Below are 57,671 nucleotides of genomic sequence, written 5' to 3'. Positions count from 1 at the left end.
GACGGCGGACACGCGGGCTGGTACTCCAACCCGGTCGGCTCCAACGCCGGGCCCCGGAACTGGGAGACCTTCCACATCGCCCAGCTGCTGCCCTGGATCGACGCCAACTTCCGTACGTACGCCGAGTACGACGGCCGCGCCGTGGCCGGGTTCTCGATGGGCGGGTTCGGTGCGCTGAAGTACGCGGCCAAGTACTACGGCCACTTCGCCTCGGTGAGCGCCCACTCCGGCCCCGCCAGTCTGCGCCGTGACGCGGGCCTGGTCGGTCACTGGGCCAACGCCTCCTCGGCAGCGGTGGAACTGGCCGGCGGCACGGTCTACGGCGTTCCGCTGTGGGACGAGGCACGGGTCAGCGCCGACAATCCGGTCGAGCGGATCGAGAGCTACCGGAACAAGCGGGTCTTCCTGGTCGCGGGCACCAGCCCCGACCCGGTCAACTGGTTCGACCAGGTCAACGAGAACCAGGTGCTGGCCGGCCAGCGGGAGTTCCGCGCCCTCCTCGGCGCCGCGGGCATCCCGCACGAGTGGCACGAGGAGCCCGGCGGGCACGTCTTCCGCGACTACATGTTCCAGCGCGACCTCGACGGCATCATCGCCAGACTCCGGAAGGCGTAGCGACCCGCGTATTCCACCTGGCGTAGCGCCCTCCCGTACTCCGTACGGCACAGCGCCCTCGCACGACCGGCAAGCCCCCTCGGCACGATCGAGGGGGCTTGCCGCGTCCGTGAGCGGCACCGCGTTCCTGGGCCGCGCTACCGCCGATCGGGTGCCGGTCCACCGGGAATCCGCCTGCCGAAATCGGTCGCTCGTGCGAGAGGTCATACCAGAGCGGGACGGATGGCGGGCAAGTTCCACAACTGCCCGTCGCACCCTCGTACCGGGCGACTACCGTGTGTGCCCGGTGATCAACGGTGGGCTCATATTCTCCTGAGCCTGCCCGGCCGATGACCCGAGAATGACCGACCACCGTAGGTGCCACCACATGAACGCCGATGCCTGGGGCCCCACGTACCGAGGACGCTGATGTCTCAACTTCGCGCACCCGACGCGCGACCGGAACGACGAGAGGGCGGGCGGCACGGCCGACCGGGTCCCCGTTCCCACTCGGCCGCGGCCAGGCCGCGCGCTGCCCGGCCGTCTCCCGAGGCGCGTATACGCCCCCAACTCCTGCGCACCGCAGTGCTGCCGGCCGTCGCCGTCGCACTGGCGGGCACCGCGGCCGTGATCTTCACCGCCCGCTCCGGTGGCGTCCGCCCGTCCAGGGAGCTCTGGATGGCGCTCGGCGCCGCGGGCGCGCTGGCGGCCGCCGCGATGGTGGCCGCCTTCCTGGCCGCCAACCGGGTCGCCACCACGGTCCTCGGCCGCTGCCTGGCCCTGCGCCGGGCCAGCGTCCAGGGCCAGGCCGATCTGCAACGGGCGGTGGAACAGCTCCGCAACGGCGAACCCGTGCCCGCGCGGCGCACCCCCCAGCCCGTCGCCCCCGGCAGCGACCCCTTCGAACTGCTCGCGCAGGAGCTCGGACGCCAGCAGGACGGAGCCGTGGCCGCCGTCGTCCAGGCCTCCCGGCTGTCCCGGCTGTCCGAACACACCGGTGAGGACCAGAAGGTCGAGGTCTTCGTCAATCTCGCCCGCCGTCTGCAGTCGCTCGTGCACCGCGAGATCCAGCTGCTGGACGAGCTGGAGCACCAGGTCGAGGACCCCGATCTGCTCAAGGGGCTCTTCCACGTCGACCACCTGGCCACGCGCATCCGCCGGCACGCCGAGAACCTCGCCGTCCTCGGGGGCGCGGTCTCCCGGCGGCAGTGGAGCAACCCGGTCACCATGACGGAGGTGCTGCGCTCGGCGATCGCCGAGGTCGAGCAGTACCCGCGCGTCAAACTCGTCCCCCCGATCGACGGCACGCTCCGCGGGCACGCCGTGGCCGACGTGATCCACCTGCTGGCCGAACTCGTGGAGAACGCCACGGTGTTCTCCGCCCCGCAGACCCAGGTCCTGCTCCGCGCCCAGCGCGTCACCGCAGGCCTCGCCCTGGAGGTGGAGGACCGGGGCCTCGGCATGCCGGGCGACGAGCAGAAGCGGATGAACGCCCTTCTGGCCGACCCCGACCAGGTCAACGTGGCCCGCCTGCTCCAGGACGGCCGGATCGGCCTGTTCGTGGTGGCGTCGCTGGCCCGCAGACACGGCATCGCCGTACGGCTCCAGAGCAATATCTACGGTGGCACCCAGGCCGTGCTGGTCCTCCCGCAGAACCTGCTCGGCGCCGACGAGGACGCGCAGGCCGACGCTTCCGGCGCACCCGTTCCGCCCCTCGGACCCGTGCACCGCCCCCCGCCCACGGACGACTCCACGGGACGCCTCGGCCCCGCCCCCGAACGGGCCACCGTCCCCGAGCCGGAGCGGCGGCCCTACGTCCCGCAGCAGCAGAAACTGCGCATGCACCAGGCACCGCAGCAGACGCCGCGTCAGGGCGAGGGCCCCCCACTGCCGCTGCGGGCCGAGCGCCTCGACCGGCCCGCCCCGGCCGACGCGCCCTCCGGTATCCGCGCCTCGGACGAGGCGGTCCCCGCCCTGCCGCAGGAGACCGGAGTCGTGCGCGGCACGATGGGCCGGCCCCAACTCCCCAGGCGGGCCAACCAGGAACACCTGGTGCCGCAGCTCAGGGAGGCCCCCGCACCGCCGCGTGCCGAGGAGGAGCCCATCCTGCACGACCCGGGACTGGTGGCGGCCTTCCGACGCGGGATCGACCTCGCCGAGGCGCGGCAGGAGTCCGAGGCGGATCCCGCACCGGGCACCGACGCAGGGCCGGGGGCGTCCGCCGGCACCGGAGCGGACGCCGGCGGGCCCGGGGACCCGAGGACCGGCCGGGAAGCCCCCGCACCGGTCAGGGCCCCGCTGGAGCCGCTCCCGGTCCGTGGCGCCGTCCCGGTGGAGCTGCTCGGGGCCGGCTCGTACCCCAGCGATCAAGACCCACTCGAAGCGCACGTGAACACCATCAAGGAGTAGATGCACCATGGCGACCGATATGCCGTCCGGTCAGGTCTCGGACCTCGACTGGCTGCTGAGCGGGCTGGTACAGCGCGTGCCGTACACGCGCAGCGCGGTCCTGCTGTCCGCCGACGGGCTGGTGAAATCCCTCCACGGCATGGACGCCGACAGCGCCGACCACATGGCCGCGCTGGCCGCCGGCCTGTACTCGCTCGGCCGCAGTGCCGGGGCCCGTTTCGGGGACAACGGAGAGGTCCGTCAGGTGGTGGTGGAGCTCGACTCGACGCTCCTCTTCGTCGCCACCGCCGGCTCCGGCACCTGTCTGGCCGTGCTCGCCGGGCGGAACGCCGACGCCGCCGTGCTCGGTTACGAGATGACGATGCTGGTCAAGAGCGTCCGGCCCTATCTGATGACGCCGACGAGACAAGCGGCCGGGGTGCCGGGCGCCTCGGGACTATGACCATGCCGGCCACGCAGGACGGGCCGTTGCTCGACGATGCGGCAGGCCGCCTCATCCGCCCCTACACCGTGAGCAACGGCCGCACCCGTCCCACGACCGTGCTCGACCTGCTCTCCCTGGTGATGGCCACCGGGACCGTTCCGCAGACGCACCTGGGTCCCGAGCACTCCGTGGCGCTCGGGCTGTGCGGCGGTCCCACCTCGGTGGCCGAGATCGCCGCGCATCTGCGGCTGCCCGCCGTCGTCACCAAGGTCCTGCTCTCGGACCTGGTCGACTGCGGCGCGGTCACCGCGCACCCGCCCGCCTTCCATGACATGCCCACCGACCGATCCCTGCTGGAGGCAGTGCTCGATGGCTTACGACGACAGCTCTGACGGCTTCGACGGCTCCGCCCCGCACGCGGGGACCGCGAGCCCCGGACACGTCGGCTACGCGGATGCCCCGGGCGGCCGGTACGCGGCCCCGCCCGGCCACACCGGGTACGGGAACGGAACCGGCCCATCCCGGTACGACAACGGATCCGGCCCAGCCGGGTACGAGGACGGCACCCGCACGTCCGGCTACGAGGACGCCCCAGGCAGCCCGGAGAACTTCCCCGTCGCGCTCAAGGTGCTGGTGGCCGGAGGTTTCGGCGTCGGCAAGACGACGTTCGTCGGCGCGGTCAGCGAGATCGCGCCCCTGAGCACGGAGGAGCTGCTGACCCAGGTCAGCGCGGCGACGGACAGCCTCGAAGGCATCGAGTCCAAGACCTCCACCACCGTGGCGATGGACTTCGGCCGCATCACGCTGGACGAGCAGCATGTGCTCTATCTGTTCGGCACACCGGGTCAGGAGCGCTTCTGGTTCATGTGGGACGAGCTCTCCCAGGGGGCGCTCGGAGCGGTCGTGATCGCCGACACCCGCCGACTGGAGGAGTGCTTCGCCGCCGTCGACTTCTTCGAACGGCGCGGGATCGGCTTCATCGTCGCGGTCAACGAGTTCGACGGCGCGTTCCGTTACGGCCCCGACGAGGTGCGGGCGGCCCTCGACCTCGCGCCCGCCGTCCCGGTCGTCCTCTGCGACGCCCGCATCGCGAGTTCGGGCACCGGCGCGCTGGTCACCCTGGTCCAGCACCTCATCAACGCCACCGCCGAACCCGCCCCGCTGACCGGCCACGGAAGCTACGGAGTCCATCCGTGACGACCCCGCACGGCCTCGGACGGCTGCTGCTGACGCCCGTCGACAGCGACACCGACGTCCGGACCCGGCGGCTGCGGAGCCTCGGCCTGGGGGAGCGGCCCGACGCCTCGTTCGACAACTTCGACGCCTTCGCCGACCGGGTGGCCGAAGTGACCGAGGTGCCCTACTCGATGGTCAACTTCATCGACGGCAACCGCCAGTTCTTCGCCGGACTGCACACCCCGGCGGGTACCTGGAAGGGCTCCGACCTGGGGGCCGCGGCGGCGGGCAGCGGCCGCCGGGCGCGCTATGTGGCCCTCGATCACGGCTTCTGCCCGCATGTCGTCGTCCGGCGCAAGGCACTGGTCCTGGAGGATGTGTGCGACTACCCGCGGTTCGCCGGGAATCCGGTCGTCGACGACATAGGCATCCGCTCCTATCTGGGGGCGCCGCTCATCGACCGCACCGGCATCGCCCTGGGCGCCGTCTGCGCCGTCGACATCGTGCCCCGCCCGTGGGGACGGGCGGGGCTCGACACGATCAAGTCCCTGGCGCAGGAGCTCGTCGGGCACATCCACCAGCGGGAGGAGAACATCCTCGGCACCTGAGCCCGCACCGGACCTGCCGTCAGGCCTCCACCGTGCGGCCGTCCAGGAAGGTGAGCACCACCGAGTCACCGTCCACCCGCACCCGCACGGCCGTGCGCAACGCCTCGGGATGGATGCTGTCGCGGGACAGCACGACGAGCGAGACATGCACGCTGCGGCCGCCCGCATGCGGTGCGCTGCGCAGATACGGCACCGCCGAGTGCGGGCCGTACGCGTTGGACTCGACGTCACGGGCCACGGCGGCGCCGTCCACACCCCCGTCCCATCCGTACAGCGCGACCAGCGCGCTGCTCAGCCCGTCGGCCGTGCGCGCGAGCGCCCAGTCCGGCGCCGACGAGGCGAACGGACTCTGCGTGTGCGCGACCGCGTGGCCGCCCTCGCGGACCACCGCGCCCTCGGGAGCCTCGACCCTGTGCACGCGGATCTCCCAGGGGCCGTGCAGCACACTCGTCGTCTCGATCCGGTAGGCGCGCTCGTCACCGGGCAGCCGCGCCGCCGACCAGGAGGAGGCGACGCGGTCCTCGCAGCGCAGCGGATGGATCCGGCGGCGCCGGGACGGAGTGCCGTCCGGGGCGAGGAGCGCCAGATGGCCGTCGACATCGCGGACCAGGGCGTGCGGCGCGGACTCGGGGGCCGTCGCTGTGGAGTAGGCGAACTTCGCGTAGTGCGGATCGTCCTCACCCGCCCCCAGGTCCGGGTCCGCGCCGGCTTCGATGTCCGCGGAGTGCGGTGCGGGCGGGTTGTGGTCGCTGCCGTGGTTGACGAGGCGGACGATGCCGTCGTGCCGGGTGCCGTGCAGCAGCCAGCCGGGGGCGGGCAGCGCGGTGTACGTGTCGGACTCCTCGACGGGCAAAGGGAGTTCCCGCGCGGTCCACACCTCGTGGTCGGGGGGCAGCAGCAGGCCCAGGAATCCCTTGCTCGCCCAGTAGGGGGAAGCGGGCCCGGAGTAGGGCTGGGTGGACGGCAGGAAGGTGTCGTACCAGCCGAGCGTCAGCAGGCCCCGTTCGTCCGGCACCCCGCGCTCGGCGAAATGCCGCAGGGTGCCGGAGGCGAGGCGGCGGGTCAGGCCTGGGGCGAGCGGTGTGCAGTCGGCCAGCGCGCCCATCCACACGGGTCCGAGCGCGGCGAACCGGTAGGAGAGGGAGCGGCCCTGGTGGACCGGGGCGCCGTCGGCCCCGAAGAAGTGCGGGTAGTCCTCCAGGAACCGGTGCAGGCGCTGCCGGTGGACGGCGCTCCGGCCGCCGTCGCCGCCGGGGCCGGCGATCCGGGCCCACAGCAGCGGATACAGATGCATCGCCCAGCCGATGTAGTAGTCGAAGTTGCGGCCGTCCCCGTCCGTGTACCAGCCGTCACCCACGTACCAGTCCTCGATCCTGTCCAGCCCCTCCTCGATGTCCGAGGCGCTGTACGGGGCTCCCACCGATGCGAGGAACTGCTCGGACACCACCTGGAAGAGCCGCCAGTTGTTGTCCCAGGTGCGGCCGCCGACGAACCCGGAGAACCAGTCGACGACCCGCTCCTGGACCCTCGCGTCCAGCCGGTCCCAGATCCACGGCCGCGTCTCGTGCAGCGCGACCGCGATCGAGGCCGCCTCCACCATCTGCTGCGAACAGTCCGTCAGCCGCGGCCACGCCTCCCCGCTCGCGGCGTCCGTGCCCGCCGCGAGACCGGCCGCGTACCGCTCGGTCAGGGCGGGGTCGACCGCCCCGCCCGCGCCCGCGCCCGCGATCCGGCAGGCGGCGAGCAGGAACGACCGGGCGAACCCCTCCAGTCCGTCGGACACGACCCCGGACCAGCTGCCGCGGCCCGGAAGCCGGTACTGGGCGAACCCCGGGGTCGCGTACGGCGTCAGCGCGTCCAGCATCCGGTCGGCGGTCGCCTCCCAGTGCGCCCGGGTCCAGCCGGTACGTGACGACAGGACCCGGTCGGTAGGCGGCAGATGCAGGTGCGGGGCGACGGACATGGTGGTGCAGCTCCCAGGAATCGGTGAGGTGGTTACCGGACGAGTTCGGCGCGGTGGGTGTGGCCCCGGGAAGCGCCGACGGCGACGGTGAGGACCGTCCGGGCCCCCGGGGTGACGGTCACGGTGTCGTCGGACGAGGCCACCGACCGGACACGGAACGGGAGTTCGACCGAGACCACGGTCCCGGTCCGGCCCGGGTCGGCTACCGCGACGGACACCTGCGCACCCCGTCGCCGGACGAGGAGCGTCAGCGGACCGGACGCGGTGATCCCGGCCGCCGAACCGGCGCCCCAGAAGTGCACCGCAGTCAGCCCGGACCTGCGGTCCTCCACGGCCTGCGCGGTGGTGTCGTTCGCCACGATCCGCACCGGTCGCGAGCGTGACCACACCGCGGTGGCCGCCGCCGAGGCGCCGGGCAGCAGCACATAGGCGTAGCCCGCGTCGGTGGGGGAGACCCCGTGGTCCAGCCACAGCGTGGCGTAGCGGCGCGTCACGGAGTCGGTACTTCCCCCGGTGTCCGCACCGGTGTTGATCGCCCGCCAGGTGCCGGTGCGCACTTCGCGCAGGACGTTGAGAGCGGTCGCGCCCGGGAAGACGTAGCCGCCGGTGCCGTCGAGATGCGCCCAGCCCGCCCGGGAGACAGCGGCGCTCGCGCCCGGTTCCACCCCGTCCACCAGCAGCCTGCCGCGGCCACCCGCGCCGAGGTTGCGGTTCTCCACGACCGTCTCCACCGTCCGGCCGTCGCTCGCCGTGATGCCGGCTCCGAGAGCGACCACCGCGTTGTCGATGAGGAACCACGACTTCCTGGCTCGCAGGGTGCTGCCCTCGGCGCCCACCACCTCCATCGCGGCGGCCGTGTGCCGGCCGTCCAGCACCGCACCGCCCGCGACGGCGTTCGCCGGCCGGTAGGTGGAGGTCCCGCCGCCCGTGCCGAGATCGGCGCGCTCGCGGGTGTCGACCGTGGTGCCGGGGAGACGGTACGGGTCGACGGTCGGCCAGAAGCCGTCGTTGAACTGCCCGAGGCCGTCACCGTCGTACAGGTACGTCATGCCGTCGCCGGTGTACCAGCCGTGGAGGTTCTCGCCGTTGCCCGCCTCGTACGCGGAGATCCGCCTGGAGGAGAGCGACAGGGTGAACGCCCAGCCGGGGCGGCGGTGCACCACCCGGTCCATGTCGGCGAAGACGAAGCTGCCCGTCGTACGCGCCCCGGCCAGGACCGCCGGATCGTCCAGTACGGCTTTGGCCAGGGCGAGTTGGGGGAGTGTCGCCAGGGTGGCGAAGGGGGTGGTCCGGTTGCGGGTCAGCCAGCCCTTGGCCAGCGCCCGCCACCGGTCCGCCCGGTCCGCCGGGGCACCCGATGCCAGGAGCAGGATCGCCGCGACGGCGGTCGCACCGTCCCGGTGGTCGCCGGCACGCTCCCGGGAGACGGCGCGTCCGCGCACCGCGTCCATCATCAGCCCGTCGAAGATCACCGGTGCGAAGCTGCGCTCCACGGCGTCGTACATCACCGAGACCTTCGGGTCGGTGACCGCCCACGGAGAGCCGGCGAGGAGGGACAGCAGATAGGCGGCCCCGCCGAGCAGTACGGTGCCGTACGAGCCGGTGTAGGCGACCACGTCGTGCTGGACGAAGGAGCCGTCCTCGTAGAACCCGTCGCCCGAACTCGTGTATCGGAAAAGGCTGTTGCGTCCGGCGTCACGTACGTCGGAGAGCGCGTCGCGGGCGGATGCCACCTTGTCGGTGTTCTTGCCGAGCAGCCCGCGCAGCGCGACGATCACGGCCTTGTCGGTGCGGTTGGCGCCCGTCTCGGACAGGGTGGGGGAGTTGGTGCGGCGGTCGGCGTCAGGGCAGAAGCGGTCGACCACCGCCAGATAGTCCGCGAGGTCGGCGTCCGGCAGCCGCCCGCGCAACAGGACGCAGGTGTCCATCAGCGCGCGCGGCGCGCCGATCTCCCAGAACCACCAGTTGCCGCTCTCCCGGGCGGCCGGATGGTAGGCGGTGTCGTAGGTGAACCGCAGCGCGGACAGCAGAGCGTCCGCCGTCTCCGCGCTGCCGGTCAGCGAGGTGCCGGGAGTGGCCCACGCGGTCGCGAGCGTGCGCAGCCGGGTGTAGCTCTGCCCGAAGTTCCCCGGCTCTGTGACGGGTGCGAGATCGCTCCACAGCGCGGTGCGGGCCGCGGTGCGGTCCAGGGTGCCCCAGAGCCCCTTCGCCGTGCTGTCCAGGGCCGCGACCGCGGCGGCGAAGCCGGGATCCGACGGATCGAACCCGCCTCCGGTCAACAGGGTTTCGGCGCGGTCCAGCAGACCGTCGACATCCTCGTCGGCGCTCCGCGTCGCGCGTTCCGGCGCCGCGGCCCGTGCCGGGCCCGCGGCCAGGACTCCGGACACGGTGGCGCCGCCCGCCGCCAGAAGGGTCCTTCTGCTCCACTGCATGGTCACTCCTTCGCCGTGCCTGGTCAGTCGGTGAGGGTGCTCGGGTCGACGGGCGGCTGCGGCAGGCCGAGTGCAGCCAGTTCGGCCTTGCCGACGGCGTCGATGGGGAACGCCCAGGTGTTCACGAAGAAGTCGGTGAGGTCGTATCCCGCGACGCGGCTGGAGTACGTGGCCAGCGCGCGGTACCGCTTGTCGTTCTCCGTGTAGTCCGACTGCGGGTTCTCCTCGCGCACCAGCTTGTGCAGCCGGGGCCAGAAGCCGTCCCCGAACGCGAGCTCCAGCTGGCGCAGCGGCACGAGCTTCTCGTACGCGCCGAAGGACTTCTCGTACGTCAGCCCGTCCGTGCCGAACTTCGCCCGGGAGGTCTGGAAGGCGGTGAGGCCGGTCGCCGGGTCGACGGTGAGCAGGTTGGACGGTTGGCCGAGTGTGCGCTGGGCGGCCAGCGAGTAGATGTTCACCGTGACCTCGGTGAGGCCGCCCGGCTTGTATGCCATCTGCTGGTGCAGGTGGCCGAGTTCGTGGTAGAGCCCCCAGCCGCGCGTGCGCAGCCCCTCCACCGTGGTTGCCCGGTCGAGATAGGCCCTCGGGAAGCCGTTGTAGCCGTGCGTGGCGTAGGCCCCGACGCCCGTGGGCACCTTGCTGACCTCGGTGAAGTGGTACGGGCCCGCCTTGCGCCGGTGCACCGTCTTCGAGCCGTCCAGCCCGCTGATCCGGGCGTGCGAGTCGATGATGGTCTCGACCAGCAGGAGCAGCGCGGCATGGTCCTCGCCGCGGTACAGCAGTGCGCCCTCGCGGGTCAGCGTCATGATGGTGTTCGGCCCGTGGAGCTCCACCCAGGGCGAGGCGGTCAGGGTGTCGAGCTGGTGCTGGTAGGCGGCCTCCGTGGTGCTGCCCAGGGTGAAGACCGGCATGGGGACGGTGCCGGAGCGGAACAGCACGCCGGCCCGTTCGCCCTGTCCGGTGAGCGTCAGATAGACCGGGCCGCCGTGGGGGTCGGTCACGGTGTTGGCGCCCGGGGTGAGCGGGTAGCTTCGCGGCTCGGTGACGTCGCCGTAGTAGTCCCAGGCGCCGATCCGGAGCGTGGGCACCAGGTCGTCGTACGGCTGGACCGTGAGCGAGAGCGGGGCACCGGCGGGGGCGTACAGCCCGGTGGCCTGGAACTCGGAGCCGCGCAGGGCCTGTGCCAGGCGCAGCCGCTCGGCCTCGGCGGCCGGACGGGCGGTCACCGTCAGCGAGACCGGGCGGACGGCGGGGCGAAGGGGCGCGGCCTGCGCGGAGACGGCACCGGCGCCTAGTGCGGCGACCGCCCCCGCACCTGCGGCCAGAACGGCGCGGCGGCCGACCGAGGGGGAAACCGGGCTGGAGGAGCTGAACTTACGCATGCGGAACTCTCCCTGCAGAAACGAATGAGGGGCGGAAGCGTGCGGACCGGGGGTGGGGCGTGTCGTCAGCATGTAAGCGGTTGCTGTGGAGCCGCAAGGGGAGTCGCGAAGTTACTGTGATTTTCTATGGCCGACTGCGGACAGGCGGGTAGTAACCGGTCACATACGGCCGGACCTGCCGGCCCGGGGCGCGACGGAATCGCGTACCACGATGTGCGTGCCGAGCCGCAGGGCACCCGTGGTGGGCTCCCGCCAGTCGTCCTCGTCGCCGCCCGAGACGGCGAGCCGCACGGCCTGACGGCCCATCTCCTCCAGCGGTACGTGGACGGTGGTCAGCCGGGGGCGCAGTTCCTGGGCGACGGGGATGTCGTCGTACCCCACCAGGGAGATGTCCTTGGGCACTCGCAGGCCCGCCTCCTCCAGCGCCTGGGCGGCACCTGCGGCGACCACGTCGTTGGCTGCGAAGACCGCGGTGAAGTCCGGGCCGTCCCGCAGCAGTTCGGCCATCCGCCGATAGCCGAAGTTGCGGCTGAAGGCGCCGGGCTGGGCCAGCTCGGGATCGATGGCGATGCCGCGGAGTTCCAGGGCGCGCCGGTGGCCGGCCAGCCGGTCACGGGTGGTGGAGAGCTTGGGCGGTCCGCCGAGGTAGAGGATCCGCTCGTGGCCCTGCATCAGCAGATGGTCGGTGATGGCGAAGGCGCCGCCCTCGTTGTCGTACTCGACCGCCGCGGTGGGTGCGCTCTCGCCCAGGGGAGGCCGTCCGCACAGCACCAGTTTGGAGCCGCCCGCGTCCAGCTCACGGGCCCGGCGGGCCAGTTCGGAGGTGTAGCCGCGGTCGGCGATCGACCCGCCGACCACCACCACCGCGTCCGCCCTGCGCTCGTGCATGAGGTCGATGAAGGCCAGCTCGCGCTGGGGGTCGCCCTGGGTGCAGCAGACCAGGCAGAGCCGCCCGCCGAGCGCCGCCTCGCGCTCCACGCCGCGGGCGATGTAGGCGTAGAAGGGGTCGATGACCTCGTTGACGATGATGCCGACGGTGCGGTTGGAGACGCCTGCCAGGGCGCGGGCGTGCGCGTTGACCACGTAGCCGAGCTCGCGCATGGCCGACTCGACCCGTTCCCGGGTGGCTTCCGCGACGGGGTAGTTGCGGTTCAGGACGCGCGAGACGGTGGCCGTCGAGACGCCTGCGCGCCGTGCGACGTCGGTGACCGTGGCCCGCCGCTGTCCGTCCGCGGCCGTGCTCTGCCGGCGCATCCGGCTCACCCCCTGGTGGCTGTTGTGTGACGCCGAGCCTAGAGCCTGGCGGGGAACGGTGTTCATGCGATCCTCCCCAGGTCGGCCCGGTGCACCGGATGGGCGAAGGGCTCACCCCGCGCGTACCGGGTCAGCTCGTCGACGGCGAGTGCCCCCAGCCGGCCGACCTCGTTGCCCTGGGCGCCCGCGAGATGCGGGGTCAGGAAGACGTTGGGCAGGTCCCACAGGGGATGACCGGCGGGCAGGGGCTCGGGTGCGGTGACGTCCAGGACCGCGTCGAGCCGCCCGCTGACCAGATGGCCGGTCAGCGCCTCGGTGTCCACCAGGGAGCCGCGTGCGGTGTTGACGAGCAGGGTGCCCGGCCGCATCAGGCCGATCCGGCGCGCGTCGATGAGGCCCCGCGTCTCGGGGGTGTCCGGGGCGTGGACACTCACCACGTCGCTGGTGGCCACCAGGGTGTCCAGGTCCGTGCGGGTCACGCCGAGGTGCTCGGCCTCGGCCGCGCCCACGTACGGGTCGTACAGCAGTACCTCCGCGTCCAGGACCACCCGCAGCAGCTCGATCACCCGGCGCCCGATCCGGGACGCGCCCACGATCCCGACGGTCAGGCCGTGCGTTCCGAGCCAGTGCTGCCGGTCCAGGTCGGCGCCGGTGCGGTGGGTGCGGCGGGCGCGGTAGAGCCCGGCCAGCGGGAACACCCGCTTCGCGCCCATGATGATCGCCGCCAGGGTGTACTCCGCCACCGGGACCGCGTTGGCCGCCGCGGCCGAGGAGACGGTGATCCCGCGGTCGAAGGCGGCCGGTGACAGAAACGTTTTCACCGTGCCGGCCGCATGGATCACCGCCCGCAGCCGTGGTGTCCGCTCCAGCAGGCCGGCGTCCACCGGCGGGCATCCCCAGCCGGTGAGCAGCACTTCCGCGGAGGCCAGTGCCCGCACGGCGTCGGGAGAGTCGAACTCGCTGATCAGGGACGGGTCGAGGAGGTCCGCCGTCTCCTCCAGACGAGCCCGGACAGGGGGTGGGAAGACGTCGTCCAGCAGCCCGGGGCTCATGACCAGGACCGTGCGCGGGCGCCTCTCGGGCGGGGCCGCAGCCTCGGTGCCGGAACGAGCCGGCGCCTCTTCGGTGGTTCGCACCCTGCCTCCGGACAGTAATCGCGTTCTATGGAATGACCGGCACGCTAAGGAGCGTGATGGGTGACCGTCAAGCTCATCAGCCACCGAACTGCCCTGTTTGTGAGGGTATTCAGGCCTTCGGGGGGCGGATTTCCTTGCGGAGAGCATCGTGAAACAAAGACGTTTGCCTGGATCTCTTGACGCTTGGGTTAACCGCTTACTAACTTGCGGCCGCAGAAGGCTCACCACGCGCCACCCAGCCGAACAGGACGCACCATGGCTGACACAGCACCCCCGCTGCCGCGGGAAAAGCGGCGAAAGTGGCGGAAGCAGGTCGAAGAACCCGCCCCGCCGGCCGACCGGGCTCACGCCGCCCCACGCCGGCTGACGCTCGGGCAGCGGATCAAGCGCGACCGGGTGATGCTGCTGCTCACCCTGCCCGGCCTGCTCTACTTTGTCGTCTTCCACTACGTCCCGCTCCTCGGGTACGTGGTGGCGTTCCAGGACTACCAGCCGTACCTCGGATACATGCACAGCGTCTGGGTGGGCTTCGCCAACTTCTCCGCGGCGTTCGCCGAACCGGCCTTCTGGAGCGCGACGTTCAACACGCTGGAGATCGCCCTCGTCCAGCTGGTGTTCTTCTTCCCGGTGCCCATCGCGCTGGCCCTGCTGCTCAACAGCATCGCCAGCGACCGCATCAGGCGCTTCGTGCAGAGCGTCGTCTATCTCCCGCACTTCATCGGCTGGGTCATCATCGTCTCGATCTTCCAGCAGATCCTGGGCGGCGCCGGCGTGCTGCCGGACGTTCTCGGCGGCATGGGCCTGCCGCGCTACGACATGATGAGCGACCCCGACGCCTTCCCCTGGCTGCTGACCCTCCAGGTGGCCTGGAAGGACGCCGGCTGGGGCACCATCATCATCCTCGCCGCACTGCTCAACATCGACCGTCAGCAGTACGAGGCCGCCGCCATCGACGGCGCCGGACCCCGGCGCCGCCTGTGGCACGTGACGCTGCCCGGCATCGCCCCCGTACTCATCCTGCTGCTGATCCTCAACCTCGGGCAGATCCTCTCCGTCGGCTTCGAGCAGATCCTGCTCCAGCGGGACGCGGTCGGCCCGGACGCCGGGGAAGTCCTCGACACGTACGTCTACTACCACGGCATCAAGGACAACGACTGGGGCGTCGCCGCCGCCGTCGGACTCGTCAAGGCGGTCATCGGTACCGCACTCGTGCTGGGCGCGAACAAGTTCGCCCACCGGCTCGGCCACGAAGGGGTGTACCGCGGTGCTGACCGCTGAGAAGACGCGCGACAGGACCCGGAGCACCACACCGGCACCCCGCCCCGCCCCCGTACGCAAGTCCGACGGCCGGCCGCCGTGGATGGAGCGCCCGACCCGGATGGGCACGACCGCCAAGGCGGTCGCCGTCGTGGTGGTCGTCCTGGCCGTCGCCTACCCGCTGATCGGCGTCATCGGCACGAGCTTCGCCTCACAGACCGACATCATCAAGAGCTCCGGCCTCGTCCTGTGGCCGGACCACCCCACCCTGGACGCCTACCGCACGATCTTCACCGGCGGCGTCGTCACCCGGGCGCTGTTCGTCTCCGTGGGCATCACCGTGTTCGGCACCCTCGCCAGTCTGCTCGTCACCGTCGGCATGGCGTACGGGCTCTCCCGCCGCGAGGTCACCGGGTCCCGCTTCATCCTGATGACCGCCCTGTTCACCATGCTGTTCAACGCCGGCATCATCCCCAACTTCCTGCTGGTCAAGGGACTCGGCCTGTACGACACCTACGCGGCGCTCGTCATGCCCACCCTGGTCAGCGCCTTCAACCTGGTCGTCCTGCGGTCCTTCTTCATGAACCTGCCGGAGGAGCTGTACGACGCGGCGAAGGTCGACGGCGCCGGTGACTTCCGCATCCTGGTACGGATCGTCCTGCCGCTGTCCAAGGCCGTCCTCGCCGTGATCAGCCTCTTCTACGCGGTGACGTACTGGAACGCCTTCTTCAACTCGCTCCTGTACCTCAACGACACCGACAAATGGCCGCTGCCGATGGTCCTGCGCACCTACGTCCTCCAGGGCCAGAGCCTGAACGCCGCGTCGGCCGGCGAGGTGCTCGCCCCGCAGCAGGCCGTCCAGATGGCGGTCCTCGTGATCGCCGTCGTCCCGATCCTCTGTGTCTACCCGTTCCTCCAGCGCTACTTCACCAAGGGCGTGCTCACAGGCGCCGTCAAGGGCTGAGCGCAGCCACCTCCCCGCACTTCTTCCTTCCGCTCTCCCCCTTCCAAGGAGATTCAGGTGTCGAGCTCTTCCCCCATCAATCGCAGAGCACTGTTCCGCATGGGTGCGGGCGTCGGTCTGGGACTGGCCGCCGCCCCGCTGCTCGCCGCCTGCGGCGACGGCGGCACGACCGCCAAGGCGGAGGCCAAGAGCGCCTCGCTGCTTCCGGACACCGCGGTCCGCAACATCGGTCTGAAGCCCGACCTGGCCGGCACCGCCGCCGGTGTCCCGCAGGGCTACTTCAGCTACCCCGCCCAGCCGCTGAGGGCCACGAAGGGCACGCCCCTCAAGGGCGCGAAGCCGATCAGCGCGACCATGGAGACGTTCTCCCCGCCGCCGCCCTCGCGGGGCAGGAACGCCGCCTGGCAGGAGATCGAGAAGCTGCTGGGCGGCGAGGTGAACATCACCGCCGTGCCCGCCGACGACTACGGCACCAAGTTCTCCACCATGGTCGCCAGCGACAGCCTCCCCGACCTCTTCATGTACCCCGAGGTCGGCGGCGTCGACAACAAGTCCGGCTTTCTCCGGGCGACGTGCGCCGACCTGACCCCGTACCTCGCCGGCGACAAGGTCAAGGACTATCCGAACCTGGCCGCGATCCCGAAGGGCGCCTGGCAGGCCGCCATCTTCGGCGGGAAGCTCTACGGCATCCCGATCGCGCGTACCGGCACCGGTGGCGCCGGTGTCTACCGTCACGACCTCTTCGAAGAGGTCGGTGTGACGAGCCTCGACCAGATCACCGGCCTCGACCGCTTCGTCGAGGTCTGCAAGGAACTGACCCGGCCCAAGAAGGACCAGTACGCGATCATCGCCGGTGCCACGACCATGCTCGCGATGTCCGCGGGAGCGCCCTACTCCTGGCGGCTGGACGGGACGACCGGAAAATTCACCTGCGACCTGGAGACGCCGGAGTTCCGCAAGGCTGTGGAGACCGCCCGGCTGCTGTACGAGGCGGGCTGCTTCTACCCGGGCACCCTCCAGATGTCCGGGGCGCAGAAGGCCCAGTACACGGACATGTTCAAGAACGGCAAGGGTGCCTACGTCTACGACGGGATGCCCACGTACCTGGCGCCGGGCGTCGGCTACATCGCGGCCATGGGGGCCATCAACAAGAAGTTCGACCCGCGGCCCTTCATCCCGGTCGGCAAGGACGCCGTCGCCTGGATGGACAACGTCAAGCTGGAGAACACGCACATCAAGAAGGCATCCGGAGACCGCGTGAAGCAGGTCCTCGCGCTGGCCGACTTCGCCGCGTCGCCGTTCGGAAGCCAGGAGTACACCCTCATCAACTACGGGGTCGAGGGCAAGGACTTCACCCGTGACGCCAAGGGCAACCCCGCGCTCACCAAGCAGGGCACGCAGGACGTCACCGTGCCCTGGAAGTTCATGGCCTCCGCCGTTCCTGCGGTCTTCAGCGCCGACTCGGAGGAGGGCGTCCGTCACGTCCACGACGCCTTCACCAAGATGATCCCGATGATGGAGCCGGACCCCACGCTCCAGTACTCCTCGCCCACCTGGGACTCGAAGGGATCCGGCAGCCTCTACACGTTCAAGTCGGACGCGCTCAAGGACATCATCTCCGGCCGCAAGCCGATGTCGGCCTACGACCAGCTGGTCAAGGACTACCTGGCCAAGGGCGGCGAGCAGGCCCGAGGCGAGTTCGAGGAAGCCTTCCAGAAGGGCAAGAAGTGACCGCACGACGCTCGGTCCTCGCACTCGGCGGGGCCGCGGTCGCCGCGGCCGTCGCCGTCCCGGCCCTGGGTTCTCCCGCCTCCGCCCGGCCGCACGGGTTCGCCCCGAAGCCCGGCTCCGACGGCGTGGGCGACCCGCTCTTCCCCACGCTCGGCAACGGCGGCTACCAGGTACTCCACTACGACCTGGCCTTCGACTTCACCCCGGTGACGTACGACTTCACCGCCACCGTGAAGATCAGCGCCAGGGCCACCCAGGACCTGTCCGCCTTCAACCTCGACACCGACGGCCACACGATCGACTCCGTCACCGTCGCCGGCCGCCCCGCGACCTGGTCGCTCACGCCCGGACAGAGCGGTCAGGAGCTGACCCTCACGCCCGCCCGCCCGCTCCACCACGGGCAGGCGTTCACCACCGAGATCCGCTACCGGGGCAACGGCAAGGCGCCCCGGCTGGGCCTCACCGGATGGAAGTTCGGCACCGACGGCGGCTTCGCCTCGGCCGCCCAGTCCTCGCGCGCCGACACCTTCCTGCCGTGCAACGACACCCCGTCCGACAAGGCGACGTGGACCTTCCACATCAGCGCCCCCGAGGGCTTCGTCGCCACCGCCAACGGCGAGCTGACCCACAGGACCCCGCGCGCCGACGGCTCCGCCGTCTGGCACTTCGCCCTCCGCGAGCGCATGGCGACCGAACTGATCGGGATCGCCGTCGTCAAGGGCACCTATCTGTACGGCAGCAGCCACCGGGGCCTGCCCCTGCGGCACATCGTCCCGCAGGGCCAGGAGGACACGTACGCCCCGATCGTGGCCCGTACCGCCGACCATCTCGCCTGGCTGGAGGCGAAGTTCGGCCGCTACCCGTTCTCCGTCTACGGGCTCCACATCTACGACGGCTACACCGACGCACTGGAGAACCAGACCCTCTCCCTCTTCTCCACCAACTGGTTCAAACCCAACGCCAACGGTCAGCCCGGCTATGAGACCACCATGGTCCATGAGCTCGTCCATCAGTGGTTCGGCGACTCCGTCACCCCGAACGACTGGCAGCAGGCCTGGCTCAACGAGGGCCCCGCCGTGTACTACGCGGGCCTGTACGGCGAGGAGCGCGGCTGGTCCGTCTTCGCCGACAAGATGAAGTCGACGTACGAGAAGCTCGACGCGGTCCGCGCCGCCGACGGGCCGCCCGGACTGCCCAAGGCGCTCGGCGGCACGAACATCTACGACGGCGGCGCGCTCGTCCTGTACGCCCTGAACCAGCGGATCGGCGGGCGGGCGTTCGACCAGGTCATGCGTGAGTGGGTGAAGCGCTTCAAGGACTCCACCTACACCAGCGAGGCCTTCATCCGGCACACCGTCGACATCACCGGTGACCGGTCCGTGGACCCGTTCCTGCGCGACTGGCTCTTCGGAGCCGTCAATCCGCCCATGCCCGGCCACCCCGACTGGAAGGCCTCTGCGTGAACCGCCCCATGAACGTCGTACGAGGAACCGCCGCTGCCGCCACCGCCGCCGTCCTGACCGCGCTCCTCGCGGCCCCGGCCGCCCAGGCCGCACCCGGCACCCGCACCCTGTACGCGGCCCCGGACGGCCGCGGCACCTCCTGCACCGTCGCCCGTCCCTGCACCCCGGAAGCGGCCCGCGACCTGGCCCGCACGGTGACCGGACACGACGTACGCGTACTGCTCAAGGACGGTACGTACCGGCTCGACGAACCCCTGAAGCTCGGCGCCGCCGACTCCGGCGTCACCTGGGCAGCGGCACCCGGCGCCCGCCCCGTCCTCTCCGGCGGACAGGACATCACCGGCTGGCGGCAGCACGCGGACGGCACCTGGAGCGCCCGCGTCCCCGAAGGCGTCACCCCTCGTCAGCTCTTCGTCGACGGCAGGCGCGCGACCCGTGCCCGCGGCGAGGCCTGCGCCGCCGCCACGTGCGACGCGACCCCGACCGGCATGACGGGCGCCACCGCCACCGGAATCGACCAGTGGCAGCGCCCCACCGACGCCGAGGCCGTCATCCGTGTCCGCTGGCGCAACTACCACTGCCGGATAGCCGCCGTCAGCGGCGACACCATGACGTTCGCCCAGCCCTGCTGGACCAACTCGGCGAGCGGCACGGACCGGACCGGGCCCGCCTGGGACTCCACCACGGTCGACTCCACCCGCTACAGCGGCGTCGCCTTCTTCGAGAACGCCCCCGAACTTCTGGACCGGCCGGGCGAGTTCGTATGGAACTCGACGGACCGCACGGTCACCTACCTGCCGCGCAAGGGCGAGAACATGCGCCACGCGCAGGCCGTCACTCCGCACACCGAACAGCTGCTCGTCGCCGACGGCGCCCACGACGTCACCGTCGACGGGATCGGCTTCGCGTATGCGGCGTACCGACAGCCCGGCACCGACGAGGGCTATGCGGGCATGCAGGCCGGTCTCACCCTGACCGGCGCCACCGGCCCCGTCGACCACGCGGGCCGCTTCTACACCAAGCCGGCTGCCGCGGTCACCGTCCGCGGCGGCCGGGGGGTGAGCATCGAGAACACCCGGTTCACCCATCTCGGCGGGGCCGGCGCGATCCTGGAGGCCGGCACGAAGGACAGCTCCGTGACCCGCTCGTCCTTCACCGACCTGTCCTCGGGCGCGGTGTACGTCGGCGACACCGAGCCGATGCCGGGGGCCGAACTCGCCGGGGAGCGCAACACCGTCGCGTACAACACCATCAGCCGCACCGGCGTGGAGTACACCGACGCGGTGGGCATCTGGGCCGGTTACGAGGCCGAACTGACCGTCGACCACAACAGCCTGGACCACCTCCCGTACTCCGGGATCTCCGTCGGCTGGGGCTGGAACCAGCCCGAGGCGCAGACGTCCGTGCTACGCGACAACAAGGTGACGAACAACCGCATCACGGACGTCATGGAGGTGGCGCGGCAGCAGCACGACGGCGGTGCCATCTACACCCAGGGCGCGCAGCCGGGCACCGTCCTGAGCGGCAACTACATCAACCGTTCCGCGTACGGCAACACCGAGCGCGACGGCAACGGCATCTACCTCGACGAGCAGTCCTCGCACATCACCGTCGAGAAGAACGTCATCACCCGCATCGGCTACAAGTGGGTATCCAACTGGGCGGATTACGGGATCGAGAACACCGCGCGCCGCAACTGGACCGACACCGCCGCACCCGCGCTCGGCGGACGCGGATCCGTCATGACGGACAACCTCACCGGTCTGGACCGGCTGCCCGCCGAAGCGCTCGCCGTCGCCGCTCGCGCGGGTTCCCGCGGCGGCCCGGTCGAGCAGCTGCGCACCGACCTCGCGCGCACCGGCACGGCCACGCAGTCCTCCACGGAGGGCACGGCGGCGGCGGAACTCGCCCTGGACGCCGACACCAACACGGACACCCGCACGCTCTCCGAGGAGGGTGCCTGGTGGCAGGTGGACCTCGGCGGCGTCCGGCACGTCCGGCAGGTGGAGGTGTGGAACAACTCCGCCTCCGCCACGGGTGACTTCGACATCGTGACGGACGACGGCACCGTCCACGTCAGCGGCAAGGCGCTCCGCCCCACCGTGATCGACCTGGACAGCCGGACCCGGACGCTGAAGATCGTGACCACCGGAACGGGCCGGGTGGCCCTCTCACAGGTGCTCATCCACTCCTGACGCCCGCACCGCACGAGGACGCCGGACCGGCCATCGAGGCCGGTCCGGCGTCCGGCGTTTGCCCGGGGGCGCCCCGGAGGAGCTCACGCCAGCGCGAACGCGTCCGCCAGCATGTCGGTCTGCGCGGCCAGCAGGCTGCTTCCGTCGTGTGCCATCCCCGTGAACTGGCCCGCCGTCTCCAGACCGACCGAGCCGTGCAACTGCGCCCACGCGAGCACCGCGCCGGCCAGCGCGCGAGCCGATGCCGCCGGGTCCCCGGCGGCATCCACCGCGTACGCGGCGACCCAGTCGCCCACGGCGGTGTCCGCCGTCAGCCAGGCCTCCATCTGCGCCACCACCGGAGCCACCCCCGCCCCCGGCACCCCGCCCGTGAACACCGCAAGGAACGGCCCGAGCGCGGCACGGGCGCGCTCCAGCGTGTCGGCGGGAGCCACGTACCCCGGCACCGGCGAGCCCTGGATCAGCAGATAGCGGTGAGGCTGGCCCACCGCCCAGGCCCGGTAGGCGGTCGCCAGAGCGCGCAGCCGCTCGCGCGGGCCGTGAGCGGCGGCCTCCGACCGGGCCGCGGCCGCGCCCATCGCCGTCGCGGCGTCGTCGTACGCGTCCCTGATCAGGGCGTTCAGCAGGTCGTCGCGGCTGGCGAAGTAGCGGTAGAGCGCCGGGCCCGAAAGGCCCATGTCCTTCGCGATCCGGGTGAGCGCGAGCGCCGCCACGCCACCGTCGGCGAGCTGCCGCAGCGCCGCCTCCTTGATCTCCGCCCGGGTCTGCTCCCGGTACCGGGCCCGTGGCCCCTGCTGCGCCTCGGGCATCCCGGGCCCCTTTCGCTAGGCAAGCTCACTTCAGTTACGGAGTCTAACAGTCAGGCTTGCGATGGCTCATAGTGAGAGTTACGGTGTCTAACGGAAGTGAGGGGCAATAGCGCCGCTCGGAGACCGCAGCTCAAGGAGCACCCATGACCGCAACGCATGACCTCCACGTCGTTCTCGGCGCCGGCCCCGCCGGAACGGCGCTCGCTGCCGAACTGGCCCGCCGCGGCCACCGCGTGCGGCTCGTCGACCGGTCGGGCCACGGGTCCGCAACGGCTGGCGTCGACCGGTTCGCCGCCGACGTGGCGACCGCCGAGGGCGCCCGCGCGGCCGTCGAGGGGGCGGCCGTCGTCCATCACTGCGTGAACGTCGGCTACCACCTCCAGGTCGAGGTCATGCCGCGCATCCAGCAGGCCGTAATGGCTGCCGCCGAAGCGGTGGGGGCCCGCCTCGTCGTCCTCGACACGCTCTATCCGTACGGCGAGACGGGCGGTGCGGTGATGACCGAGGACACTCCGTGGAACGCCACCACGCGCAAGGGCAGGATGCGGGCGGAGCTGGACGCCCGCTATCTCGCCGCCCATGCCGACGGCCGGCTCCGCGTCGTGCTGGGCCGGTCGGCCGACTTCGTCGGACCGGGGGTCCTCAACTCCACGCTGGGCGGTGCGGTGTTCCCGGCCGCGCTGACCGGGGGAGAGGTCCCGGCGTTCGGCGACATCGACCTGCCGCACAGCTACACGTACATCGGTGATGTCGCCGCGGGGCTCGCGACCCTGGGCGAGAACCCGGACGCGGACGGCCGGGTCTGGCACCTGCCCACGGCCCCGGCGCTCACCACCCGGCAGATTCTGGCGATGGTGGAGGAGCGGGTGGGGCGCGCCCTGAATCTGACCGTCGTGGCGCGGCCGCGCCCGTTCGGGCCGTTCGACGAAGTGTTCATGGCGGAGTACGCCGAAATGTTCTATCAGCACACGGAGGCACAGATAGTCGACTCCTCGGCGATCGAGAAGGCGTACGGGCTCACGCCCAATCCCCTTACGGCCACGGTCGACGAGACACTCGCGTGGTACGGGGAACTCCTGGCCGCACGGTGATCCGCGTGCGCGCCCCTATCCGCCGCCGGCCGCCGGGCCGTCGAAGCGGAACCAGTCGACGGCGAAGAGGTCGGCCGCACCCGCCCTCCATGCCGGATTGGCGAACACGGCGAACAGCTGTACCCCGCCGACAGCCCCCGTCAGCCGGGCCGTCGGCGACGCGGGGCGGTCCCAGCCGCCCGTGAACGGCACGGTGAGGCTCCCCAGCAGCGGCCCGGCCGGCGACCCGGCCCGGAACTCGACCGTGCCGCCGATGCCGCCCGAGGCGGCCCGGACCGTCACCGAGTCGACGCTCCCCGGCGACACCACGCCGAGGTCGATCCAGTCACCGTCCTCGATCTCGGCGATCCGCCGCCCGCCGGAGTCTCCGGCTTGGTGCGCGGTGACCGCTCCGCCGTGTGTCCCGCCGGTCGTCGTGAACCACTCCGCCTCGCAGAAGGCCGGTTGCGGCCAGGTGACCGGAACGACGGCCGGCGTCCGGGAAGAGGCGGCGTGCGCCGGGGGCGGAGAGGTCGCCAGAAAGCGGCACGTGAGCACCGGGCAGAGGGCGAGCGCGGCGAGCGGAAGCAGGTCGCGCGGGGGCAACAGGCTCCCTAAGACGCCGCGGATCGAAGGGCGACGGTTCACGGGCGCTCCCTGTGGGGGTGGGTGCCGAGAGGTCTAGAAAGCGCTTTCCGGACGCGTTGTTCAGGGTAGGGTCACGCCTTCCGCGCGGTCAATGGGCCGGTACCGCCCCGCCTCCGCCGGCTCACCCGCCCAGAAAGCCGCTGATCCGGTCCCGGAGGCCGTGCGGGTCCAGGCCGTGCGCCGCCAGGTGCTCGTCCATCTGCCCGTACCGCCGCAGTTCCTCGCGGGCCACGCCGAGCCCCAGGATCCGGTGGGGGAGTGCGACGAGCGCGTCGTTGGCGGCGCCCGTCGAGGTGCCCGCCAGATACGGCTCGACGATCACCACATCGGCGGTGGCCCGGGCGCCGGCCGCCCGGCGCAGCCCGGGGCCGTCGAACGGCCGCACGGTGGTCGCGTACAGCACGGTCACGTCGAGTCCCTCCGTCGCGGCGAGGACGTTGTCGAGCATCGGGCCGACGGCGACCACGACCCCGCCCGCTCCCTGGCGCACGGTGGTGAACCCGCCCGCCCCGCCGACCGGACGCCCCCGGTCGTTGGACTGCAGCGACAGCCGCACGTACACCCGCCCGTCCCCGGCCGCCGCCTCGCGCAACAGCGTCTCCGCCTCGTCGGGATGGCCCGGCACGTGCACGGTCCAGCCCTCCAGCGTGTCCATGAGTGCCACGTCCCCGGGCGCCATGTGGGTGAACCCGCCGGCCGGCCAGTCGTAGGAGGCCCCCGCGCTCACCAGCACCCCGCCGACCCCCTGGTGGCCGAAGTCCAGCTTCACCTGCTCGAACGGCCGCTCCACCAGGAAGCTCGCGAACGTGTGCAGGACCGGCCGCATCCCGGTGAGCGCCATCCCGGCGCCGGCCCCGACGAGCAGCTGTTCACGGATGCCGACGTTCACGACCCGGTCGGGATGGTCCCGCTCGGCCCGGCCGAATCCGTCGCGGCTGATCTCGGCGAGCACGAGCGCGAGGCGGGGATCCTCGTCGAGCAGCTGTGTGGTGGTGGCGATGAAACGGTCACGCATCGTGTCCATGGGGGTGTTCCTCTGCTTCCGTTGAGATTCCGTCGCGGGTTCCCGGCAGGCGTGCGCGGGGTGTGACTTACTGCTTCGGGCCGACTCGGGCGACCACGGCCCGGGGCTGTTCGGGGTGCGGCGCGGTGAAAGCCGCGTACAGCGCCTCGTGGTCCCGCCCGTCCACGGACGCGACCGACCAGCCCGCGGTCGCGAACCGCTCCGCGATCCCGCCGGGGCGTCCGTACGTCGCCGAGGCGTTGTCGATCACCACGGTGTGCAGCTGCTCCAGGCCGGCCGGACCCGCGTAGGCGATCGCCTCGTGATTGCTGCCCTCGTCCAGCTCGGCGTCGCCGGTCAGCACCCAGACCCGCGGCCCGGTCAGACCCTGGGCCCGCAGCCCCAGCGCACTCCCCACGGCGAGCGGCAGCCCGTGCCCGAGCGAGCCGCTGCCGATCTCGGCGCCCGGCACCAGGAGCCGGTCGGGATGGTGACCGAGCGGCGATCCGTACGAGCCGAAACCCGCCAGCAGCTCCTCGTCGAAGAATCCGTGGGCGGCGAGGACCGCGTAGTACGCCATCGGTCCGTGCCCCTTCGACAGGAGGAAGCGGTCCCGGTCGGGCGCGTCGACGGTCTCCGGTGTCACCCGCAGGACCCGGTCGTACAGCACCCACAGCGCGTCGAGGGTCGAGGTCGCGGCAGGGCCGTGCTTCTCGTCGCCGGTCATCAGGCTCATCAGCCGGGACAGGTCGCGGTAGGCGGACGTCCTCGTGGCGGTCGTGTTCGTCATGCCGCCCAGCGTTCAACGTCAAGCGCGGTTGAGGTCAAGCGGCGAAAGGTGTTCGTGACCACCGGTCGAAGTGCGGTATTGTTCTCATGCGCGTTCGGACCAGGGGAAACCCCAGGTCAGGCGGGCAGCGGGACGTGGCGCAGCTTGGTAGCGCACTTGACTGGGGGTCAAGGGGTCGCAGGTTCAAATCCTGTCGTCCCGACCATGCGGAGACGCAGGTCGGAGGTCGTTCTCTCATCCGTGAGAGGGCGGCCTTTCGTGCGTTCCGGGGCGTGGTGGTCGCAGTGTGGTCGCACGCCTGGGCCGGGGCTGGTTCGCCTGGGTGCTGGTAGTGGGTGGTGCGGGGGAGCGGAGGTTGTGGAGGGCTGCGCGGAGGCGGTGGAGGTGGTCGCGAGGGGGTCGCAGCCACCCCGGGCTTGGCAGGCGGTCAGCGGCTCGTGCGGCCGTGGTGAGGTTTGGTCGACGGTTTCGACGACCTGGTGTGCGGCCTGTCGGGTGGGGTCGCTGTAGAGGTCCGCGGTGATCGACAGGCTGGAGCGCCGCACCTTCAGTGAGGACCAGGAGAGCCGCAGCCGGGCGTCCGCCCGCGAGCAGTGAGCCGCGCGTCCGGCCGCCCGTGTCGGCCCCACGGCGCAGCATTCACGGTGGTCCAGGCGAGGACCACCGGGCCTGAAGGAACGTCCTCGGCATTCCGCCAGGGGCCGTACCCCTGGCGGGCGCGGTGCCGGGTGGGCGGCCTACCCACGCGTCGAGATCGGCGGCGAGCGCTGAACGGATCGAGAGGGAGTCGTCATCCGGATTTCGTCTGGCGAGGCTTCGAACATCGTTACGCTGCACCGAAGTTACCGAAATCACGGAGGGCAGCGGTGGGGGAGCCGGCATTCGGAGTTCTGGGGCCGCTCCAGGTGAGGGCGCACGGTGTCCCGGTACGGATCGGCGGGGCCAAGCCCCGGGCCGTACTGGCGACTCTGCTGCTCCAGCCGAACGGCTTCGTCTCACTGGACCTGCTGACGGAGGTCCTGTGGCCAGGTGGCGCACCTCGGTCCGCGGTCGCCAACGTGCGCACGTACGTACGGACGCTGCGCCTGCGGCTGCCCCCGACGGCGGTCGACGGACTGCGTACCGAGCCCTCCGGCTACTCGCTGGGCGTCGAGCCCGGGGAGGTGGACATGCTGCTCTTCGAGCAGCATCTCGCCTCGGCCCGCGCCGCCCGCGACCGCGGTGAGGACGCCGCGGCACTGCGTGCCTACGAAATGGCCTTGGGGCTGTGGCGCGGCGGGGTGCTCCAGGACGTGCCCTCCAGCGTGGTGTGGGACCCGGCCATCACGCGCATGGAGGGGTTGCGGTCCATCGCTGTCGACGAATGCCTCGAGTTGCGGCTCCGGCTCGGGGACTACGCCCACCTGGTCTCCGGCCTGCGGTCCCGGCTGACCGAGAGCCCTCTGCGGGAGGACCTGTGGCGGATGCTCGTGCACGCGCTGAACGGCGCGGGGCGCAGCGCCGAGGCGCGGTCCGCGTACGCCGAGGCCGAGCGGGTGATCGCCGCCGAGCTGGGGATAGAGCCGAGCGAGCCGCTGCGGGCCATCGGCGCCGAGGTCAACGGATACCCCGGCCGCCGTCGCGCGGCAACGCCCGTGTCCGTCTGCCAACTCCCGATGGACATAATCGACTTCACCGGACGCGCCGTCGAGGTCGCCGACCTGGAGGAGTTACTGTCCACCGCCGGCCGGCAGCCCGTGGTCGCGGCGGTGTCGGGCCCGCCGGGTGTCGGGAAGTCCACGCTGGCCGTGCATGTCGCCCACCGGGTGCGTGACGTGTTCCCGGACGGGCAGCTCTTCGTCGACCTGGCCGGAACGAGCGAGTGCCCCCGTGAGCCGGCGGACGTCCTGGCCGAGATGCTGCGCGGCCTGGGCGTCATCGACAGTGCGATACCCGGTGAACCGGGCGAACGCGCCGCGATGTTCCGTTCCCGCCTGGCCCAGCGGCGCTTCCTCATCGTGCTCGACGACGCCCTGGACAGCGCACAGGTGAGCCCACTGCTTCCGGGCACCGGTGGTTCGGCGGTGCTGGTCAGCTCGCGGCGCCGGATGCCCGGCCTGCCGGCGCGTGCCTGCCCGCTCGGGCTGATGCGGCACGATGACGCCCGCGCCCTGTTCGGGGCCATCGTCGGCGCGGACCGGCTGCGCCGGGAGGGGGCCGACGCCGACCGTGTCCTCGCCGAGTGCGGATCACTTCCGCTGGCGGTACGGATCGCGGCCGCCCGGCTCGTGAACCGGCCCGGCTGGAGCGTCGGCACGCTGGCCGACTCGCTGCGCGACGAGCGCGGTCGCCTCGGGGCGGTCCGCTTCGGCGAGCTGGAGGTGCGGGCCGGCGCCGAACTCAGCTACCGCCATCTGCCCGAGCCCGCCGCCACCGCCTTCCGCACGTTCGGAGACCTGCCCGACGACGCCGTCCCGGGCTGGCTCGTCGCCGTTGCGACGGGGTGCGACAGTGAGACGGCGGGGGGTCTGGACACCCTGCTCGACGAACACCTCGTCGAAGTCGTCGGCAGGGACCGTCTCGGCCTGAACCGTTACCGCATGCACGACCTACTGCGGTGCTACGCCCGGGAACTCGTCCTGACGGACAATCAGGAGATCCGGCTGCGGCGGCGCCTGCGGGTCATAGACGCGCTCACCGCCCTCGCCCGCTCCGCCAACGCTGCCATGCCCACCCGCTTCCTCGGTGTGCTGGGCGAGCCCGACGAGCGGGGGTTGCCGGACGGACCGGCGCACGATGTCGTCCTCACGGTGCGCGCCCGGCCCGTGGACTGGTTCGAGAGCGAGCACCGCAACCTCGTCGCCGCCGTCGGCGCGGCAGTCCGGCTCGGGCGGACTGACAGGGCCGCCGACCTGGCGATCGAACTGGCGGGCTTTTTCGACATGCGCGGCTACTACGGGGACTGGCTGCGGACCCACCGGCTCGTGCTCGACGCCATGCCGCACCACGACGACGTCAGGGCTGCTTCCCTGCTGCGCAACCTCGGCCAGCTTCATCTCTACCAGGACAGGTATCCGGACGCGCTCGCCTCCTTCGACCGGGCCAGGGCGCTCTTCGCTGAGCTCGGACACCCCACGGGGGAAGCGATCGCCGCGGTGGGCTCCGGCTCGGTCCACCGGATCGTGGGTGATCTCGGCGCCGCGCTCGGGACGTTCACCGCCGCGCTCAAGGACTTCGCCGCGTACGGCGACCGGCACGGCGAGGCGGTGGCACGCAACGCGATCGCCTCCGTCTGGCTGGAGCGCAAGGACCCGGAGGCCGCGGACGGCTGGCTGCGAGGGGCCCTGGAACTGTCCCGTGCCGACGGGGACCGGCACCGCGAGGCACAGGTGCGCCGCAGGGTCGCCATGCTGCACGAGCTGCGTGGCGAACCGCAGGCGGCGCGTGGCGAGCTGGAGCGAGCCCTCGGCATCTTCGACGAGTTGGCCGACCTGCACTGCGCCGCGTACGTGCAGCAGAGCATCGCGGAACTGTGCTTGCGACAGGGTGACGCCGGTGAGGCGTCGGCTCTGTTGATCGGCGCACTCGCTGTGCAGCAGCAGCTCGGGGACCGCCGTGCCGAGGCCCGGGTGGCGGGCCTGCTGGGCGAGTTGCACGACGCGACCGGCCGCAAGCAGACCGCGCGGCACTACTTCCACCGATCCCTCGCGACCTGGCGCCGCCTGGGCCTGCCCGATGAGGCCGGACTGGTGGACGCCAAACTCCGCTCCATGCGCTGAGAGGCTGTCGGGTGGCCTCCGGCCGGGTGGCCGGCACGCACGCTTCCCGTGTTGTCGTCAGTCGGCGCCGCGCCGCACCGCCTCCCTCTCCGCCCTGGAATCGCACGCACCGGACCGCGTTCGCATTCGGATAGGAGGCCACCCGACAGCCTCTGGGCGGCACCGGTGGAAACAGGTGTGGGTGCGACCGCCGTCGCACCCACACCTGGCACAGGGGGTCATCGGGTGCCGGTCGGTCCTCCCGCCGAGACCCGGCGGTGTGTCAGCATCTGTTGTTGCTGACCTGGTTGCGCCTGAGGTAGTCGCTCCACGTGACACCCTGGACGACCGCGACGACGACCGCTCCGTCGTGCTTCTGCTCGTAGTGGAGGTGCGGGGAGATGTCGTAGAGGGCCGAGGTGTTGCCGACCTCGCCGATCAGCTGGCCCACGTTCACCGTGGCGCCCGCGGCCACCGAACGAGTCCTCAGATGGGCGTACCGGGTCTGCCAGCCGCCCCCGTGACCGATGACTATCGTGTTCCCGTATCCGGCGCCCGTCGAGTAGTACGACTCGAGGACCGTGCCACCGGCACTGGCGAACACCCGGCGGCCCAGGTCGTCCGGGGTGCCGTTCGCGTCGTAGTGGTTCCAGTCGATCGAGTGCGCGGGGCTGTGCCCCGACCAGTTGTTGCCGAGCCATGTCTGGTTGCACTCGAAGGGCATCTTGAAGGCGGGCCGTGCGGCAAGGGCGGCTTCCGACGAGTTCGCGACCGGCGCCGCGACAGCGGTGGGAACGGTGAACACGGTGGCCGCGACCGCGCTCATGGTGATCAGCGACCGGCGGAAATTCCTGTGCATGGTTCTCCCCTTGTCGTCTTGCGTCGGGTGACACGGCGATTCAAGGAGGCGGGCATACACAGCGGATACATTCCGCCCGTCGACCCCGCACACCTGCTCCCCCGTCGTTCGTTCACGCCGGAGTTCAAGGCCGAGATCGTCGGACTGTGCAGACGGGCGAGCGCTCGGTCGGGCAGGTTGCCGGAGTCATGGCGTCGGTGGTGGAGGCCAGACGTCCGGCAGGGGCGTAGGTGTTGGCAGCGTGGTCAGGTCGTGCACGTCCTGGACCCCCACGGGCTGAACCCACCAGCACCCTCACCTACGACGGTGACGACCGCGTCCTGCTGTCCGGGGACCCGTTGGGGACCACACGGCGGGCGCGACAGCGCACGGCGGACGCTCGGATACACCACCCGCACCCGGCTGGGAGTCAAGGCGTCGCAGGTTCAAATCCTGTCGTCCCGCCGGGAGACAGGCGTAGGCCAAGGGCCGGTTTCGGAGAAATCCGAAACCGGCCCTTGGCCTTTTTCAGGAACCGGCGCCCGACGGTCAGAGCTTCTCCGTCAGCAACTCGTGAACCGTCGCGACGAACGGGTCCGTCCTGTGCACCCGCCGCGTACACATCGCCGCCAGCGCCGTACCGGTGTCCGGGCGGAAGCCGAGGAACATCTGCTGGCCGAGCGTGGCTCCCGCGTGGAAGCAGACCGGACCGCGCGCTGACGGATGGCGGAACCAGGTGAGCGTGTGCGTATGGGCGTGCCCCAGCCCGCGCCGCAGCAGCGGGCGCCGTACGTCCGAGAACGCGGCGGCCGGCGGACGCGTGGGCGACGCCGTTGCCGGGAGGTGCGCTTCCAGGAACGTGAGCAGATCCGAGGGCGTCGCCCGGACGGCTCCGGCGGCGTCGAAGCCGCCGGTGTCCAGCGCGGGCAGCGGCCGTCCGTCGCGCCGGTGCCCCACGGCGTCGCCCGCCCCGGGGCTCGGGCGCAGCCGCGTGTCGTGCAGGCCGAGCGGGTCCAGCACCTCCGTGCGGAGCAGCGACTCCCAGGGCGTACCGGTGGCGGCGGCCAGGGTGTGGCCGAGTACGGAGACCGCGAAGTTCGAGTAGTGCCAGCGGGTGCCCGGCCGGTGGCGCGGGCGGGCACGGAGGAAGGCCCGGACGACGCGGTCGGCCGGGTAGCGACTGTACGGCGCGGTGGACCACCGGGGCAGTGCCTGCGGGTAGAAGTCGGCCGGCAGCGCGGGAAGCCCCGAGGTGTGGGTGATCAGATGGCGCAGGGTGATGGCGCGTACGGAGGGATGCACGGGGTGGCCGGGGGCCAGCAGTTCGGCCGCCGGGTCCTCGTACCGCAGCCGGCCCGCCGCGACGAGGGCGGCCAGGAGAAGCCCGGTGAAGGGCTTGGAAGCGGAACCGAGCTCGTAGCGCGGCGCCTCGTCCGGTCGGATGCCTGCGCCGAGCCGGTAGGTGCGCCGGCCCCGGTGGCTGAGCGCGATCACGAGGTCGGGCGCGTCGATGGTCCGGGCGGCATCGGCCAGCAGCCGCGCCCTCTCGCCGTCGCCCCGGTGGACGGGGCCGGTGCTCGCGGGACGGATTTCGTGCGGGGCAGTCACGCGGGGGCCGGGGCGGCGAGGTCCGAGAGGGCGCGGGACAGGGCCAGCGCCGAAGCGAACGCGGCCACCAGCGTGGGGTGGTAGACGAGGTCGAAGACGGACTCCTCGTCACCTTCCGGCATGCCGCCCATCACCGGCATCGCTCCGTCCGGCTGCTGGGCCGCGGCGAACCCCGCCCAGGCCGCCGGGTCGAGGGTCGGCTCCGGGAGACAGGCGTCGACGACGAGCAGTTCGCCCAGCAGGTCCCAGCGCCCGAGGTCGAGCCAGTCGTCGAGCCACACCGGAAGCCAGAGGGCGAGGTAGTCCGCCACGTCGGCGGGCAGCCCGGCCGGATCGGCGCCCCAGTCGGTCAGATGGAAGACGGTGTGGGTGATGTCGTAACCGATATTGCCCTCGACGGTCCAGGGCTCGGGCCGCCGCGACAGCCAGGTGCGCCGGTACGCCTCGTCGGCCGGCATGCTCGGCTCCAGGCCGAACCGGCGTTCCATGGCGCTGAGTCCGAGCCGGCGCACCGGGACGACCTCCAGCGCACCCCAGCTCTTCAGCCGGTGGTTGAGGCGGACAGCCGCTTCCAGGGACGGCTCCCGGAACCCCAGCTCGCGGAACGGTACGTAGACCTCCATCGGCACGGGACACAGCGGTTCGCGCCGCTGACCGTCGAGCAGCCGGCTGCCCGAGCCCAGGAGTTCGTGCCAGGCGTGGTCCAGGAGCTTGCGCGCCAGCGCCGCCTGCTGGGAGCCGGCGACCCCTTCCCGGAAGATGACCTTGCTGATGAGCGCCAGTTCGCCGAGCGGCTTGAACCGGTCCAGGACCCCCACCTCGGGAGGCGGGTCGTCGTCCAGCCGGAACCCTGCCCGGTGCTCGTACAGCCATCCCAGGGCCCGCGCGCCCACGTCATGGATCTGCTGGATGCCGCTCATGCGGCAACTCCCTTCGTACGGCTGGTGCGGAGGCAGGTGCGGCTCATACGGCGGCCCCGGCGTCCGTTGCGGCGGCATCCGCCCGGTGCGCGGTGAGCCGCTTGAGGGACAGCGCGGCGGCGAACGCGGTCACCAGGGTGGAGTGGTAGCAGGCGAGGAAGGGGTACGGATCCGGGTCCGCACCGCCCGATGAGGCGGCCTGTGCCGTCTCGGCCGGGGAGGCGGTGGGCCCCGTCTCCGGTACGGCACCGCTCGGGGCCTGTGCGGTGGCGAGTGCGGGCCAGGCCGCGTCCAGCAGGTCCGTGGGCGGCGGCCCCGGCAGGGCCGCGGCGACCGCGAGCAGTTCGCCGGTCAGGTCCCACTGCCGGCTCTCCAGACAGCCGTCGATCCAGGGCGGCAGCCAGGCCCGCAGATAGGCGTCGATGTCGGCGGGCATCCGCTCGGGCACACAGCACCAGTCCGTGATGTGGAAAACGGTGTGGGTCAGCGCGTAGCCGGAAGGCCCTTCGAACATCCACGGCTCCGACAGCCCGCCCAGCCACGTGCGCGCGAGCACGTCGTCGGCGTCGGTGTGCGGGGCGGCGCCGACGCGCCGCTCCGAGTTGATGAGTCCCAGCTCCCGGTTGGCGTGCTGCTCGGTGTGCGCCCAGCCCCTGGTCGCACAGAGCGTCCCGGCCAGCCGCTCGAAGCCCTCGTTGCGCAGTCCGTATCCGGCGAAGGCCGCGTAGATCTCGTACGGGTACGCGGCGAAGGGTTCGCCGCGCAGCAGTTCCAGCAGCAGGTCGCCGGCGCGCACCTGGTCCCACGCGAACGTGATGAGGTCTCCGGCCGTCCCGTGTTCCGGAGTGTGCGGGGCGGTGCTGCGGCTGATCGTGGTGCAGAGCTGGGCCAGCTCGCCGAGGGGTTTGAGCGTGCGGTTGACCTCCGTGTGCGGCTCCAGTACATCCGCGGGAAGCACGAAGCCGGCCCGGTGGGCGTCGGCCCAGCCGAGCGACCGCCGCAGCACGCCGGGCAGGACGGACAGCGCCGCGCCCGCCGTACCGCCGGGGGCGGTGGCCACCGGTGCCGTCACCGCGCCCGCCCCTCGGCCATCAGGCGGGCGGCCCGTACGTGCAGTGCGACCCGGGGATCCGTGCCGCCCATGAGCTCGACGAAGTCGAGTCCGCGGTCCAGGCCCAGGCTGTCGGGCCGGCCGTCCAGCGCGGCCAGCCAGCGTCCGGCGCCCGCCGCCTGGAGCCAGTTGCGCCGTCGCACCGCGCGGACGAACCCGCGGGACAGGTCCACGACCCGGTGGGCGGCGGCCCGGTGCACGGCCGACGAGGCGGCGGGCACGGCGAGCGGGGCCAGTACGGAGAGCTGATGGGTGAAGGCCTGCCAGGGGGCCCCTTCGAGCCAGGCCGCATTCGGTTCGTCGGCGCCCGGTGCGGTCGGCGACGCGGTCCGGTGCAGGGCGGACATCATGCCCCAATGACTCCAGACCGCGGCGTCGGAGGCATCGGGCCGGGGCGGGAACTCCCGCACGGCACGGTGGAGTACGGCGAGGTCCCCGGGATGCGGATGATGCCCGTGCAGCACACTGGGCAGTAGCAGATCGGCTCCGATGACGCGTACCGCGGCGATTCCCGTCCGGTTGTCCTCGTCGATTCCTGCCGCGCCGCAAACCGTGGCGAGGTGGTCCCCGCTCCGAAGAGCGAGGACCACCTCTGTTGCCAGGTCATGCACGGCACCCGCGAGGGGGGACGGAGCATGTGACTGGTCCATGTGCTACCGACTAGCCCTTCTTCGGGCGGGGGGTCGGCGGCGAGAGCAGCAGCGCGGAGCCGCCTCCGAGGAGGGCGAGATACGCGCACTCGCGGGAGTCGCGGTAGAAGCCTTCGGCCTCGCCCGGGTTGAGCGCCTCGTCGAGGTCGAGCTCGATGTCGGTGGCAGTGGATTCTGTCGTGTACATGGGTGTTGCCCCGTCCTGTGGGAAATGGGGTTGCCGTACGTTCCGAGTGGAATGCACGGAATGCGAACCCGCAAATCAGATGGGGCGGCCAGGGAATTTCCGCATTTAATTGAATGATGAATTCGCGGGGGTCGCATGAGGGCCCTGACCTGGTGTTATGCGTATTGCGTTCACCGGACGGGGGGTGGTGCGCGGGGCGCATTCAGCGTGTCAGGACGTGCACCCGGGCGTTCGGCCGCCGTGCTGTCGGAGTGACGGCGTTGGAAACTTCGACGCTCACGCGGGCGACCGTGCGGGGCCCCGACGCCGTGTCAGAGGGCGGAAGGGCCACGCGCGAGCCCGGACAACCGGGTTCGCGCGCGGCGCCTCCTGTGGAGCCGTCAGCCGGTGGCCGGGTGCCCCGGCCCCGTGAAGTCGACCTCGGCTTCGTTGGAGCAGTGCGGGCTGCCGGCATCGCAGAGCCGGTACGTGTACGTCGGGCGGCCCCGGACGGCCATCCGGTCGGTGTACCGGCCGGTGTTCGGCACGGTGGCGACCACCTTGCCGTCGCGGACGACCTCGACCTTGTCCGTGGTCGCACCGTCCCAGGTCAGGGCCGCCGAGCGCACGCCCCAGGCCAGGCTGCCGGAGGCCTTCATCTCGTACCGCGCACCGGTCCGGACCTTGACCACCTGTCCCGGGAGGGACATCGTGCCGAAGTAGGAGTAGTCGCCTCGGGGGTCGATGACACCCGAGATCAGGGCGTCGTCGCCGGTGTTCAGGGTGGTGTATCCATCGCCCTCGAACCGCTCCAGGTCGATGTTGACCACCCGGCCCGGCAGGGACAGGGTGCCGAAGGACGCGTACCGCCCGGCCGGGTCGAGCACGGCGGAGAAGAACGGTCCGCCGCCCGGCGGACTGATCGTCCCCGCGTGCTCGAAGGACGCGAGGTCGACCCGGGCCACCTTGCCGCCGCCGCTTCCCTCACCGGTGCCGAAGTAGGCGTATCCGTCGGCCGGGTCGATCACTGCCGAGCGCAGATAGGCCTGCCCCTGCGGCAGGGCGATCGATCCCGTCTCCTTCATGGCACCGAGGTCGATCCGCACCACACGGCCCTGCGGATAGGTCAGCGTCCCGAAGTAGGCGAACGCGCCCCGGGAGTCGATGACACCGCTGCTGAGGAAGTCCTCGCCGGCGGGGAGCGTGACCGCGTCGACGCGGGTGAAGCTCTCCAGGTCGACCTTCACCACCCGGCCCGGGTTGGTGCCGGTGCCGAAGTAGGCGTACCTGCCGGTCGGGTCGATCACCGCCGAGCGCAGGTTGTCCTCGCCCGGGCCGAGCGCGAGGATCCTGTCCATGGTGAACGTCGCGAGATCGACCCGCACCACGCGCCCGGGAGTGGCCGCCACGGCGAAATAGGCGTACTTCCCCGCCGGGTCCATGACCGCGGCCTGCATGAGCTTCTGACCGATGCCCACCGAGAGGGTGCCGACGCGCTTGAAGGTCTTCAGATCGACCTTGGCGATGTAGCCGGGCAGCGGATCCTGCGCGTTGGAGGTGCCGAAGTAGGCGTACCGCCCCTCCGGGTCGATGACCGCGGTGTCCATGTTGCGCTCCACGCCGCGCATGCGCAGCGCGTCTGTTCGCGCGGGAATGACGGCTCCGTTGCCGCTCACCGTCACCTTGCGGCGTTCGTACGTCGCGCTGTCGAGCAGCGAGACGGTGCCCTGCTGGTCCCCCTTCGCGGTCGGCCGGAAGGAGATCTCGACGGTGCAGTGCTCCTTCCTGTCCAGTGTGAACGGCGCGAAGCCGCAGGAGCCGGCCTCGTGGACGAAGGCGCCGTCGTGGTCGGTGACCGACCACACGGTGACGGGACGGCTGCCGTTGCTGGTCAGGGTGACGGTGATGGGGCCGCCGGTCGTGCCGATCGGGACCGTCCCGAACGACGTCCGGTCGACGGCCATGTCCAGGACCCTGCCCTTACGGGCCGGGAGCGCGAGGTCGGCCGTCGCCGTGTTCCCCTCGACGACGTCGACAGCCGTCGTCCTCGTGTCGTACGCGGGGGCCGAGGCCGACACGGTGTAGCCGCCCACCGACGCAGGCATGCTGTAGCGGCCCTCCGCGTCGGTCGTGCGTGCCAGCCCCACCGGGCCGCCCTCGCCGTCCCGGAGGCCGACGGTGACGTCCGCGAGCGGCTCGCCGTTCGCCGCGTCGGTGACCACACCGTTGACGGTGCCGGTCGCGCCCCGAGGAGCCTTCGCCACAGCGGCGTAGGCGTCCAGGCGCCCCTGGCCGTACACGTTGTTGTCGCCGGCCGTGCCGCCGCAGGAGACGTCGGCGGCATCGACGGCGGTCCCGTCGAGCAGCCGACGGGTCTCGTCGATGTCGCGCGCGACCGACGGAGCGGCGGACCACAGGAGTGCGATGGCGCCGGCCACGTGCGGTGCGGCCATCGAGGTGCCGCTCCCCACGGCGTACTTGCCGCCGGGGTACGTGGAGCGGACGGCCACACCGGGCGCCGAGACGTCCGGCTTGACCAGGTCGTCGTCGAACGCCGACGGGCCGCGGCTGGAGAACGAGGCGGCGTTCCCGTCCGGGTCGAAGGCGCCCACACCGTAACTCTCCGGCATGTTCGCCGGGTTGGCGTCCGTTCCGCAGGTCGGCCCCTCGTTGCCGTTGGAGAAGACCGGGAAGATGCCGGCGGCGACCCACGCCTTGACCGTTTGCTGGAACCAGGGGTCGTTGCCCACGTCCGCGCTGCCCCAGGAGTTGTTGATGACGTGCGGGCGCAGTTCGGGGCGCGGGTTCTTGCCGTACACGTCGGTCGGAGCCAGCATGAACTGGCCACTGGCCAGCAGCGATTTCTGCGTACAGCTGCTGAATTCACAGCCCTTGGCGGAGATCCACCGGGCCTTCGGGGCGACGCCGACATGGTCGCCGGGGCCGCCGTCGCCGACCATCGTGCCGATCGTGTGGGTGCCGTGTCCCACGTTGTCGCAGGGCACGCGCTCGATCACACCGCACACCCGGGCGGCGTCGAACCAGTTGTAGTCGTGGGTGAACGTGCCGTCGCCGTTGTTGCCGCGGTACTGCTTCACCAGCGCCGGGTGGTCGAACTGCGCCCCCGAGTCGATGCTGCCGACGACGATCCCCTCGCCCGCGGCGCCGAATTCCTGCCACACCTTCGGGGCGCCGATCCGGTCCACACCCCATTCCACGTCGTCGACCGTCGGTTCGGCGGCGGTGACGGACATCTCCGGCAGGGCGTAGGTGCGGTCGGCTGCGACACGGTCGACACCCGGAAGATTCGTGATCCGCTGGAGCAGGGCGGAATCCCCGGTCACCTCAACGGTGTTGGCGAGCCAGAAGGAGGTGTACGTGTAGGCGTGCCCGGCGCCGGACCGGTTCGCGTTCGCGTCCCTGAGCACGTCGACCAGTCCGGCCTGGCTCGTGCGCGCGGTCTCCCGCAGTCTGTCGCGTACCTCGCGCCCCTGACGGGCCCGGTCCTTGATTCTCGCGGCGCCGTCCAGGTCGGCCCGGTCCTTGAAGTAGACCCAGAACGTCGACGTGCCCTCGTCGGCCAGGTCCTGGGTGACCTTGCGCTCGACGGAGGGACCGGGTCCCCGGGAGGGCGGGGCCGGTGCGGCCGAAGCCAGGGCCGGGAGGCCGGCTGCCGCCAGCCCGGCGGCCAGGAGGAGCGCCCAGGCCCGCGGCACAGTGGTGCGCCGGGCGCCGGTTCTCTTGCTTGACGGGGATTTCACAGCGGTTCGAACCCTTCCTCGTACGATTCGTGGTCGCGGTCCTGGCCCTCGTGCTCATCGGTGGAGGGCAACAACGGGGCATCCAACGAAGGCTGTTGGCCATCGGTGGCGGGGTCGACGGGGTGCGGACTGTTCATGACCGCTCAGCCTCATGGCGCCGTGTGCGGCGCGCGAGTGTGCAGATGACCCAATCAATGGGCGGAGGCGCGGCCCGGCAGTGCGGCGCTCAGTGCGCCGTTCCGTCGGAGTCGCTCTCCGCGGCGAGGAGACCGGCCTCCACCGCGGTCATGGCCGCGGCGGTCCGCGTCGTGACGCGCAACTTCCGCATGGCCGACTCCAGATGGCGGCCCACCGTCCGGGGCGACAGGAACAGTGCCTCGGCGGCTTCACGGTTGGTCAGGCCCCGTGCCACCAGGGCCAGCACCTCGCGCTCCCGCGGTGACAGCGCGTCGCCGTAGCCGCGCCGGCCGCGCCGCCAGGGGCGGACGACGTCCTCGCCCTGTTTGCGCAGGACGCGGGCGATCCGGTCACCGTCGCGAGCCGCACCCAGCACCGTCAGCCTCGTCCGGACATCGCGCAGAACGCCGAGCCCGTCACCGCGCCGCCCGTCCGCGAGGAGGCAGCGGCCGACGCCTTCGAGGGCGAGCAGTTCGTCGTACGGGCGGGGGATGCCGGCCCAGACCGCCGCCGCCGCACGGTACAGCTCAGCCGCCCCGGCGAGGTCCCGGTCGTGCTCGGCCAGAACCGCCCCGCAGAGGTGGACCGCACCGGCGGCCACGGGTGCGAGCGACGGCTCGACGGCCCGGGTGAAGACCGCGACGAGCGCCTCGGCGTCCGCGCGGCGGCCCGAGCGCGCCAACGCCTCGACGTGCACCGGCGCGAGGTCGGCGAACCAGAGCCACACCCCTTTGGCCGCAACCGCCTCCGCGGCGGGTGCGGTGACGTCGAGCGCCCGCTGCGCATCGCCGTCCTGGAGCGCCCGACGGCCGAGGAAGGCGCCCGGCAGCAGTGCCACCGGTTCGGCGATTCCGAGGGCGTTCAGCCGCCGGGCCACCGTGCGCAGTTCCGTCTCGTCGTCCGGACCCGGTTCGGTCGCCCCGCGGACCAGGCCGGCGAGGAGCCGGGCCACCAGTGCGTCGTGCACCTCGGTCGTCTCCGCGTCCGCCAGCCGGCGCATCGCCGGGGCGAGGCCGTCCCAGGCGCCGGTGTGCCAGTCGAGGGTGGCCTCGATGAGCCGTGACCCCTCGGCGACCCGGTGGTGCTCGGCGTCGGGGATCAGGGCGGCCGCCGCACGCAGCAGGTCCCGGGTCTCCTCGTACCGGCCCCACGGCAGCGCGGCGGCCGCCACGTTGAGCAGGCCTGTGGCGTGCACGCTCATGTCGCGCGGGCCCGTATGTTCGGGACGGTGCAGCGCGCCAGTCGAGGCCCACGCCGACGCGTCGCCGAGCAGCAGGAGCGTCGCGGCCCGGGCCGTACCGACGGCGACGCGCAGGTGCGTCGAGTCGGCACGGGCCGCATGCTCCTCGGCGCGCCGCAGCCAACCGAGGTGACGGGCCGCCGGCCAGCCGGGCACCACGGGCATGGCGAGGCTGCACATGGTGATCCCGGCGAGGTCAGGGCGGTGGCCGAGGTCGGGGACGGTCGCCTCGAGTTCGGTGAAGGCGGCCCGTCGTCGCCCCGCACGCCACAGCACCCGGCCGAGCAGGAGCCGTAGTTCGCCCCCGTCGGCCCGGCCGACGCGCGGGTCGGCGATGACCCGGTGGATCTCCTCGACCGCCTTGTCGACGATGTCGCCGAGCGCGGCACCGCCGTAGAACACGGCCTCACCGAGCTTCGCGGCGAGCCGCCGGCGCCGCTCGGCGGCCTCATGAACGGCATCGGCGCCGGTAGCGGTGTCCCTGTCGGTGTCGAGGAGCTGGAGCAGCACTCCCACCGCGTTGCGGTCGTCGCCGGACTCCAGGGCGACGTCCGCGCCGGCCTCCGCGTACCGGCACCAGGCGTCCAGGTCGCCGGCCTCACGGCTGTGGTGGGCGAGGCGTTCGAGCGCGTCCGGGGCCCGGCGCGTCCAGGCGTCCGCCGCGCGGGCGTGCAGGAGCCGACGGCGCGAGACGGGCATCGACTCGCCGACCGCCTGGGCGTCGAGGCCGTGCCGGAAGGCGAACCGCCCGGCCCCGCTCTCCTGAAGCAGACCGGCCGACAGCGCCACCGCGAGCCCCTCGCCGGCCTCGGCGCGCGAGATCCCGGCGACCTCGGCGAGCATCGCCGCGTCGGCCGGTACGCCGAGCACGGCAGCCGTCTCCAGCAGACGACGGCCCACGCCCGGGATCCTGGTCAGCCGTTCGAGGACCGAGTCGCGTACGGTGGCCGGCACTTCGAGGTCGCCCAGGACCCGGCGGATCCATCGCCCCCCGCGGCGGACCACGTCGCGCCGGTCCGCCAGCAGCCGGACACATTCCTCCACCGCGAGCGGGACCCCGTCCGTACGCTCCCGGAGGAACGCGGCAAAGTCCGCCGAGACCTCCTCGCCGTCGAACATCGATCCAACGAGCTGACCGGTCTCCCGCACGGAGAGCGGGCCCAGGGAGATCCGTACAAGGCGCATCCCCACCGGGGACCGCGAGGTGAGCCGCAGCAGGGGTGGTGCCTCGGCGACCTCGGCCGGACGGTAGGTGACGACGAGCGACCGGCTGCCTCCACCGGACGCCACGAGGGTGAGGAGCAGCTCCAGGGTGGAGGTGTCCGCCCAGTGGGCGTCCTCGAGGACCAGGACGTCCACGGCGAGCCGGTCCAGCAGCTCGCCGATTGCGCGGAACAGACGGTGCCGGGTCGCCCCCGCGGTCTCCAGCGGATCGAGCGACGGCGGGAGCAGCCGGGCCCACTCGGGGAACAGCGGCCTCAGTGCACCGGCCATGGGACTGAGCCCGTCGGGAACCCGGTCCGGGCTCAGCCGGCGGATGCCGTCGACGACCGGACCGAGCGGAAACGGCTCGGACAGCGCCGGTGCGGTGCACCAGAGCACGGTCAGGCCGGCGGCTTCTTCGAGGACGTGACGCACCAGACGGCTCTTCCCGATGCCGGGTTCGCCCTCCACGACGACGAGGGCCGGGCCGGCTCCGACCGCATCGCCGAGGGCGGCCGTCTCCGCCTCGCGGCCGACGAACTCAGGACCGACACCGACCGTCACGCAGCTTCCCCCTCACCGCCTCGCCCCGAGCCCGACGACCACAGCGGCGATCATGGCAGAGGTTCCGGACGGCGGGACAGTGCCCCGGACGGCCGGGGGGCCCGGGCGTACCGCCCGGGACGGACGATCCGGACCATGTCCGCCGGCGGTGGCCGGATACGGGGAGCTCAGTGGCCTTCGCGGCCGCCCGCCAGCTCCCCGAGGAGCTCCCACGTCCGGTGCCGGTCCGCCTCCCCGGCCAGATCCGTCCCCGCGAACACCACCTCGGTCGCCCCGGCGTCCCGGTAGCGTCGCACCTCGGCGGCCACCGTCTTCTCGTCGCCGATCACGGCCACGTCACCGGCCCGTCGGACGCCCGAGAGCTCGACGGCCCGCGCGTACGAGGGGAACTGTTCGTAGAACGCGAGCTGTTCGGTGGCCGTCCGGCGTGCGGCGTCGGGGGAGGCGGTGACGACGCCGTGGACCAGGGCCACGATCCGGGGCGCGGGGCGGCCCGCCGCCTCGGCGGCGGCGGTGACCGCCGGGACGATGTGCTCGGCGAGGGCCCGGGGCCCCGCGAGGTACGGGAGGATGCCGTCCGCGAGCTCGCCGCTGACCCGGAGCGCCTGCGGGCCCATCGCGGCCACGAGGAGGGGGACGCCGCCCTCCGCCCCGGGCACGCGCGCCGGGAGCGGGGTGCTCGCGGTGAGCAGCTCGCCGTGGAAGTCGGCGTTGCCGGTCTCGGTGAGCTGTCGCAGTGCGGTGAGGAACTCGCGCAGACGGGCGATGGGGCGCTCGTAGGGGATGCCGAAGGCCGCCTCGGTCAGCGGTTTCGTACCGAGTGCGAGCCCGAGGTGGTAGCGGCCGTGTGTGGCGGCCTGTGCGGTCTGGGCCTGGCCGGAGACGAGCAGCGGGTGGCGTCCGAAGACCGGGATCGCCGACGTGCCCACCTGCAGCTCCGGTACCTCGCGCCCCACGATCGCCGCGAGCTGCGGGGAGTCGGCACCGAAGGTCTGCCCGAACCAGGCTGACCGCAGCCCCGCGGCCGCGGCCTCCCGGGCGAGACGCACGGTGGCATCGATCTGGTTGTCGGATCCGGACGCGCTGAGTGCTACTCCCACTGTCATATGAGGGAGAACCAGGGGCAGTTGGACGCACATTCCGATTCCCGTATGACGACTTCGTGTCCCCTGCGTGAACGCGTTCGAGCCCCGGCCGGCGCCTCGTACCGGGTGGTTCCACGTCGCTCCACGGCGCCGGGCGGCACCGTTTGGAAGATCAAAAGAGCGACGGGTTACCATATGAGCGCCGCCTAGCTCGAAAGATAAACCTGTGACTGTCAATGACGACTCGTTCACCAACTGGATGCACCGCGAGGAGATCGCGGAGTCGATGATCCCGATCATCGGGAAGCTGCACCGCGAGAGGGACGTCACCGTCCTTCTGCACAGCCGCTCCCTGGTGAACAAGTCGGTGGTGAGCATCCTCAAGACCCACCGATTCGCCCGGCAGATCGACGGCGAGGAGCTCTCGGTCACCGAGACCCTGCCGTTCCTCCAGGCCCTCACCACACTCGATCTCGGCCCCTCCCAGATCGACATCGGCATGCTCGCCGCGACGTACAAGGCCGATGACCGGGGCCTTTCCGAGGCCGAGTTCACCGCCGGTGCCGTCGCCGGCGCCACGGGGGCCAACAAGATCGAGCGCCGCGAGTCGCGCGATGTCGTGCTGTACGGCTTCGGCCGCATCGGCCGGCTGCTGGCCCGGCTGCTCATCGAGAAGGCCGGCTCCGGCAACGGTCTGCGGCTGCGCGCCATCGTCGTCCGCAAGGGTGCGGGCCAGGACATCGTGAAGCGTGCCTCCCTGCTGCGCCGCGACTCGATCCACGGCCAGTTCCAGGGCACGATCACCGTCGACGAGGCGAACAGCAAGATCATCGCCAATGGCAACGAGATCCAGGTCATCTACTCCGACGACCCGACGTCGGTGGACTACACGGCGTACGGCATCAACGACGCCATCCTGATCGACAACACCGGCAAGTGGCGCGACCGCGAGGGCCTGTCGAACCACCTGCGCCCGGGCATCGACAAGGTCGTCCTGACCGCGCCGGGCAAGGGCGACGTCCTCAACATCGTGCACGGCGTCAACCACGACATGATCAAGCCGGACGAGCAGATCATCTCCTGCGCCTCGTGCACCACCAACGCGATCGTCCCGCCGCTCAAGGCGATGGCGGACGAGTACGGGGTCCTGCGCGGGCACGTGGAGACCATCCACTCGTTCACCAACGATCAGAACCTGCTGGACAATTACCACAACTCCGACCGCCGCGGCCGCTCCGCGCCGCTCAACATGGTGATCACCGAGACCGGCGCCGCCTCCGCCGTCGCCAAGGCGCTCCCCGACCTCGAAGCGACGATCACGGGCAGCTCCATCCGGGTGCCGGTGCCGGACGTCTCCATCGCCATCCTCAGCCTGAAGCTCGGCCGCGAGACCACCCGCGAGGAGGTCCTCGACCACCTCCGTGACGTGTCGCTGACCTCGCCGCTGAAGCGCCAGATCGACTTCACGACCGCTCCCGACGCGGTGTCGAGCGACTTCATCGGCTCACGTCACGCCTCCATCGTCGACGCAGGACCCACCCAGGTCGACGGCGACAACGCGATCCTCTACCTCTGGTACGACAACGAGTTCGGCTACTCCTGCCAGGTCATCCGGGTCGTGCAGCACGTCTCCGGGGTGGAGTACCCGACGTACCCCGTACCGGTTCACTGATCCCGGTGCTTCCCTGACGGCACGACGGCCGGTCCCACCCGCGTCGACGGGTGGGACCGGCCTCGTGCGCGTCAGCCGGAGACCGGTGCCGGCGCGTAGCCGGTGGCCCGGGTGGTGAACGTGCCCCGGCCCTGCGTCCGGCTGCGCAGCCGCGTCGCGTAGCCGAACAGCTCGGCCAGCGGCACGGTCGCCGTGATCACCGCCGCACCGGCCCGTGCGGTGGAGCCGGACACCCGGCCGCGCCGCGAGGCCAGATCACCGAGCACGCCGCCGACGGCCTCGTCGGGCACCGTCGCCGTGAGCTCGACCACCGGCTCCAGCAGCACCATCGCGCTGGAACGCAGCGCCTCGCGCAACGCGAACCGTCCTGCGGTACGGAATGCCATCTCCGAGGAGTCCTTCGGGTGGGTCGCCCCATCGGTCAGCGTCACCCGCAACCCCGTCACCGGATGCCCGCCGACGGGCCCCTCCAGCAGGGCGTCACGGCAGCCGGCCTCGACCGCCCGCACGTACTCCTGCGGAACCCGTCCGCCGACGACCGCCGAACGGAACACGAACTCCACCGCGCCCGCGCTGCCGCCGGTCTCGTCCTCCCACGGCTCGACGTCGATGACCACATGGGCGAACTGCCCGGCTCCGCCGTCCTGTTTGACGTGCCGGTAGACCAGCCCGGACACCCCACGGATGACCGTCTCCCGGTACGCGACCTGCGGCCGGCCGACCCGGACCTCCAGCCCGTGGGCGCGGCGGATCTTCTCCGCTGCCACCTCCAGATGCAGTTCGCCCATGCCCGAGAGCACCGTCTGACCCGTCTCGGAGTCCGTCCGTACCGCGAGCGAAGGATCCTCCTCGACCAGCCGTACGAGCGCCGCCATCAGCCGTTCCGTATCGGTGCTCCGACTCGCCTCAACGGCCACCGACACGACCGGATCGGCCACCGTCGGCGGCTCCAGGACGAGCGGGGCGTCCGGTGCGCACAGGGTGGCACCGGCCCGGGCGGCCTTGGGGCCTATGACCGCGACGATGTCCCCGGCCACCGCCGTGCCGACGTCGACATGGCGGTCCGCCTGGACCCGCAGGATCCGGCCGACGCGTTCGCTGCGCCGCGCACCGGCGTCCAGCACCGTCTCCCCCTTCCTGATCGTTCCCGAGTACACCCGCAGATAGGTCAGCCGGCCTGTCGCTGTCGCGTTGACCTTGAACGCGAGCGCGGCGAACGGTGCGTCCGGATCGGCCGCCCGCTCCTGCACCGCCTCGCCGAGCGTGCCCCGTACGGGCGGCACGTCCAACGGGGAGGGCAGATACGCCACGACGGCCTCCAGCAGCGGTTCGACCCCGCGGTTGCGGTAGGCGGAACCGCACAGCACCACGACTCCCTCGCCGGTACGGGTCAGCTCGCGCAGCGCAGCGGCCAGTGTCCGCCCGGAGAGCTCCGAGCGGGCGCAGAACTCCTCCAGCGCGCCCGGGTGGAGCTCCGCCACCGTCTCCTCGAGGATTCGCCGGCGGCGCTGCGCCTCGTCCCGGAGCTCATCGGGCACGTCCCCTTCCTCGTACGTGCCACTGCCGTCCGCCCAGACGAGCGCCCGCATGCGGAGCAGATCCACCACTCCGGTGAACCCGTCCTCTTGCCCGATCGGCAGCTGGACCACCAGCGGAATCACGTGCAGCCGCTCGCGGATCGAGGCGACCGCCGTGTCGAGGTCCGCGCCGGCCCGGTCGAGCTTGTTGACGAACGCGATACGCGGCACGGCGTGCCGGTCGGCCTGGCGCCACACGGACTCGCTCTGCGGTTCCACGCCCGCGACCGCGTCGAACACGGCGATCGCACCGTCCAGTACCCGCAGCGAACGCTCGACCTCGTCGGCGAAGTCGACGTGCCCCGGGGTGTCGATCAGGTTGATCCGGTGGCCCGCCCAGGCGCAGCTCACGGCGGCGGCGAAGATGGTGATGCCGCGGTCGCGTTCCTGGGAGTCGAAGTCGGTGATGGTCGTGCCGTCGTGAACCTCACCGCGCTTGTGGGTGGTTCCGGTCGCGTAGAGGATCCGCTCGGTGACGGTGGTCTTGCCGGCGTCGACGTGGGCGAGGATGCCCAGATTGCGAACGGTGGCGAGTGCGCTGGTGTGTTGACGGTGCAGTTCGGTACGCACGGTCCGTGGCCTTTCGGGTGATCCGGAAGAAGACGGCGCGATGCCCGGACGAAGCGGCCCGCACAGGGGTGCCGCGGAACCCTTCCCGTCCACGTCACGACGCGCAGGGACGGTCCGTCAAGAAGAGGACAGGGCTCAGGTGTTCGTCAGGGTGTCCGGGGCCGGCCGCGCAGCCGGCGCCGGGCGGAGGTAGACACCAGGATCACCTCGTACCGCGACAGGGGAACGACGACAGCGGTGCGGTAGCGCACGGCAGGTCTCCCCTCGATGGTCACGGCGCGCGCCGCGACGGAGTGCCGCGCGCGATTGCGTGGTGAGTCTAGGGAACGGGGCGTGGGTGGGGGAACCGGTTTTCGCGCCCCCGACGACGCAGCCGCCGACCGCGCCTTCGGGCTACCGGCCGGGCTGAGCGAGACCGCGGACCGCGCCCGCCGCTCGGTGCACACCGCGCCGGGCCCGGGGAGTCAGCGTCCCGCACCGGCGCAGCGCGCTCCTGCCGCAGCCGCGCCACTCGGCGGGGGAGACGCCCGGGCCGTGGCCGGTGCGGGTGATCAGCGCGTTCACGGGGCTCATGGGGTCCAGCGCCATGGTGCGGGCCAGCAGGACGCCGATCACCAGCGGGGCGAAGGTGACGGCCAGTGCGGTGCCGGTGCTGGTCACCTGCTGGATGCGGGGGCGCGGTGCGTCGGGAGCCATGACCCCATTCCAGCAACGGCCGGGTGGTGCGGGATCGGGTGACGTACTCAGAGCACACGGCCCGGGTACTCACCCGGGCCGTGCGGGGGCGGCCGGCGCAGCGCGCGCCCCTATGCGTTGGTGCCCGGGCCGGAACCCGTGCCCGAGGCGGCCTTGATGCCCTTGGTGATGGTGTCCAGCACGGAGAGGCCGGGGGCCTTGGGATTGATGTCGAAGCCGGAGCGGACGACGATCAGCAGGTCCGGGGACTGGGGGGACGGGAACGCCAGGGATTCGACGTAGCCGTCGTCGCCGGTCTTCGTGACCACCTTCCAGCGCACCCGGTAACCCTGCTGACCGGCCACCGTGACCGCCTCGGACTTCAGCTGCTCGTGCGAGGTGATGCCGCCGTAGATCTTCTCGCCGTACGATCCCTCGGCGTTGGCCGCGATGTCCTTCTCGGCCGTGGCCTTCGCGGTCTTGGTGGTCAGCTTCAGCGCGGCGGCCGGTACGGAGAACACTCCGCCGCGCACGCACTTCTCCCCGGTGTCGCCGGGGCAGGCGTACGTACCGGTGGTCACTCCGGCCCCCATGCCCGACTCGCCCGTCCAGCCGTCGGGGACCGGGATGCTGATGCCGCTGGCCATGTCCGTCGCGTAGCCGTCCTCGGTCTGAGGCTGCTGCTGCTCGGGGGACTGCTCGCCGCCGCCGTTGCCGCCGCTGCCGCCCGGTGCGCCGGGCTGACGGCTGGGGGCCGGGGACGGGGAGGCGGACGGGGCCGTCGCGGAGTTGCCGGCCGTACCGGAATCGTCGTTCAGCAGGTACACGCCGCCGCCGATGGCCGCGAGGACCACCACGGCCGCGGTGATGCCGGCGCCGATGCGTATGCGCCGGCTGCGGAGGGCGGCCGGCGGGACCCGGAGCTGATCGGTCCACTGAGTGCCGTCCCACCAGCGTTCCTGGATGGGGCCAAATCCTGTGTACCCGGGGTCTGGATGCCAGCCGGGCGGGCTCGTCTGCGTCACGGCAGCCACCGTAGTCGGACTGCGTGAGAATCCTATGAACCGGATGGAGCCATGCCGTCCGACATGTGGGGCATGGGCGGGCTTGGGGCGCTTCCTGTGATCGATATCTTCAGCATTTTGCTCGTTCACATTGCTAGCAATGCATGGTCATGAGCATGCTTGTACGTGGTCACCACGCGTGTGCGCACATCGCTCAGCGTGGCCGGTGGCCCCGAAGCGCCGATCCGCCGATCCGCCCGCCCCGCGTGCTGCCCGCGCTACGCGGTCGAGGACATCGACCTCTGTGACGTCGTGATCAAGAAGGGCGACGCGATCCTCCTCGCCTTCGGCGCCGCGGGCCGCGACCCCGCCGTCCACGGGGACAGCGCCTGTGAGTTCGACGCCGGCCGGGAGTCCACGGACCACCTGGCCTTCGGGCACGGCGTCCACTTCTGCCTGGGCGCGCCGCTGGGCCGGATGGAGGCCGACATCGCGCTCCGGGCGCTCTTCGGCGCCTTCCCGGACCTGGCCCTCGCCGTGCCCGAGAGCGCACTCGTACCGCAGGCCTCCTTCATCGCCCACGGCTACCAGCAGCTGCCGGTGATCCTGCGGCCCGCAGAGGTCGCGGCCGCGGTCTGACCCATGCCCGGCGCGGACCGTGCCCTGGAGGGGCGCGGGTGCGACCGGCGCCTGCTGTGCCCCTTCCCGTACGGTTCGCGGGAGCGGGGCACGGCGGGGGTGCGGTCCTCCGCCGGACCCGACCGGAACCCGTGGGAAGGCGAACGATGAGCGAGAGTCCCGCCGTACGGATCGAGCGCGACGGCCCCGTGTTCACGGTGGTCCTGTCCCGGCCCGGCGTCCGCAACGCGGTCGACGGCCCGGCCGCACGCCAACTCGCCGATGCCTTCCGCACGTTCGACGCCGAGCCCGATGCTGCCGTCGCGGTGCTGTGGGGTGAGGGCGGCACGTTCTGCGCGGGCGCCGATCTCAAGTCGGTCGGTACCGGACGCGGCAACACCGTCGCCGCCGACGGGGACGGCCCGATGGGCCCCACCCGGATGCGGCTCGGCAAACCCGTCATCGCGGCGGTCGCCGGGCATGCCGTGGCCGGCGGCCTGGAGCTGGCCGCCTGGTGCGACCTGCGGGTCGCCGAACAGGACGCGGTCTTCGGGGTCTTCTGCCGCCGATGGGGTGTGCCGCTGGTGGACGGCGGCACGGTGAGGCTGCCGCGCCTCATCGGGGAGAGCCGGGCCATGGACATGATCCTGACCGGCCGGCCCGTCCCGGCCGAGGAGGCGTACGCGATGGGGCTCGTCAACCGGCTCGTCCCGACGGGCGAGTCCCGGCGGGCCGCCGAGCAACTCGCCCGCGAGATCGCCGCGTTCCCGCAGCTCTGTCTGCGCCACGACCGGCTCTCAGCGCGCGGACAGCACGGCCTGAACGAGCCCGACGCACTGGCCGTGGAGTACCGCCACGGTCTGGTGCCGCTGACGGCGGGGGAGACTCAGGCGGGCGCCGACCGGTTCAGCGGCGGAGCAGGCCGGCACGGCACCTTCGGCGACTGACACCGCACGACGGCGCGTGAAAGGTCCCGCCGGTCCCGCGCTCGTGCGCCGGGGTGCGGGGTCCGTGCACGGCCGACGGTCTTGGCCTAAGGGCTGTCCCGCAATTCCTGGCGGGCGCGCGACGACAGCTACGGCACCTCTCCCCCGTAGCCTCAACGGCACGGGGGGACCCCCTCCGTTGTCGAAACGCCCGAATACATCCAGTATGCGGGCGCCTCTCCGCCTTGCGATGCACCGCATCTGACGCCGCGCGCTGATCCACCAGGAATTGCGGGACAGCCCTTAGGGTCCACGCATGAACGCAAGCGATGAGGAGGAACGGTCCGTGCGGGCCGCCGTCGAGGGCGAACTGAGGCTGCTCGATCCGGACGTGCGCGCCTCGCCCGACGAGGTCACCGCACTCCTCGACCCCGAGTTCACCGAGTTCGGCGCCTCGGGGCGGCGCTACGACAGGACGTCGATCCTGGCCGTCACCTCCGCCGTCGACGAGAGCGCCTCCGAGCCGAGTGCCGTCACCGGGATGTCCGGTGTGCTGCTGGCGCCGGGCCTGGTCCATCTGACGTACACCTCGGAGAGGAACGGCGGGCGATTCAGGCGCAGTTCCCTCTGGCGCCGGTCGGATTCCGGCTGGCGGATGTACTTCCATCAGGGCACTCCGGCCGGCCCGTCGCAGCCCAGCGGCGAATATCCGGCGGACACCCCGAGGGCGGCTGACTAGGCTCAACGGATGACGGAATCCCGCTACCCCTCCAAGCCCCGGCCCGGCGACCGCGTCGCCGTGCTGTCCCCCTCGTCCGGTCTCCCCGGCATCCTCCCGCTGCCGTACGAGCTGGGGCTGAGCAGGCTCCGCGACGACTTCGGGCTGGAGCCCGTGGAGTATCCGGCGACCCGGAAGATGGGCTCCACCGCGCAGGAGCGTGCCGCCGACATCCACGCGGCCTTCGCCGACCCGACGATCAAGGCCGTCATCGCCAGCATCGGCGGGGACGACCAGATCACCGTGCTGCCGCATCTGGACCGTGAACTGCTGCGTGCCCACCCCAAGCCGTTCTTCGGCTACAGCGACAACACCAACCTGCTGGCGTTCCTCGACCGCCTCGGCATCGTCGGCTACCACGGCGGATCCGTGATGGTCGAGCTCGGACGCCCGGGCGCCATGCACCCCCTGACGGCCGCGTCGCTGCGGGCGGCGCTCTTCACCCATGGCGACCACGAACTGACGCCCGCGAAGGAGACCGGGAGCGTCAACGGCCGGTGGGAGGACCCGCACACCTTCGACCACGAGCCCGGCCTGCTGCCCGCCGAGGACTGGATCTGGCACCACGCCGACAGGGTGGTCGAGGGCGCGGGCTGGGGCGGCAACCTGGAGATCCTCTCCTGGCTGCTCATGGCCGACCGGGAGATCCGCCCGGCGGCCGAGTACGAGGGCCGGGTGCTGTTCCTCGAAACCTCCGAGGAGATGATCAGTGCCGACGAGGTGTACCGGATCCTGCGGAACATGGGGGAGCGCGGACTCCTGCGCCGGTTCCCCGCGCTGCTGATGGCCCGGGCCAAGAACTGGTCCTTCGAGCAGCCCCTCGACGACGCCGCCGGGAAGCGGTACCGCGAACAGCAGCGCGAGGCCGTGCTGCGGGCCCTGAAGGAGTACGCCCCCGACACGATGGCCGTCCTCGACGTCGACTGCGGCCACACGGACCCGCAGCTGATCATCCCGTACGGCGGACGGATACGGGTGGACGGCGTCGCCCGCCGGATCGTGGTGACGTACTAGAACCCTCCGCCCTTTTTCTGGTCCGACCACATACCATGTGTGACATAGTGGGAGATTCGGAAGAGGACGAGGCCGGCAACGGAACGGCTCCGGCCGGGGCAGGGGGTGGCGGATGCCCGTCGAATGGCAGCCCGTACGGCAGTCGCGGACGCATGAACTGGTGCTCCAGAGCATCGAGGAGCAGGTCTTCGCCGGAAAGCTCAGGGCCGGCGACCGGCTGCCGCCCGAGCGCGAACTCGCCCCGGTCTTCGGGGTCAGCCGCTCCGCCCTGCGCGAGGCGCTCCGCGTCCTGGAGACCATCGGCGTACTGGTCGCGCAGCCCGGCCGGGGACCCGACTCGGGAGCCCGGATCGTGCGCAAACCGGACGACGCGCTCGGGCGGCTGCTGCGCCTGCACTTCGCCCTCGGCAGCTACAGCCTGCACGACGTGATGGAGGCCCGGGTCGCCTTGGAGCGCGCCAGTTTCGCCGCCGCCGCGACGCACGCTTTCGAGGAGGATCTGGACGAGGCGGGCGCGTTGGTCCACCGGATGTCGCAGCCGGGCATCCTGCCGGAGGAGTTCAACGAACTCGACACCCGGTTCCACGTCAAGGTGGCCAGCAGCTCCGGCAACGCGCTCACCTCGACGCTGACCGCGGCGGTCCGGGAATCGGTACGTCCCCTCATCCTGCGGGCTCTCGAAGAGGTCGACGACTGGCCGGCCACCCAGGCGCACCTCAACCGTCAGCATGCCGAGATGCTGAGGCTGGTGCGGCTCGACCAGGGTGACGAGGCGGCCGACCTCGCGGAGCTCCACATCCGCGGCTTCCACGGCACGCTGGTCGACGAGGACCGGACCGGCGGCGACGACGCGGACGGCGCCACCGCGTAGGAGAGGCCATGGCCGGCATCGGTCGGCTCCAAGGCCGTCCGGGCCGATACGACAGGACCGCCGAGTCCTGTAAAGCGGCGGTCACCCTCGCATCACTCCGCTGCGGGCGTGACATCCGACGGCCGAACCTCAGGTGCCGATGGCCGAACCTCAGGCGCTTTGTCGGGTCCGCCGTCGCCTGACCAGTTCCCAGAGCGTGGCGCGGCATTCTGCCAGGCGCCGGTCGCCGATCCGGTCGGCCCACTCGCGGTCTACCGGCGCGAGGCGAACGTGCTGGGCGCTGCCGGATTCGGTGCCGTCTACTTCGTGATCGGAATCGCGATCCTCGGGCGATGGCCCGGCGCGCTCCGCCTCGCGGTCGTGCTCCCCGCGATCGGCGGTCTGCTCGGCGCCCACCGCTTCTTCTGCCTCCACACGAACCCCTTCGGCGTGTGGCGCGTCGCCCTCGACCTGATCATCCTGCCGCCGGCCGTGACCCTCCTGGCCCGCCGGCGCGCAGAGCCCGCCGGAGCCCCTTCCGGCTCACCCGCCAGTCTCTGAAGCGCCTCCCGGGAGCCCACGGAGCGGCGGGCCGCCGGACGAGTGGCGCCGGTCGTCGAACCTGCCACTGGCGACCGTGAGTTCGTGGAGCGGAGGGCCGCCACGACGATCGGCATTGCGGACTGCCGGAAGGGCCTTTGGGCGCGCGCCTCTCCCTTAATCGGACCGAGGGTAGTATGGTCGGACCACAATTGCCGATCGGGGAGGCCCCATGCGCATCGGACTCTTCGCCACCTGTCTGGGAGACACGCTCTTTCCGGAGGCGGTGAAATCCACGGCGGTGCTGCTGGCGCGCCTGGGGCACGACGTGGTGTTCCCGCCGGGCCAGACGTGCTGCGGACAGATGCACGTCAACACCGGCTATCAGCGTGAACCCGTCCCGCTGGTGCGCAACTTCGCCGAGCAGTTCGGCGACGCCTCGATCGACGCGGTCGTCATGCCGTCCGGATCGTGCGCCGGTTCCGTCCGCCACCAGCACGAGATCATCGCCGAGCGCTACGGCGACGCGGCGCTGCGCTCGGGCGTCGCCACGGTGAAGGCCAAGACATACGAGCTCTCCGAGTTCCTGGTCGACGTGCTGGACGCCACCGACGTCGGCGCGTACTTCCCGCACCGCGTCACGTACCACCCCACCTGTCATTCCCTGCGGATGCTGCGCGTCGGTGACAAGCCGCTGCGGCTGCTGCGGGCCGTCGACTCGATCGACCTGACCGAGCTGCCCGAGGCCGACGCCTGCTGCGGATTCGGCGGCACGTTCGCCGTGAAGAACGCCGACACGTCGACGGCGATGCTCCAGGACAAGATGCGCAACATCGCCACCACCGGCGCCGCGGTGTGCACCGCCGGCGACTCGTCCTGTCTGATGCACATCGGCGGCGGGCTCTCCCGGATCAGGTCCGGCACCCGCACCCTGCACCTGGCCCAGATCCTCTCCTCCACCCGCACCGCGCCGCACGTCCTGACGGAGGCCGCCCGATGAGCAGCACCTTTCTCGGCATGCCCGCGACCCCGCCCCGCTCCCCGTACGGAACGGGCCATCTGCGCGGCGACCGGAAGTTCCCCGCGGCGGCGCACGACGACCTGGGCAACGAACAGCTGCGCCGCAACCTGGGCAAGGCCACCCACACCATCCGCGCCAAACGCCTCCACGTCACCGGCGAGCTGCCCGACTGGGAGGAGCTGCGCGACGCGGGATCGGCCATCAAGACCGACACCATGAACCGGCTCCCCGAGCTCCTGGAGGAGCTGGAGCGCAAGGTCACCGAACGCGGCGGCACCGTCCACTGGGCGCGGGACGGCGGCGAGGCCAACGAGATCGTCGCGCGGCTGATCAAGGAGACCGGCAGCAAGGAGGTCATCAAGGTCAAGTCGATGGCCACACAGGAGATCGGCCTCAACGAGCACCTCGAATCGATCGGCATCACCCCGTACGAGACGGACCTCGCCGAGCTCATCGTGCAGCTCGCCCACGACAAGCCCTCGCACATCCTGGTGCCCGCCATCCACCGCAACCGCGACGAGATCCGGGAGATCTTCCTCAAGGAGATCCCGGGCGTGGACCCGTCCCTGGACAACGTCCCCGCGCACCTGGCCGCCGCGGCACGCGCCTATCTGCGCGAGAAGTTCATGACGACGAAGGTCGCCGTGTCCGGAGCCAACTTCGGCATCGCCGAGACCGGCACCCTGTCCGTCGTCGAGTCGGAGGGCAACGGACGCATGTGCCTGACCCTGCCCGACACCCTGATCACCGTCATGGGCATCGAGAAGGTGCTGCCGCGCTATCAGGACCTGGAGGTCTTCCTCCAACTCCTGCCCCGTTCCTCCACGGGGGAGCGGATGAACCCGTACACGTCGATGTGGACCGGAGTCACCCCCGGCGACGGCCCGCAGACCTTCCATCTGGTGCTGCTCGACAACGGACGCACCGCCGCCCTCGCCGACCGGATCGGCCGTGAGGCACTCAACTGCATCCGCTGCTCGGCCTGTCTCAACGTCTGCCCGGTGTACGAACGCGCGGGCGGCCACGCCTACGGATCGACGTACCCCGGACCGATCGGCGCCGTGCTCACCCCGCAGCTCGCCGGCATGCACGCGGCCAAGGACGACCCGAACAGCTCGCTGCCCTTCGCCTCCAGCCTGTGCGGCGCCTGCTTCGACGCCTGCCCGGTCAAGATCGACATTCCGTCGCTGCTGGTCGAGCTGCGCCACCAGCACACCGAGCAGTCCGGCACCACGGCCGAGAAGCTCGCCATGAAGGCGGCGGCCGGGGTGATGAAGAGCCCGAAGCTGTTCACGGCCGCGCAGAAGGCGTCCGGGCTGGGCCGCGTCATCGCCGGAAGGGACGGGAAGATCTCGCATCTGCCCCCGCCCTTCAACGGCTGGAGCGACAGCCGCGACACGCCTGCCCCGCCCAAGGAGACCTTCCGCTCCTGGCTGGCATCGGCCGAGGGAGCCGCGACCATGCGGGCCGCCGCCGACGCGTACACACAGAACCGGCAGCAGGAGGAGGAGAAGTGACGACCGCTCGCGAAACGGTGCTCGGCCGCGTCCGGGACGCCCTGGCCCTGGCACCCGCCGCCGACACCACGGTCCCGCGCGCCTACCGCACCGGGCGCACCCTCCCCGGCGAGGAATGCCTGGCGCTGTTCACCGACCGGCTCCTCGACTACAAGGCCCAGGTCCACCCCTGCACCGCCGACCGCACGGCCGAGGTCGTCGCCGAGGTGCTGAGGGAGCGCGGAGCCCGCCGGATCGGCGTGCCCGCAGGCCTCGACCCGCAGTGGCTCACCGCCTACGACGGTGAGGTCCAGCAGGACTCCGTCGACATCCCCGCACCGCGCCTCGACTCGCTGGACGGCGTCGTCACGGCCTCGGCGGTGAGCTGCGCCGAGACCGGCACGATCTTCCTGGACGGTTCGCCCGACCAGGGGCGGCGGGCCTTGTCCCTGGTGCCCGACCTGCATGTCTGCGTCGTCGACCTGTCCACCGTGGAGGTGGGCGTACCCGAGGCGGTGGCCCGGCTGGTGCCGGAGCGGCCGACGACGCTGATCAGCGGACCCTCGGCCACGTCCGACATCGAACTCGAGCGGGTCGAGGGCGTGCACGGACCGCGCACCCTCGCGGTCGTGATCCGCACGGACGTGTGACGGGACGGGGGTGCGCCGCAGGAACGCGCGCACCCCCGTCCCGCCACCGGCTCACCCGTGCGTGACCGTCAGCGCGCCGAAGGCGATCCGGGTCGTCGCCGAGTCCTCGGCCCAGCACACCTCGACGCTGTCCCCGTCGACGTTCACCCCGCTCACCACCCCGTCCAGCGCCTCCGCTCCCGGCTCCGCGCTGAGCGAGGCGAGCGCCACCAGGACCACCGTGCCCTCGGCGTCCGCTCCCAGCCGGGGCAGCACCGCCCACGGTGTGTACGCCGTGCCCTGCGGGGCGCGCACCTCGTCCCGCGACTCCCAGCCGTGCAGACCGTGCAGCGCGGACGTCACCGGCGATTCGGCTCCCGTCGCCCAGCCCGTCTGCTCGACCCGGGCCCCGTGCGGGGCACCGAGCACCCGGTGGACCCGGAGCTCGTACCGGCCGCGGACCACCGTCACGCTCTCCACCCGGAGACCCGGCACCATCGGTGCCCCGCCCGCGAACACCGGACGGTGCCAGGACGCCGCCCAGCCCCAGCCCTCGCCGCCCCCGGCGCCCAGCGGGCGGATGGCGCGGCGGCCGCTGCGGGTTCCGGCGACGACCAGGGACAGGTGGTTGTCGGCCGTGTTCGCACGCGCGGTCGGACCGGTGACCGTCGAGTACGCCTGACGGCTGTACAGCGGGTCGTCGGCCACCGCCGACTCGCCCTCGTGCGGCCGGACATGGTCGCTGCCGTGGTTGTGCAGCCGCACGATCCCGTCCGCCCGCGTTGACTGGACGAGCAGCCCGGGGGCGGGCAGCGCGAGCACCCGGTCCGGCCCCTCGCTCGGCGCCGGCTCCTCGGTCGCCGTCCACAGAGGGTGATCCGCGGGGGCCAGGAGCGAGACGAAGGCCTTGGACGCCCAGTAGGGGGAGGCGGGGCCCGAGTAGGGCTGGAGCGTGGCGTCGTGCGGACCGTGCCAGCCCAGGTTCAGCAGGCCGTCCGTGCCGGTCGCGCCGCGGTCCAGGAAGTAGCGCAGCGACCCGCTGATCACCCGTCGGGACGCGCCCGGCGTGAGGGGGGTGTCTCCGGTGAGCGCGCCCAGCCCGACCGCCGCACCCGCCGCGAACCGGTAGGTCAGCGACCGCCCGAAGTGGATCGGCGCCCCGTCCCCGCCGAACAGCAGGGCGAAGCTCTCCAGGTGCTCGCGCAGCCGTGCCCCGTAGTGCGCGGAGAGTTCGGTGTCACCGGAGAGGTGGGCGTCGAGCACGGGGTACAGGTGCAGGGCCCAGCCGTTGTAGTGGTCGAAGGCGCGGCCGTCGCCGTCCGCGTACCAGCCGTGACCGCGGTACCAGCTCTCCATGAGGTCCTGCGCCCGCTCGCGTGCCCGCGCGGTCTCGGCGTCCGCGCGGCCCACCGATTCGAGGAACCCGGCCACCGAGTAGGGGAACAGGTACCAGTTGTTCGGTGCGGGGGTGTGGCGAAGGGCGCCGCGCAGCCATTCCTCCGCGCGGTCCTGCACGGCCGGGTCCAGCCGGTCCCAGAGCCACGGCCGGGTGAGCCGCAGCCCGATGGCGACCGAGGCGGACTCCACCATGGGCTGGCCGAAGACGGTGTGGTCGAGGATCAGCGGCCAGGACTCGGCGTCGTCCCGGCCCGGCGTACGCGTACCGGCAGCGAGCCCGTCCGCGTACCGGTCGAGCCAGCCGTGCGGGTCCTTGCCGTCCGCGCCGGCGACCCGGAACGCCGCGGCGAGGAACGTGCGCGCGTAGCCCTCCAGACCGTCGGACCGGACCCCGGACGCGGACGGGCGTCCGGGCAGGTCGAGGAGCGCGCTGCCGGGGGTGGCCCACTGCCAGGCGGCCCGCAGCAGACCGTCGGCCGCCGCCTCCCAGTGCGCGCGGGTGTAGCCGGTGTACGGGCTCGCGGCCCGGTCGTCG

General features: G+C 71.8%; 46 protein-coding genes and 1 tRNA gene (2 of these 47 only partly in view). 24 read left to right on the top strand and 23 right to left on the bottom strand.

Going from position 1 to position 57,671, the window contains the following annotated elements; translation table 11 throughout:
* The 6 genes from OG959_RS02045 to OG959_RS02020 form a co-directional block, all read left to right on the top strand.
* Positions 1 to 615, top strand: partial view of an alpha/beta hydrolase gene (locus OG959_RS02045; protein ID WP_326656234.1) — the 3' portion only. It extends 381 nt beyond the left edge of the window; 615 of the gene's 996 nt are visible here — the last part of the coding sequence; its start codon lies off the left edge, out of view; the stop codon is at positions 613 to 615.
* 408 nt (positions 616 to 1,023) lie between these two features.
* A complete protein-coding gene (locus tag OG959_RS02040; RefSeq protein WP_326656233.1) occupies positions 1,024 to 3,003 on the top strand; it encodes a sensor histidine kinase in 1,980 nt (659 codons plus the stop codon).
* Positions 3,004 to 3,010: 7 nt separating this feature from the next.
* Complete coding sequence (locus tag OG959_RS02035) at positions 3,011 to 3,445, top strand: roadblock/LC7 domain-containing protein (protein ID WP_148017000.1); 435 nt, start codon at positions 3,011 to 3,013, stop codon at positions 3,443 to 3,445.
* A gap of 2 nt (positions 3,446 to 3,447) precedes the next feature.
* Entirely contained in the window at positions 3,448 to 3,819 is a 372-nt protein-coding gene (locus OG959_RS02030; RefSeq protein WP_148017001.1) for a DUF742 domain-containing protein, read from the top strand.
* Positions 3,820 to 4,054: 235 nt separating this feature from the next.
* Positions 4,055 to 4,624, top strand: a complete 570-nt coding sequence (locus tag OG959_RS02025) for a GTP-binding protein (RefSeq protein WP_326666162.1) — start codon at positions 4,055 to 4,057, stop codon at positions 4,622 to 4,624.
* Positions 4,621 to 5,211: a GAF domain-containing protein gene (locus OG959_RS02020; RefSeq protein WP_326656232.1), complete on the top strand. Its 591-nt coding sequence runs from the start codon at positions 4,621 to 4,623 to the stop codon at positions 5,209 to 5,211. The genes OG959_RS02025 and OG959_RS02020 overlap by 4 nt, the downstream gene beginning before the upstream one ends.
* Before the next feature lie 19 nt (positions 5,212 to 5,230).
* On the opposite strand, the gene OG959_RS02015 is transcribed toward OG959_RS02020, so the two are convergent.
* The 5 genes from OG959_RS02015 to OG959_RS01995 all read right to left on the bottom strand — a co-directional run bounded on the left by OG959_RS02015 (position 5,231) and on the right by OG959_RS01995 (position 13,294).
* Positions 5,231 to 7,174: a DUF2264 domain-containing protein gene (locus tag OG959_RS02015; protein WP_326656231.1), complete on the bottom strand. Its 1,944-nt coding sequence runs from the start codon at positions 7,172 to 7,174 to the stop codon at positions 5,231 to 5,233.
* 32 nt (positions 7,175 to 7,206) lie between these two features.
* Positions 7,207 to 9,606 carry a polysaccharide lyase 8 family protein gene (locus tag OG959_RS02010; protein ID WP_326656230.1) on the bottom strand — a complete coding sequence of 800 codons (2,400 nt, stop codon included), beginning with the start codon at positions 9,604 to 9,606 and terminating at the stop codon, positions 7,207 to 7,209.
* Between the two features lie 23 nt (positions 9,607 to 9,629).
* The gene (locus OG959_RS02005; RefSeq protein ID WP_326656229.1) at positions 9,630 to 10,988 is read right to left on the bottom strand and encodes a M60 family metallopeptidase; all 1,359 of its coding nucleotides are present in this window, start codon (positions 10,986 to 10,988) and stop codon (positions 9,630 to 9,632) included.
* A 159-nt stretch (positions 10,989 to 11,147) separates the two neighbouring features.
* Positions 11,148 to 12,242, bottom strand: a complete 1,095-nt coding sequence (locus OG959_RS02000) for a LacI family DNA-binding transcriptional regulator (RefSeq protein WP_326666160.1) — start codon at positions 12,240 to 12,242, stop codon at positions 11,148 to 11,150.
* Between the two features lie 62 nt (positions 12,243 to 12,304).
* Entirely contained in the window at positions 12,305 to 13,294 is a 990-nt protein-coding gene (locus tag OG959_RS01995) for a hydroxyacid dehydrogenase (protein ID WP_326666158.1), read from the bottom strand.
* Between the two features lie 339 nt (positions 13,295 to 13,633).
* Here OG959_RS01995 and OG959_RS01990 point away from each other — a divergent pair, with 339 nt between their 5' ends.
* The 5 genes from OG959_RS01990 (at position 13,634) to OG959_RS01970 (ending at position 20,988) form a co-directional block, all read left to right on the top strand.
* On the top strand, positions 13,634 to 14,656 hold the full coding sequence (locus OG959_RS01990) for an ABC transporter permease (protein WP_326656228.1): 1,023 nt from the start codon (positions 13,634 to 13,636) through the stop codon (positions 14,654 to 14,656).
* Positions 14,657 to 14,738: 82 nt separating this feature from the next.
* Positions 14,739 to 15,599, top strand: coding sequence for a carbohydrate ABC transporter permease (locus OG959_RS01985; RefSeq protein WP_219570091.1), 861 nt, complete (start codon positions 14,739 to 14,741; stop codon positions 15,597 to 15,599).
* A 57-nt stretch (positions 15,600 to 15,656) separates the two neighbouring features.
* Positions 15,657 to 17,330: an extracellular solute-binding protein gene (locus OG959_RS01980; protein WP_326656227.1), complete on the top strand. Its 1,674-nt coding sequence runs from the start codon at positions 15,657 to 15,659 to the stop codon at positions 17,328 to 17,330.
* A complete protein-coding gene (locus tag OG959_RS01975; RefSeq protein WP_326656226.1) occupies positions 17,327 to 18,793 on the top strand; it encodes a M1 family metallopeptidase in 1,467 nt (488 codons plus the stop codon). Before OG959_RS01980 ends, OG959_RS01975 begins: the two co-directional genes overlap by 4 nt.
* The gene (locus tag OG959_RS01970) at positions 18,790 to 20,988 is read left to right on the top strand and encodes a right-handed parallel beta-helix repeat-containing protein (protein ID WP_326656225.1); all 2,199 of its coding nucleotides are present in this window, start codon (positions 18,790 to 18,792) and stop codon (positions 20,986 to 20,988) included. Before OG959_RS01975 ends, OG959_RS01970 begins: the two co-directional genes overlap by 4 nt.
* Positions 20,989 to 21,071: 83 nt before the next feature.
* Here the strand turns inward: OG959_RS01970 and OG959_RS01965 are convergent, their stop codons facing one another.
* The gene (locus OG959_RS01965; RefSeq protein WP_326656224.1) at positions 21,072 to 21,797 is read right to left on the bottom strand and encodes a TetR/AcrR family transcriptional regulator; all 726 of its coding nucleotides are present in this window, start codon (positions 21,795 to 21,797) and stop codon (positions 21,072 to 21,074) included.
* 143 nt (positions 21,798 to 21,940) lie between these two features.
* On the opposite strand from OG959_RS01965, the gene OG959_RS01960 reads away from it, so the two are divergent.
* Positions 21,941 to 22,888: an NAD-dependent epimerase/dehydratase family protein gene (locus OG959_RS01960; protein WP_326656223.1), complete on the top strand. Its 948-nt coding sequence runs from the start codon at positions 21,941 to 21,943 to the stop codon at positions 22,886 to 22,888.
* A gap of 15 nt (positions 22,889 to 22,903) precedes the next feature.
* On the opposite strand, the gene OG959_RS01955 is transcribed toward OG959_RS01960, so the two are convergent.
* From OG959_RS01955 to OG959_RS01945, 3 genes are all read right to left on the bottom strand, one after another.
* Positions 22,904 to 23,515 carry a carbohydrate-binding protein gene (locus tag OG959_RS01955; RefSeq protein ID WP_326656222.1) on the bottom strand — a complete coding sequence of 204 codons (612 nt, stop codon included), beginning with the start codon at positions 23,513 to 23,515 and terminating at the stop codon, positions 22,904 to 22,906.
* A gap of 121 nt (positions 23,516 to 23,636) precedes the next feature.
* Positions 23,637 to 24,539: a transketolase family protein gene (locus OG959_RS01950; protein ID WP_326656221.1), complete on the bottom strand. Its 903-nt coding sequence runs from the start codon at positions 24,537 to 24,539 to the stop codon at positions 23,637 to 23,639.
* A 67-nt stretch (positions 24,540 to 24,606) separates the two neighbouring features.
* Positions 24,607 to 25,308 carry a transketolase gene (locus tag OG959_RS01945; protein ID WP_326656220.1) on the bottom strand — a complete coding sequence of 234 codons (702 nt, stop codon included), beginning with the start codon at positions 25,306 to 25,308 and terminating at the stop codon, positions 24,607 to 24,609.
* A 128-nt stretch (positions 25,309 to 25,436) separates the two neighbouring features.
* Here OG959_RS01945 and OG959_RS01940 point away from each other — a divergent pair.
* A tRNA-Pro gene (locus OG959_RS01940) sits at positions 25,437 to 25,513 on the top strand.
* A gap of 661 nt (positions 25,514 to 26,174) precedes the next feature.
* Entirely contained in the window at positions 26,175 to 29,066 is a 2,892-nt protein-coding gene (locus OG959_RS01935; protein WP_326656219.1) for an AfsR/SARP family transcriptional regulator, read from the top strand.
* A gap of 262 nt (positions 29,067 to 29,328) precedes the next feature.
* Here the strand turns inward: OG959_RS01935 and OG959_RS01930 are convergent, their stop codons facing one another.
* The 10 genes from OG959_RS01930 to OG959_RS01885 all read right to left on the bottom strand — a co-directional run bounded on the left by OG959_RS01930 (position 29,329) and on the right by OG959_RS01885 (position 42,389).
* Positions 29,329 to 29,904 (bottom strand): M23 family metallopeptidase, encoded by a 576-nt coding sequence (locus OG959_RS01930; protein ID WP_326656218.1) that lies wholly within the window; start codon positions 29,902 to 29,904, stop codon positions 29,329 to 29,331.
* A gap of 528 nt (positions 29,905 to 30,432) precedes the next feature.
* Positions 30,433 to 31,491: a serine hydrolase domain-containing protein gene (locus OG959_RS01925; protein WP_442805526.1), complete on the bottom strand. Its 1,059-nt coding sequence runs from the start codon at positions 31,489 to 31,491 to the stop codon at positions 30,433 to 30,435.
* Positions 31,488 to 32,411, bottom strand: coding sequence for a DUF6895 family protein (locus OG959_RS01920; protein WP_326656217.1), 924 nt, complete (start codon positions 32,409 to 32,411; stop codon positions 31,488 to 31,490). The genes OG959_RS01925 and OG959_RS01920 overlap by 4 nt, the downstream gene beginning before the upstream one ends.
* Positions 32,412 to 32,454: 43 nt before the next feature.
* A complete protein-coding gene (locus OG959_RS01915; protein ID WP_326656216.1) occupies positions 32,455 to 33,483 on the bottom strand; it encodes a DUF6895 family protein in 1,029 nt (342 codons plus the stop codon).
* On the bottom strand, positions 33,480 to 34,172 hold the full coding sequence (locus OG959_RS01910; RefSeq protein WP_326656215.1) for a hypothetical protein: 693 nt from the start codon (positions 34,170 to 34,172) through the stop codon (positions 33,480 to 33,482). The genes OG959_RS01915 and OG959_RS01910 overlap by 4 nt, the downstream gene beginning before the upstream one ends.
* Before the next feature lie 10 nt (positions 34,173 to 34,182).
* On the bottom strand, positions 34,183 to 34,359 hold the full coding sequence (locus OG959_RS01905) for a hypothetical protein (protein ID WP_187285003.1): 177 nt from the start codon (positions 34,357 to 34,359) through the stop codon (positions 34,183 to 34,185).
* Between the two features lie 380 nt (positions 34,360 to 34,739).
* Positions 34,740 to 38,099 (bottom strand): S8 family serine peptidase, encoded by a 3,360-nt coding sequence (locus tag OG959_RS01900; RefSeq protein WP_326656214.1) that lies wholly within the window; start codon positions 38,097 to 38,099, stop codon positions 34,740 to 34,742.
* On the bottom strand, positions 38,096 to 38,236 hold the full coding sequence (locus OG959_RS01895; protein ID WP_326656213.1) for a hypothetical protein: 141 nt from the start codon (positions 38,234 to 38,236) through the stop codon (positions 38,096 to 38,098). The genes OG959_RS01900 and OG959_RS01895 overlap by 4 nt, the downstream gene beginning before the upstream one ends.
* Before the next feature lie 89 nt (positions 38,237 to 38,325).
* Positions 38,326 to 41,283 (bottom strand): ATP-binding protein, encoded by a 2,958-nt coding sequence (locus OG959_RS01890; protein ID WP_326656212.1) that lies wholly within the window; start codon positions 41,281 to 41,283, stop codon positions 38,326 to 38,328.
* Positions 41,284 to 41,450: 167 nt separating this feature from the next.
* Entirely contained in the window at positions 41,451 to 42,389 is a 939-nt protein-coding gene (locus OG959_RS01885; RefSeq protein ID WP_326656211.1) for an LLM class F420-dependent oxidoreductase, read from the bottom strand.
* A 205-nt stretch (positions 42,390 to 42,594) separates the two neighbouring features.
* Between OG959_RS01885 and OG959_RS01880 the strand changes: the two genes are divergently transcribed.
* Positions 42,595 to 44,040, top strand: coding sequence for a glyceraldehyde-3-phosphate dehydrogenase (locus tag OG959_RS01880; RefSeq protein ID WP_326656210.1), 1,446 nt, complete (start codon positions 42,595 to 42,597; stop codon positions 44,038 to 44,040).
* 71 nt (positions 44,041 to 44,111) lie between these two features.
* Here the strand turns inward: OG959_RS01880 and fusA are convergent, their stop codons facing one another.
* From fusA to OG959_RS01865, 3 genes are all read right to left on the bottom strand, one after another.
* Positions 44,112 to 46,187, bottom strand: coding sequence for an elongation factor G (gene fusA, locus OG959_RS01875; RefSeq protein ID WP_326656209.1), 2,076 nt, complete (start codon positions 46,185 to 46,187; stop codon positions 44,112 to 44,114).
* Positions 46,188 to 46,580: 393 nt separating this feature from the next.
* Complete coding sequence (locus tag OG959_RS01870; protein WP_326656208.1) at positions 46,581 to 46,883, bottom strand: hypothetical protein; 303 nt, start codon at positions 46,881 to 46,883, stop codon at positions 46,581 to 46,583.
* A 110-nt stretch (positions 46,884 to 46,993) separates the two neighbouring features.
* Positions 46,994 to 47,887, bottom strand: a complete 894-nt coding sequence (locus OG959_RS01865; RefSeq protein ID WP_326656207.1) for a DUF2510 domain-containing protein — start codon at positions 47,885 to 47,887, stop codon at positions 46,994 to 46,996.
* A 165-nt stretch (positions 47,888 to 48,052) separates the two neighbouring features.
* Here OG959_RS01865 and OG959_RS01860 point away from each other — a divergent pair, with 165 nt between their 5' ends.
* The 9 genes from OG959_RS01860 to OG959_RS01820 all read left to right on the top strand — a co-directional run bounded on the left by OG959_RS01860 (position 48,053) and on the right by OG959_RS01820 (position 55,759).
* On the top strand, positions 48,053 to 48,505 hold the full coding sequence (locus OG959_RS01860; protein WP_326656206.1) for a cytochrome P450: 453 nt from the start codon (positions 48,053 to 48,055) through the stop codon (positions 48,503 to 48,505).
* A 146-nt stretch (positions 48,506 to 48,651) separates the two neighbouring features.
* Positions 48,652 to 49,431, top strand: coding sequence for a crotonase/enoyl-CoA hydratase family protein (locus tag OG959_RS01855; protein WP_326656205.1), 780 nt, complete (start codon positions 48,652 to 48,654; stop codon positions 49,429 to 49,431).
* Between the two features lie 295 nt (positions 49,432 to 49,726).
* Positions 49,727 to 50,149, top strand: coding sequence for a nuclear transport factor 2 family protein (locus OG959_RS01850; RefSeq protein ID WP_326656204.1), 423 nt, complete (start codon positions 49,727 to 49,729; stop codon positions 50,147 to 50,149).
* Positions 50,150 to 50,158: 9 nt separating this feature from the next.
* Positions 50,159 to 51,202 carry a S66 family peptidase gene (locus OG959_RS01845; protein WP_326656203.1) on the top strand — a complete coding sequence of 348 codons (1,044 nt, stop codon included), beginning with the start codon at positions 50,159 to 50,161 and terminating at the stop codon, positions 51,200 to 51,202.
* Between the two features lie 112 nt (positions 51,203 to 51,314).
* A complete protein-coding gene (locus OG959_RS01840) occupies positions 51,315 to 52,073 on the top strand; it encodes a FadR/GntR family transcriptional regulator (RefSeq protein ID WP_326656202.1) in 759 nt (252 codons plus the stop codon).
* Positions 52,074 to 52,232: 159 nt separating this feature from the next.
* Entirely contained in the window at positions 52,233 to 52,613 is a 381-nt protein-coding gene (locus tag OG959_RS01835; RefSeq protein WP_326656201.1) for a hypothetical protein, read from the top strand.
* Between the two features lie 211 nt (positions 52,614 to 52,824).
* On the top strand, positions 52,825 to 53,592 hold the full coding sequence (locus OG959_RS01830; protein ID WP_326656200.1) for a (Fe-S)-binding protein: 768 nt from the start codon (positions 52,825 to 52,827) through the stop codon (positions 53,590 to 53,592).
* Entirely contained in the window at positions 53,589 to 55,130 is a 1,542-nt protein-coding gene (locus OG959_RS01825) for a LutB/LldF family L-lactate oxidation iron-sulfur protein (protein ID WP_326656199.1), read from the top strand. The genes OG959_RS01830 and OG959_RS01825 overlap by 4 nt, the downstream gene beginning before the upstream one ends.
* On the top strand, positions 55,127 to 55,759 hold the full coding sequence (locus OG959_RS01820; RefSeq protein WP_326656198.1) for a LutC/YkgG family protein: 633 nt from the start codon (positions 55,127 to 55,129) through the stop codon (positions 55,757 to 55,759). The genes OG959_RS01825 and OG959_RS01820 overlap by 4 nt, the downstream gene beginning before the upstream one ends.
* Positions 55,760 to 55,810: 51 nt before the next feature.
* Here the strand turns inward: OG959_RS01820 and OG959_RS01815 are convergent, their stop codons facing one another.
* Positions 55,811 to 57,671 carry the 3' portion of a DUF2264 domain-containing protein gene (locus OG959_RS01815; RefSeq protein ID WP_326656197.1) on the bottom strand. Its footprint extends 41 nt past the window's final position, so the window shows 1,861 of its 1,902 coding nt (coding positions 42-1,902); the start codon falls outside the window, past its right edge; it ends in the stop codon at positions 55,811 to 55,813.

This window comes from Streptomyces sp. NBC_00385 (assembly GCF_035917155.1).
GTDB classification, from domain to species: domain Bacteria; phylum Actinomycetota; class Actinomycetes; order Streptomycetales; family Streptomycetaceae; genus Streptomyces; species Streptomyces poriferorum.
This window is presented reverse-complemented; position numbering and strand designations above follow the sequence as displayed.

What these genes read in the sequence shown, in the direction of transcription:
- OG959_RS02040 (WP_326656233.1), top strand. Translation starts at nt 1,024, where the DNA reads ATGTCTCAACTTCGCGCACCCGACGCGCGACCGGAACGACGAGAGGGC.
- OG959_RS02035 (WP_148017000.1), top strand. Translation starts at nt 3,011, where the DNA reads ATGGCGACCGATATGCCGTCCGGTCAGGTCTCGGACCTCGACTGGCTG.
- OG959_RS02030 (WP_148017001.1), top strand. Translation starts at nt 3,448, where the DNA reads ATGCCGGCCACGCAGGACGGGCCGTTGCTCGACGATGCGGCAGGCCGC.
- OG959_RS02015 (WP_326656231.1), bottom strand. Translation starts at nt 7,174, where the DNA reads ATGTCCGTCGCCCCGCACCTGCATCTGCCGCCTACCGACCGGGTCCTG.
- OG959_RS02010 (WP_326656230.1), bottom strand. Translation starts at nt 9,606, where the DNA reads ATGCAGTGGAGCAGAAGGACCCTTCTGGCGGCGGGCGGCGCCACCGTG.
- OG959_RS02005 (WP_326656229.1), bottom strand. Translation starts at nt 10,988, where the DNA reads ATGCGTAAGTTCAGCTCCTCCAGCCCGGTTTCCCCCTCGGTCGGCCGC.
- OG959_RS02000 (WP_326666160.1), bottom strand. Translation starts at nt 12,242, where the DNA reads ATGCGCCGGCAGAGCACGGCCGCGGACGGACAGCGGCGGGCCACGGTC.
- OG959_RS01995 (WP_326666158.1), bottom strand. Translation starts at nt 13,294, where the DNA reads ATGAGCCCCGGGCTGCTGGACGACGTCTTCCCACCCCCTGTCCGGGCT.
- OG959_RS01990 (WP_326656228.1), top strand. Translation starts at nt 13,634, where the DNA reads ATGGCTGACACAGCACCCCCGCTGCCGCGGGAAAAGCGGCGAAAGTGG.
- OG959_RS01985 (WP_219570091.1), top strand. Translation starts at nt 14,739, where the DNA reads ATGGAGCGCCCGACCCGGATGGGCACGACCGCCAAGGCGGTCGCCGTC.
- OG959_RS01965 (WP_326656224.1), bottom strand. Translation starts at nt 21,797, where the DNA reads ATGCCCGAGGCGCAGCAGGGGCCACGGGCCCGGTACCGGGAGCAGACC.
- OG959_RS01960 (WP_326656223.1), top strand. Translation starts at nt 21,941, where the DNA reads ATGACCGCAACGCATGACCTCCACGTCGTTCTCGGCGCCGGCCCCGCC.
- OG959_RS01950 (WP_326656221.1), bottom strand. Translation starts at nt 24,539, where the DNA reads ATGGACACGATGCGTGACCGTTTCATCGCCACCACCACACAGCTGCTC.
- OG959_RS01945 (WP_326656220.1), bottom strand. Translation starts at nt 25,308, where the DNA reads ATGACGAACACGACCGCCACGAGGACGTCCGCCTACCGCGACCTGTCC.
- OG959_RS01930 (WP_326656218.1), bottom strand. Translation starts at nt 29,904, where the DNA reads ATGCACAGGAATTTCCGCCGGTCGCTGATCACCATGAGCGCGGTCGCG.
- OG959_RS01920 (WP_326656217.1), bottom strand. Translation starts at nt 32,411, where the DNA reads ATGAGCGGCATCCAGCAGATCCATGACGTGGGCGCGCGGGCCCTGGGA.
- OG959_RS01910 (WP_326656215.1), bottom strand. Translation starts at nt 34,172, where the DNA reads ATGGACCAGTCACATGCTCCGTCCCCCCTCGCGGGTGCCGTGCATGAC.
- OG959_RS01905 (WP_187285003.1), bottom strand. Translation starts at nt 34,359, where the DNA reads ATGTACACGACAGAATCCACTGCCACCGACATCGAGCTCGACCTCGAC.
- OG959_RS01895 (WP_326656213.1), bottom strand. Translation starts at nt 38,236, where the DNA reads ATGAACAGTCCGCACCCCGTCGACCCCGCCACCGATGGCCAACAGCCT.
- OG959_RS01885 (WP_326656211.1), bottom strand. Translation starts at nt 42,389, where the DNA reads ATGACAGTGGGAGTAGCACTCAGCGCGTCCGGATCCGACAACCAGATC.
- OG959_RS01870 (WP_326656208.1), bottom strand. Translation starts at nt 46,883, where the DNA reads ATGGCTCCCGACGCACCGCGCCCCCGCATCCAGCAGGTGACCAGCACC.
- OG959_RS01855 (WP_326656205.1), top strand. Translation starts at nt 48,652, where the DNA reads ATGAGCGAGAGTCCCGCCGTACGGATCGAGCGCGACGGCCCCGTGTTC.
- OG959_RS01850 (WP_326656204.1), top strand. Translation starts at nt 49,727, where the DNA reads ATGAACGCAAGCGATGAGGAGGAACGGTCCGTGCGGGCCGCCGTCGAG.
- OG959_RS01845 (WP_326656203.1), top strand. Translation starts at nt 50,159, where the DNA reads ATGACGGAATCCCGCTACCCCTCCAAGCCCCGGCCCGGCGACCGCGTC.
- OG959_RS01840 (WP_326656202.1), top strand. Translation starts at nt 51,315, where the DNA reads ATGCCCGTCGAATGGCAGCCCGTACGGCAGTCGCGGACGCATGAACTG.
- OG959_RS01830 (WP_326656200.1), top strand. Translation starts at nt 52,825, where the DNA reads ATGCGCATCGGACTCTTCGCCACCTGTCTGGGAGACACGCTCTTTCCG.
- OG959_RS01825 (WP_326656199.1), top strand. Translation starts at nt 53,589, where the DNA reads ATGAGCAGCACCTTTCTCGGCATGCCCGCGACCCCGCCCCGCTCCCCG.